This window comes from Massilia scottii (assembly GCF_030846495.1).
GTDB lineage: Bacteria > Pseudomonadota > Gammaproteobacteria > Burkholderiales > Burkholderiaceae_D > Telluria_A > Telluria_A violaceinigra.
Genome location: NZ_JAVCWM010000017.1, coordinates 1 through 57,671, shown reverse-complemented (window position 1 = coordinate 57,671; position 57,671 = coordinate 1). Strand labels below are relative to the sequence as shown.

General features: G+C 66.6%; 42 protein-coding genes (1 of these 42 running past the window's edge). 10 read left to right on the top strand and 32 right to left on the bottom strand.

Translation table 11 applies throughout. The features are described from left to right. A protein-coding gene (locus RBA41_RS22200) for a copper-transporting P-type ATPase (RefSeq protein ID WP_306626425.1) crosses the window boundary here: on the top strand, positions 1 to 1,376 show its 3' portion. Its footprint begins 754 nt before the window's first position; the window shows 1,376 of its 2,130 coding nt (coding positions 755-2,130); its start codon lies beyond the left edge, outside the window; it ends in the stop codon at positions 1,374 to 1,376. Between the two features lie 118 nt (positions 1,377 to 1,494). On the opposite strand, the gene RBA41_RS22195 is transcribed toward RBA41_RS22200, so the two are convergent. The 7 genes from RBA41_RS22195 to RBA41_RS22165 form a co-directional block, all read right to left on the bottom strand. Beyond that, positions 1,495 to 1,938, bottom strand: coding sequence for an Hsp20/alpha crystallin family protein (locus RBA41_RS22195; protein WP_306626424.1), 444 nt, complete (start codon positions 1,936 to 1,938; stop codon positions 1,495 to 1,497). 245 nt (positions 1,939 to 2,183) lie between these two features. Next, a complete protein-coding gene (gene phbB, locus RBA41_RS22190; protein WP_306626423.1) occupies positions 2,184 to 2,906 on the bottom strand; it encodes an acetoacetyl-CoA reductase in 723 nt (240 codons plus the stop codon). Between the two features lie 16 nt (positions 2,907 to 2,922). Beyond that, the gene (locus RBA41_RS22185; protein WP_306626422.1) at positions 2,923 to 3,798 is read right to left on the bottom strand and encodes a universal stress protein; all 876 of its coding nucleotides are present in this window, start codon (positions 3,796 to 3,798) and stop codon (positions 2,923 to 2,925) included. 153 nt (positions 3,799 to 3,951) lie between these two features. Next, the gene (locus tag RBA41_RS22180; RefSeq protein WP_374709586.1) at positions 3,952 to 6,234 is read right to left on the bottom strand and encodes a xanthine dehydrogenase family protein molybdopterin-binding subunit; all 2,283 of its coding nucleotides are present in this window, start codon (positions 6,232 to 6,234) and stop codon (positions 3,952 to 3,954) included. Beyond that, entirely contained in the window at positions 6,231 to 7,268 is a 1,038-nt protein-coding gene (locus RBA41_RS22175) for an FAD binding domain-containing protein (protein ID WP_306626421.1), read from the bottom strand. Before RBA41_RS22175 ends, RBA41_RS22180 begins: the two co-directional genes overlap by 4 nt. Then, complete coding sequence (locus RBA41_RS22170; RefSeq protein ID WP_306626420.1) at positions 7,265 to 7,819, bottom strand: (2Fe-2S)-binding protein; 555 nt, start codon at positions 7,817 to 7,819, stop codon at positions 7,265 to 7,267. Before RBA41_RS22170 ends, RBA41_RS22175 begins: the two co-directional genes overlap by 4 nt. 143 nt (positions 7,820 to 7,962) lie before the next feature. Beyond that, positions 7,963 to 8,193 (bottom strand): hypothetical protein, encoded by a 231-nt coding sequence (locus RBA41_RS22165; RefSeq protein WP_306626419.1) that lies wholly within the window; start codon positions 8,191 to 8,193, stop codon positions 7,963 to 7,965. Positions 8,194 to 8,416: 223 nt separating this feature from the next. Between RBA41_RS22165 and RBA41_RS22160 the strand changes: the two genes are divergently transcribed. Next, complete coding sequence (locus RBA41_RS22160) at positions 8,417 to 8,788, top strand: hypothetical protein (RefSeq protein ID WP_306626418.1); 372 nt, start codon at positions 8,417 to 8,419, stop codon at positions 8,786 to 8,788. A gap of 31 nt (positions 8,789 to 8,819) precedes the next feature. Here the strand turns inward: RBA41_RS22160 and RBA41_RS22155 are convergent, their stop codons facing one another. From RBA41_RS22155 to RBA41_RS22145, 3 genes are all read right to left on the bottom strand, one after another. Beyond that, the gene (locus RBA41_RS22155) at positions 8,820 to 12,110 is read right to left on the bottom strand and encodes an amidohydrolase family protein (protein ID WP_306626417.1); all 3,291 of its coding nucleotides are present in this window, start codon (positions 12,108 to 12,110) and stop codon (positions 8,820 to 8,822) included. 187 nt (positions 12,111 to 12,297) lie between these two features. Continuing rightward, positions 12,298 to 15,051: a winged helix-turn-helix domain-containing protein gene (locus RBA41_RS22150; protein ID WP_306626416.1), complete on the bottom strand. Its 2,754-nt coding sequence runs from the start codon at positions 15,049 to 15,051 to the stop codon at positions 12,298 to 12,300. Between the two features lie 4 nt (positions 15,052 to 15,055). Then, a complete protein-coding gene (locus RBA41_RS22145; RefSeq protein WP_306626415.1) occupies positions 15,056 to 17,806 on the bottom strand; it encodes a winged helix-turn-helix domain-containing protein in 2,751 nt (916 codons plus the stop codon). A gap of 413 nt (positions 17,807 to 18,219) precedes the next feature. Between RBA41_RS22145 and RBA41_RS22140 the strand changes: the two genes are divergently transcribed. Then, positions 18,220 to 19,026: a helix-turn-helix domain-containing protein gene (locus tag RBA41_RS22140; protein ID WP_306626414.1), complete on the top strand. Its 807-nt coding sequence runs from the start codon at positions 18,220 to 18,222 to the stop codon at positions 19,024 to 19,026. Here RBA41_RS22140 and tssM read toward each other — a convergent pair. From tssM to tssA, 11 genes are all read right to left on the bottom strand, one after another. Further along, positions 18,968 to 22,354: a type VI secretion system membrane subunit TssM gene (gene tssM / locus RBA41_RS22135; protein ID WP_306626413.1), complete on the bottom strand. Its 3,387-nt coding sequence runs from the start codon at positions 22,352 to 22,354 to the stop codon at positions 18,968 to 18,970. The two genes, RBA41_RS22140 and tssM, sit on opposite strands and share 59 nt — an antisense overlap. Then, a complete protein-coding gene (gene tssL / locus RBA41_RS22130) occupies positions 22,351 to 23,679 on the bottom strand; it encodes a type VI secretion system protein TssL, long form (RefSeq protein ID WP_306626412.1) in 1,329 nt (442 codons plus the stop codon). The genes tssM and tssL overlap by 4 nt, the downstream gene beginning before the upstream one ends. Before the next feature lie 14 nt (positions 23,680 to 23,693). Continuing rightward, a complete protein-coding gene (gene tssK, locus RBA41_RS22125; protein WP_306626411.1) occupies positions 23,694 to 25,028 on the bottom strand; it encodes a type VI secretion system baseplate subunit TssK in 1,335 nt (444 codons plus the stop codon). A 39-nt stretch (positions 25,029 to 25,067) separates the two neighbouring features. Beyond that, entirely contained in the window at positions 25,068 to 26,264 is a 1,197-nt protein-coding gene (gene tagH / locus RBA41_RS22120) for a type VI secretion system-associated FHA domain protein TagH (protein WP_306626410.1), read from the bottom strand. A gap of 10 nt (positions 26,265 to 26,274) precedes the next feature. Next, entirely contained in the window at positions 26,275 to 28,266 is a 1,992-nt protein-coding gene (locus tag RBA41_RS22115) for a type VI secretion system Vgr family protein (RefSeq protein ID WP_306626409.1), read from the bottom strand. A 33-nt stretch (positions 28,267 to 28,299) separates the two neighbouring features. Next, positions 28,300 to 28,689, bottom strand: coding sequence for a DUF4280 domain-containing protein (locus RBA41_RS22110; protein ID WP_306626408.1), 390 nt, complete (start codon positions 28,687 to 28,689; stop codon positions 28,300 to 28,302). Next, a complete protein-coding gene (tssE, locus tag RBA41_RS22105) occupies positions 28,689 to 29,186 on the bottom strand; it encodes a type VI secretion system baseplate subunit TssE (RefSeq protein ID WP_306626407.1) in 498 nt (165 codons plus the stop codon). Before tssE ends, RBA41_RS22110 begins: the two co-directional genes overlap by 1 nt. A gap of 74 nt (positions 29,187 to 29,260) precedes the next feature. Then, the gene (locus RBA41_RS22100; protein ID WP_306626406.1) at positions 29,261 to 29,767 is read right to left on the bottom strand and encodes an Hcp family type VI secretion system effector; all 507 of its coding nucleotides are present in this window, start codon (positions 29,765 to 29,767) and stop codon (positions 29,261 to 29,263) included. Between the two features lie 86 nt (positions 29,768 to 29,853). After that, positions 29,854 to 31,356 carry a type VI secretion system contractile sheath large subunit gene (gene tssC / locus RBA41_RS22095; RefSeq protein WP_374709585.1) on the bottom strand — a complete coding sequence of 501 codons (1,503 nt, stop codon included), beginning with the start codon at positions 31,354 to 31,356 and terminating at the stop codon, positions 29,854 to 29,856. A 21-nt stretch (positions 31,357 to 31,377) separates the two neighbouring features. Continuing rightward, a complete protein-coding gene (gene tssB / locus RBA41_RS22090) occupies positions 31,378 to 31,878 on the bottom strand; it encodes a type VI secretion system contractile sheath small subunit (RefSeq protein ID WP_306626405.1) in 501 nt (166 codons plus the stop codon). Between the two features lie 37 nt (positions 31,879 to 31,915). Beyond that, the gene (tssA, locus tag RBA41_RS22085) at positions 31,916 to 32,953 is read right to left on the bottom strand and encodes a type VI secretion system protein TssA (RefSeq protein WP_306626404.1); all 1,038 of its coding nucleotides are present in this window, start codon (positions 32,951 to 32,953) and stop codon (positions 31,916 to 31,918) included. Positions 32,954 to 33,640: 687 nt separating this feature from the next. On the opposite strand from tssA, the gene tssF reads away from it, so the two are divergent. The 3 genes from tssF to tssH are packed head-to-tail and all read left to right on the top strand — an operon-like array spanning position 33,641 to position 39,165. Continuing rightward, positions 33,641 to 35,500 (top strand): type VI secretion system baseplate subunit TssF, encoded by a 1,860-nt coding sequence (tssF, locus tag RBA41_RS22080; protein ID WP_306626403.1) that lies wholly within the window; start codon positions 33,641 to 33,643, stop codon positions 35,498 to 35,500. Further along, positions 35,485 to 36,495, top strand: coding sequence for a type VI secretion system baseplate subunit TssG (gene tssG, locus RBA41_RS22075; RefSeq protein WP_306626402.1), 1,011 nt, complete (start codon positions 35,485 to 35,487; stop codon positions 36,493 to 36,495). The genes tssF and tssG overlap by 16 nt, the downstream gene beginning before the upstream one ends. A gap of 18 nt (positions 36,496 to 36,513) precedes the next feature. Further along, positions 36,514 to 39,165, top strand: a complete 2,652-nt coding sequence (tssH, locus tag RBA41_RS22070; protein WP_306626401.1) for a type VI secretion system ATPase TssH — start codon at positions 36,514 to 36,516, stop codon at positions 39,163 to 39,165. Between the two features lie 58 nt (positions 39,166 to 39,223). Here the strand turns inward: tssH and RBA41_RS22065 are convergent, their stop codons facing one another. The 6 genes from RBA41_RS22065 to RBA41_RS22040 all read right to left on the bottom strand — a co-directional run bounded on the left by RBA41_RS22065 (position 39,224) and on the right by RBA41_RS22040 (position 45,987). After that, the gene (locus RBA41_RS22065) at positions 39,224 to 39,670 is read right to left on the bottom strand and encodes a hypothetical protein (RefSeq protein WP_306626400.1); all 447 of its coding nucleotides are present in this window, start codon (positions 39,668 to 39,670) and stop codon (positions 39,224 to 39,226) included. 117 nt (positions 39,671 to 39,787) lie between these two features. Then, positions 39,788 to 41,155 (bottom strand): group II intron reverse transcriptase/maturase, encoded by a 1,368-nt coding sequence (gene ltrA, locus RBA41_RS22060; protein ID WP_306626399.1) that lies wholly within the window; start codon positions 41,153 to 41,155, stop codon positions 39,788 to 39,790. A 495-nt stretch (positions 41,156 to 41,650) separates the two neighbouring features. Next, positions 41,651 to 43,750, bottom strand: a complete 2,100-nt coding sequence (locus tag RBA41_RS22055) for a TonB-dependent receptor (protein ID WP_306626398.1) — start codon at positions 43,748 to 43,750, stop codon at positions 41,651 to 41,653. A 38-nt stretch (positions 43,751 to 43,788) separates the two neighbouring features. Continuing rightward, complete coding sequence (locus RBA41_RS22050; protein ID WP_306626397.1) at positions 43,789 to 45,426, bottom strand: PepSY-associated TM helix domain-containing protein; 1,638 nt, start codon at positions 45,424 to 45,426, stop codon at positions 43,789 to 43,791. Continuing rightward, on the bottom strand, positions 45,423 to 45,728 hold the full coding sequence (locus RBA41_RS22045) for a hypothetical protein (RefSeq protein WP_306626396.1): 306 nt from the start codon (positions 45,726 to 45,728) through the stop codon (positions 45,423 to 45,425). The genes RBA41_RS22050 and RBA41_RS22045 overlap by 4 nt, the downstream gene beginning before the upstream one ends. After that, on the bottom strand, positions 45,721 to 45,987 hold the full coding sequence (locus RBA41_RS22040) for a hypothetical protein (protein WP_306626395.1): 267 nt from the start codon (positions 45,985 to 45,987) through the stop codon (positions 45,721 to 45,723). Before RBA41_RS22040 ends, RBA41_RS22045 begins: the two co-directional genes overlap by 8 nt. A gap of 281 nt (positions 45,988 to 46,268) precedes the next feature. Here RBA41_RS22040 and RBA41_RS22035 point away from each other — a divergent pair, with 281 nt between their 5' ends. Together RBA41_RS22035 and RBA41_RS22030 are read left to right on the top strand one after the other, a co-directional pair. Continuing rightward, a complete protein-coding gene (locus tag RBA41_RS22035; RefSeq protein ID WP_306626394.1) occupies positions 46,269 to 46,721 on the top strand; it encodes a GAF domain-containing protein in 453 nt (150 codons plus the stop codon). After that, positions 46,631 to 48,811 carry a PAS domain S-box protein gene (locus tag RBA41_RS22030; RefSeq protein ID WP_374709588.1) on the top strand — a complete coding sequence of 727 codons (2,181 nt, stop codon included), beginning with the start codon at positions 46,631 to 46,633 and terminating at the stop codon, positions 48,809 to 48,811. The genes RBA41_RS22035 and RBA41_RS22030 overlap by 91 nt, the downstream gene beginning before the upstream one ends. 112 nt (positions 48,812 to 48,923) lie before the next feature. Here RBA41_RS22030 and adeC read toward each other — a convergent pair whose 3' ends face one another. The 3 genes from adeC to RBA41_RS22015 are packed head-to-tail and all read right to left on the bottom strand — an operon-like array spanning position 48,924 to position 54,761. Further along, positions 48,924 to 50,393, bottom strand: a complete 1,470-nt coding sequence (gene adeC, locus RBA41_RS22025; RefSeq protein ID WP_306626393.1) for an AdeC/AdeK/OprM family multidrug efflux complex outer membrane factor — start codon at positions 50,391 to 50,393, stop codon at positions 48,924 to 48,926. Between the two features lies 1 nt (position 50,394). Then, positions 50,395 to 53,541, bottom strand: coding sequence for an efflux RND transporter permease subunit (locus tag RBA41_RS22020; protein WP_306626392.1), 3,147 nt, complete (start codon positions 53,539 to 53,541; stop codon positions 50,395 to 50,397). A 2-nt stretch (positions 53,542 to 53,543) separates the two neighbouring features. Beyond that, positions 53,544 to 54,761, bottom strand: coding sequence for an efflux RND transporter periplasmic adaptor subunit (locus tag RBA41_RS22015; RefSeq protein ID WP_306626391.1), 1,218 nt, complete (start codon positions 54,759 to 54,761; stop codon positions 53,544 to 53,546). Between the two features lie 276 nt (positions 54,762 to 55,037). Between RBA41_RS22015 and RBA41_RS22010 the strand changes: the two genes are divergently transcribed. Further along, positions 55,038 to 55,679 (top strand): CerR family C-terminal domain-containing protein, encoded by a 642-nt coding sequence (locus tag RBA41_RS22010; RefSeq protein WP_306626478.1) that lies wholly within the window; start codon positions 55,038 to 55,040, stop codon positions 55,677 to 55,679. Between the two features lie 23 nt (positions 55,680 to 55,702). Here RBA41_RS22010 and fabI read toward each other — a convergent pair whose 3' ends face one another. Further along, the gene (gene fabI / locus RBA41_RS22005; RefSeq protein ID WP_306626390.1) at positions 55,703 to 56,476 is read right to left on the bottom strand and encodes an enoyl-ACP reductase FabI; all 774 of its coding nucleotides are present in this window, start codon (positions 56,474 to 56,476) and stop codon (positions 55,703 to 55,705) included. After that, positions 56,473 to 56,646, bottom strand: a complete 174-nt coding sequence (locus RBA41_RS22000; RefSeq protein ID WP_306626389.1) for a hypothetical protein — start codon at positions 56,644 to 56,646, stop codon at positions 56,473 to 56,475. The genes fabI and RBA41_RS22000 overlap by 4 nt, the downstream gene beginning before the upstream one ends. A 112-nt stretch (positions 56,647 to 56,758) precedes the next feature. Here RBA41_RS22000 and RBA41_RS21995 point away from each other — a divergent pair, with 112 nt between their 5' ends. Next, positions 56,759 to 57,592: a universal stress protein gene (locus tag RBA41_RS21995; protein ID WP_306626388.1), complete on the top strand. Its 834-nt coding sequence runs from the start codon at positions 56,759 to 56,761 to the stop codon at positions 57,590 to 57,592. Positions 57,593 to 57,671 lie beyond the last annotated feature (79 nt).

Here is a 57,671-nt window from a genome sequence, read left to right as displayed (position 1 = left end):
CGGTCCCGGTCAGCAAGCGCCCGGGCCAGAAGCTGATCGGCGCCACCATCAATACCAGCGGCAGCCTGGTGATGCGGGCCGAGCAGGTCGGCACGCACACCGTGCTGGCGCGCATCGTCGAACTGGTGGCCAGTGCCCAGCGCTCGCGCGCGCCGCTGCAACGGCTGGCCGACGTGGTGGCGGGGTATTTCGTGCTGGCCGTTGCCGCCATCGCCGTGCTCACGCTGCTCGGCTGGGGATGGTTCGGCCCGCAGCCCGGCTGGGCCTACGGCTTTCTGAACGCGGTGGCGGTGCTGATCATCGCCTGTCCGTGCGCGCTCGGGCTGGCCACGCCGATGTCGGTCATGGCGGCCACCGGGCGCGCCGCCACGCAGGGCATCCTGTTCCGCGACGCGGCCGCCATCGAAGCGCTGCGCAAGGTCGATACCCTGATCGTCGACAAGACCGGCACCCTGACCGAAGGCAAGCCGGCCTTCGAGCGCGTGATCGCGGCGCCGGGCACCAGCGAGCAGGACGTACTGCGGCTGGCCGCCAGCCTGGACCAGGGGAGCGAACATCCGCTGGCCCAGGCGATCGTGCGCGAAGCGCGCCGGCGCGGCCTGCAACTGGCCACGCCCGAGAGGTTCGAATCGGCCAGCGGCATCGGCGTGCGCGGCAGCGTGGCGGGCCGCCGTCTGGCGCTTGGCAGCACGCGCCTGATGGAACAGGAACAGGTTGACTGGCTCGGCCTTGCGGCGCAGGCCGAAGCGCTGCGCCAGCAAGGCGCCAGCGTGATTTTCCTGGCGCTGGACGGACGCCTGGCCGGCCTGGTGGCGCTGGCCGATCCGCTCAAGGCCGGCACGCCGGAAGCCATGCGCGCTCTGCGCGATGCCGGCCTGCGCGTCATCATGGCCACCGGCGACGGCATGACGACGGCCAGGCACGTGGCGAACCAGTTGGACATCGGCGAGGTTGTCGGCGAAGCCCGGCCGGACACCAAGCTCGATCTGGTGGAACGGCTGCAGCAATCGGGCAAGGTGGTGGCGATGGCGGGCGACGGCATCAACGACGCGCCGGCGCTGGCCAGGGCCGATGTCGGCATCGCGATGGGCAGCGGCACCGATGTGGCCATCAACAGTGCCCATGTCACGCTGGTGAAGGGCGACCTGCGCGCGATTGCGCGGGCACGCCAGCTGTCGGTCGAGACGGTGCGCAATATGCGCCAGAACCTGGCCTTTGCCTTCCTCTACAACGCGCTGGGCATTCCGCTGGCGGCCGGCGTGCTGTATCCGTTCACGGGGCAATTGCTGTCGCCCATGGTGGCGGCGCTGGCGATGAGCCTGAGTTCAGTGTCGGTGATCGTCAACGCGCTGCGACTGCGTTCCCGGCGCGCATGACAGCGTCAGCCGTGCAAGGCGGGCATGCCGGCGGCCCAGCCAGCCGCCGGACGCATGGCGCGGCGGCGGCTGGTGTGACAGCTGGGCAACCGGCAGGCCCGCGTGCCGTCAGCAGCATTTACTGGACGGTCAGTTGCTTTCCGCCGCTGCCCGGCTTCTTGGGCAAGGTCAGTTCGAGCACGCCGTCACGGCAGGTGGCGCTCGCCTTCTCTTCGTCCACCTGCTGGGGCAGCGTGAAGCTGCGGTATTGCTGGCCACGGAAGCGCTCGCGCCACACGCTGCTGCCCTCCTTGTGCTCCTGCTCCTGGCTGACATCGGCGCTGATGGTGACTTCGTTGCCGTCGATGGCGACCTTGACGTCTTCCTTCTTGACGCCCGGCATGTCGGCCCGGACCACGAAGGCCTGGTCGGTCTCGCTGACGTCCATGCGGATGCGCTCGGTGTCGAACGCGCGCAGGGGGCGCATCAGGTCGAAGGCGTTGAAAAGACTGTCGAAACTGCGGAAAGGATCCATCCGGCTGATCGGGCCCACGGGGTCGAAACGGGTGAGATGACTGGCCATTGCGTTCTCCTTCAGTTTGGTTGTTCGGATTGGGGATTGTGGATCGGCGGCTGCGGCACGTGCCGCAGCCGCGCCACGTCAGGTATCCGATCATAGACGCTCAATCGTCGCGTTATCTGAGCCAGCTCAAACGCGTGCCACTTTGTCGCGTTGCGCACTTATGCCCGCGCAAGAGGAAATTCCCGCAGTGGCGTGGCGCGCACGCGCCGCGCGCTTGCGCCCCCGCGCTTGCGCCCACCCTTGCGCTAGCCCATGTATTGCCCGCCGTTGATGTCGAAGGTAGCGCCCGTGATGAATCCGGCGTCGTCGGATGCCAGGAACGCCGCCATGCGGCCGATATCGGCCGGGGTGCCCATCCTGCCGACGGGTATCCCGGCAACGATGCTCCGCAGTGTGTCGGGAGCCACGGCGGCGACCATATCGGTATCGCAGTAGCCGGGCGCGATGGCATTGACCGTGATATTCCTGGCGGCGTTTTCCAGCGCCAGCGCCCTGGTAAAGCCCAACACGCCCGCCTTGCCGGCGGCGTAGTTGGTCTGGCCCGCCTGTCCCTTGCGTCCGTTGACCGAGCTGATGTTGATAATGCGGCCGAAGCGCCGCTCGCGCATGCCGCCAACCACCTGGCGCGCCATGTTGAACATCGACCCGAGATTGGTTTGGACCACGTTCCACCACTGCTCGGGCGTCATGTTGTGCAGCATGGCGTCGGCGGTGACGCCCGCGTTGTTAACCAGGATATCGACCGGCCCCAGCTCGTACGCCACCTTCAGCACGCCAAGGCGGCAGGCGTGAAAATCGCCGACGTTCCACTTGTAGGCGGGAATGGAGGTGTCGTCCGTGAAGCGGAGCGCAGCGTCGGTGTCGCGCAGGTAGACCACGGCCGGGCGATGCCCGGCGTCGCGCAGGGCAATCGCAATGGCTCTGCCCAGCCCGCGCGTGCCTCCGGTGACGAGGGCGATACGTTGCATGGCGTCGCTCCCGGCGTCAGGCTGCCATGAACACCGGCAGCGTCATGGACTTGAGGACCGTCCGGGTGGCGCCGCCGAGCAAGAGTTCGCGCAGGCGCGAGTGGCCGTAGCAGCCCATGACCAGCAACTGCGCCCCGCGCTCGCCAGCCAGCGCCAGCAAGGCTTCGCCCGCGTCGCCGGCGCGTTCGCGCTGTATGACCTCGGCCCGTACCCCTTGGCGCGACAGGGTCTGGCCGAGGGCCGTGACCGGGCGCAGCTCGGCGCCCGCTTCGGACTCGAGCGCCGCGGTGTCGAAGATCGCCACATCGACCGCGCTGGCGCGCTGCAGCAGCGGCAGCGCGAAGCGCATGGCGCGCGCCGCCTCGCGGCTGCCGTTCCAGCCGAGCAGGATGCGCCGGATGGGCAAGGCCGGCGCCTGTGCGCGCGGCACAATCAGCACCGGCGTGCCGCTGTCCTTGGCAACCTCGGCCGCCAAGCCCGCGCCCTGCGACGCGCTGCCCTGGCTCAGGACGCACAGGTCGCAGTAGCGCGCCAGCGCGCTCAGGCTGCGGCCCGGCTCGTCATCGACCGCGCGCCGTTCGCTGCCGGCCAGCGTGAAGCTGGCCGCAACCCGCTCGAACTGGTCGAGTGCGCGCGCGGCGCGGTCACGCATGGTGTCGAGATAGGGCCTGATGGTGGGGGCGGCGCGGTCACGCATGGTGTCGAGATAGGGCCTGATGGTGGGGGCGGCGTAATTCATGGCAACCGTCTCGCGCAAAAAACGCGATACGCCGCTGCTGGCCAGGCCGATCAGATGGGCCTGCTCAACCCGCGCCAGCTCGGCCGCGAACGTGTAGCACGCTCCGGCATTGGGTATGTCGTCGACGTGCACGACAATCGTCTTGTAGCTCATGGTTCCCCCTCGCATCCCCAACCGCAAAGGCGCGGTTGGCCGCCCTGCTCCGCTTCCACTGTATGGCGCAGGTCAAGCGCGGGTTTGAGGGACATCAAGGTGCGCATCCGAACCAAACGGCGCGCGCGATGACGCACGCCGCCGGCGCTGCGTTTACGGGGCCATTACCTTGTCCGGCGTCATCGGCGTGCTGCGCACGCGGCGGCCGGTGGCGTGATAAATCGCGTTGCACACCGCCGCCGCCACGCCCACCTGGCCGATTTCGCCCACACCCTTGGCGCCCAGGCGGCTGACGATGCGGTCGTCCTCCTGCACGAACACGACGTCGATATCGTGGATATCGGCGTTGACCGACACATGATATTCGCCCAGGTTGTGGTTCATGAAGCGGCCGATGCGGTCGTCGGACTGGGTTTCTTCGTGCAGCGCCTGGCCGATGCCCCACACCACCCCGCCGATGATCTGGCTGCGCGCCGCCTTGGCGTTGATGATGCGCCCGGCCGCGATGGCGCTGACCACGCGCGTCACGCGCACGGTGCCGAAGGCTTCATCGACGCGCACTTCGACGAACACCGCCGAGTGCGTGGCGCGCATATAATTTTGCTGCTTGAGCACATTCGGCAGCATCATGTATTTTTCTTCGAGCCGCCCGGCGCCATCGAACGCCACAATCGCCCCCAGCGGCACCGCGTCGCTTGGGCCCGCGCGCAGGCGCAGCGCGCCCCCGGCAAATTCGGCATCCTCGAAGCGCGCCCTGGCGAACGGCGAATCGGGCATCTTGCGGGCCAGCTTGAACAGGCTCTTTTGCAGCTTCTCGCACACGCCCTGCACCGCCGAGCCGACCGTGGCCACGTGCGACGAGCCGCCTTCGACCGGTGCCACCGGCAGGGTCGAGTCGCCCAGCTGGAAGCGCACCCGTTCGAGCGGCATGCCCATGGCGTCGGCGGCGATGATGCACATCGCCGTGTAGGTGCCGGTGCCGATGTCGGTGGCGGCGCTGCTCACCACCAGCTTGCCGTCGGCGTGCAGCACGGCGCTGGCGCGCGCGAACATCTGCATCGCGTCCCACATGCCGGTCGCCATGCCCCAGCCGATCAACTCGTGGCCTTCGCGCATCGAGCGCACCTCGCCCGGGCGCCGGTCCCAGCCGAAGCGCCGCGCGCCCTGCTCGTAGCAGGCGCGCAGTTCCTTGGTCGAATACGGCAGGCCGTCGGTCGGATCGAGGTCGGCGTAGTTTTTCAGGCGCAGCGCCAGCGGATCCATTTTCAGTTCGTACGACAGTTCGTCCATCGCCACTTCGAGCGCGTGCACGCCGTGCGCCGCTCCCGGCGCGCGCATGTCGATGGGGCTGAAGCGGTCCAGCGCCACCAGTTTATAGCCGAGGCGGATATGCTCGCAGGCGTACAGCTGCCCGGACCAGTTGACCACCGCTTCCACGTAATCCTCGTTGCGCGACGTTTCGGCCAGCGCTTCGTGGATGATGGCCGTGAGCGTGCCGTCCGGGCGCGCACCGAGGCGCACGCGCTGGATGGTTTCGGGACGGTGTCCGAAGCTGAACATCTGCTGGCGCGTGAGCACCACCCGCACCGAGCGTTCCAGCTTGAGCGCGGCCATCACGGCCAGCGCCAGCTGGTACTGCGGGCGCAGGCCGGAACCGAAGGCGCCGCCCACGTACGGATTGCGCACCGTGACCTTGTCCCTGGACAGGCCGAACACGTGCGACACATACCAGCGGCTGTTCTGCGAGCTCTGGGTCTTGTCGTAGATGGTCAGGTGGCCGTCCGCCCCGCGCACCACCGTGGAGGCGAACATTTCGAGCGGGTTATGGTGTTCGACGCCGCTGTAATAATCGCCTTCCATCCGCACCAGCGCCTTGTCCCAGACTTCGTCGGCGAAGCCCTTCGGTTCGGGCGGCGGCGTGTAGCCGGCCTTCAGGCGGCTCGGCTTGTGGCTGCGTTCGACGTGGTCGAGCAGGCAGGTTTCGTGCGCTTCGGCCTCGTACGCGATCTCGACCAGCGAGGAGGCGTAACGGGCCGCCTCGAACGTTTCGGCCACCACCAGCGCCACCGGCTGGCCGCTGCTGTGGATCCTGTCGTCGTACAGAGGGCGGAAAGGCGAGCCGCCGGGAGCCGTCATGTCCTTGTAAAACAGGTCGAAGGAGCGCAGGCGCGGACGGTTCTCGTGGGTGACCACCTCGATCACGCCGGGAACGGCGAGCGCCATGCCCGCATCGATGGCGGCGATGCGCCCCTTGGTGATGGTCCCGCTGACGACCACGCCGTACAGCAGCGCCTCGGCCGGGTGTTCGGCGGCGTAGCGTGCCTGCCCGGTGACCTTGTCGCGGCCGTCGACGCGCGAGACGGCCATGCCGATGGTGACATGGCCGGTGCCTTCGTCGGCGACCGGGGTGCGCAGTGCAACAATGAGGTCGGTCACAGTGGCTCCTTGCCGGCGCTGTCGGCCGCTGCATGCATGTTGTCGATGGTGCCGGCGGCGGCCTGTTCGAGCGCGCGCACCACGGCGCGCCGTGCCATCGGAATCTTGAAATCGTTTTGTCCCTGTCCACGCGCGCCCGCCAGCAGCAGGTCGGCACAGGCCTCGAAGGCGGCGCTGCCGGCCTGCCGGCCAAGCAGCAGCTCCTCGGCGGCCGGCACGCGCCACGGTTTGTGGGCCACGCTGCCCAGGGCCACGCGCGCGGCGCGCACGGCGCCGTCCGGGCCGATGTCGAGGGCGGCGGCGACGGACACCAGGGCAAAGGCGTACGAGGCGCGGTCGCGGAACTTGAGGTAGGCCGAATGGGCCGCGAACTGCCCTGCCGGCGGCAGTTCGATGGCGTTGATCAGCTCACCGGGCAGCAGCGTGTTGTCGCGCTCGGGATTGGCGCCGGGCAGGCGGTGGAAGTCGGCAAAGTCGATGCGCCGTTCGCCCTGCTCCGAGCTGACGCGGACCACGGCGTCCAGCGCCGCCAGCGCCACGCACATATCCGACGGATGGGTCGCGATGCAATGCTCGCTCGCACCCAGGATGGCGTGCTGGCGCGTCAGGCCGCCGATGGCGGAACAGCCGCTGCCCGGTGCGCGCTTGTTGCAGGGCACGGCGATATCGTAAAAATAGTGGCAGCGGGTGCGTTGCAGCAGGTTGCCGCCATCGGTGGCCATGTTGCGGATCTGGGGCGAGGCGCCGGCCAGAATCGCCGCCGACAGCAGCGGGTAGCGGCTGCGCACCAGCGCGTGGTACGCGGTGTCGGCATTGCGCGCGGTGGCGCCGAGCAGCAGGCCGCCTTGGGCAGTCGCGGCGATGGCGTCGAGCGGCAGATTGTTGATATCGATCAGCGCCGCGGGGCGCATGACGCCCTCTTTCATCAGGTCGATCAGGTTGGTGCCGCCGGCGATGAAGGCGGCATTGCCGCCGGCGGCCTGGCGCAGCGCCTCGGCACTGGCCTGCGGCGCATGGAAAATGATCGGGTTCATGCGGGCACCGTGCCGGGAATATGAGGGCGGTCCGGATCGTCCTTGTGTTCGGCCAGGCCCATCACCTGCGTGACGGCGACGACGATCTGCGGATAGGCGCCGCAGCGGCAGACGTTGCCGCTCATCAGTTCGCGCACGTCGGCCACCGTGCGTGCTTCGCCTTCCTTCATCAGGCCGATGGCCGAACACAGCTGGCCCGGCGTGCAGTAGCCGCACTGGAAGGCATCGTGATCGATGAAGGCCTGTTGCAGCGGATGCAGCCGGTCGCCATCGGCCAGGCCTTCCACCGTGACGATGTCCTTGCCGTTTTGCATGACCGCCAGGGTCAGGCAGGCATTGATGCGCTTGCCGCCGACCAGCACGGTGCAGGCGCCGCACTGCCCGTGGTCGCAGCCCTTCTTGGTGCCGGTCATGCTCAGGCGCTCGCGCAGCAGGTCAAGCAGGGTGACCCAGGCTTCCACCTCGAACTGCCGCTGTTCGCCATTGATGCGCAGACTGATGGGATAGGTAGCGGCGGCGGGCGGGCGCGCGGCGTTGGTGTGTGCGTCCATGGGATCGTCTACTCAGCTTGTGCGGGAGTTAACTTTATCCAGAATGCACTGTTTTATCTGTTAGCGAACGAACGCTCGTAAATAACGGTAAATAATTTTTGTGTCGTATCGGTCACATTTTTGGGGAGAGCCGCATGGCCGGCTCAGCCGCAGCTTCCCTTGATATTGTTGTGGAAATGGAACTGCTCCCACTCGGTAAGGCGGCGTGTCGCCGCGCCCAGGAGCACCCGTTCGGCCACGGCGACGGGAACGTCCGACGCGCGGAAATACGCAAGCGCCACCTGGCGGCTGAGAGTGCGGTCGTACGTGACGCCAAGGTCGACCAGCAAGGACAAGCCGCTATTGTCGCATTGGCGGCGATCGGGAGCATTCAATTTGTCAGCCTTTCTGGTCGGGTTTCACTACCCTTTTTTACATTAACCGAGATTTATCCCGTTCACAAATAGTGCTTTTCTATTGATGATTTCCCAACTTGAAAATGTACAACAATTTCTTGACACCATTGGTTCAGTTGATCACACGACTGTTGCCTAACTGTGTTGGCGCACTTCATGAAGCAGTGATAAATTTGCCACTTTTGGTAACCGGGGAGGCGCGATGGAACGCTATGAACGTCACTTCGTATCTCAGCGAATTGGCAGAGCGGTTGGTGCGGTGGAGTTTGATGGGGCCGGGTTGGGCGTGGTGGAAATCAGGGCAACGGATGCGCCGGCGCGGATGTCGTTTTCGTTCACATTGGCAGGCAGCACGGATGAGCAGCAGGCAACGCCGGTGCTGGCCGAAGTGCTGTTGAGGACAGCGATATCCCAGGTTCACAAGGAGCTCCTCAAGCCCCGGCAGCCGATCGGGACGGACGGGCACCGCTGCCTGTCGAATGCGTGCGCGCCCTGGATCGGCGACCTCGAGGTGGCGCCGTACGGCGGCGCGACGTCCGGCTATGCCTCCCAGGCGGAGCGCGAGGGAGGATAGCGCAGCAGGGACGTCCAGACAGACACCCGTCTCAGTGGCGCGCGTCCCGGCCGTCGCCGTGACTGTGACTGAGCGTTTCCACCGGTGCGCTGGCGCCGTTCACGCCTTCAAAAAAGAAGGGCTTGCGCGCTTTCGGAGTGGCGCCGACCTCGTTCATGGTCGCCGTCTCGTACACCCGGCCCCCGATCATCACGTGGGTCAGCCGGTCCGAGCTGCGGATGTCCGTCACCACATCGCCGTCGATGATCGCCAGGTCGGCCAGCTTGCCCACTTCGAGCGATCCGACATCCTTGTCCAGTCCCAGGTAACGCGCGCCGTTGAGGGTGGCGGCGCGGATCGCTTCGAGCGGGGTCATGCCGCCGTTGACGAGCGACCACATCTCCCAGTGCGCGCCCAGTCCTTCGCGCTGGCCGTGGGCGCCGATGTTGACCGGCACGCCCACCCGCTGCAAGGCGGTGGCCGTGCGCGCCACGCGGTGCACATTGAAGTCTTCTTCCGGCGCCGTCTCGCGCCGGATGCTGCGTGGTTCGAGCACCGCGCGCGGCACGTAGCGCGACAGGATCGGATGGCGCCACACATCGGTGCGCGCGTACCAGTAGTGCTCGCCATCGAGGCCCCCGTAGGACACGACCAGGGTCGGCGTGTAGCCTACTTTTGTCTGCGACCACAGCTGCCTGACGTCGTCATAGGCGTTTTCCACCGGCAGCGAGTGCTCGACGCCGGTGTGACCGTCCACCACCATCGTCATATTGTGCTGGAACAGCGAGCCGCCTTCGGGCACCACCATCATGCCCGTCTGGCGCGCCGCTTCCAGGATTTGCTGGCGCTGCTCGCGGCGCGGCTGGTTGTAGCTCTTGACGCTGATCGCCCCGCCCGCCTTGAGGCGGCGCACGTGCGTCAGCGCATCGTCCAGGCTATCGACGGGCGCGCTGAAATTGCCCTTGGCGCCGTACAGGATCGTGCCGGTCGAATAGATGCGCGGCGCCACGATCTGGCCGCTGCGCTGCAGCTCGCCGTGGGTGAAGATGGTGCCGGTGTCGTTGGACGGGTCGTGCACGGTGGTCACGCCGAAGGCCAGGCCGGCGTAGTCGACCCAGCTTTGCTGCGGCACGATGCCGTCCTCGCCCATCGCGCCGTGCCAGTGCGCGTCGACCAGCCCCGGGATGATGCTCTTGCCGCTGGCGTCGATGCGGGTCGCACCAGGCGGCACGGCAACGTCGGCCGCCTTGCCGATGGCGGCGATGCGCTTGTCGCGGATGACGATGCGGCCGTTCTCGATGACTTCGTCGCCCTTCATGGTCACGATGCGCGCGCCATCGATGACGACCGTGGCGCGCGGCGAGCTTGAAGGCGCGCGAAAGCCGATCTTCACGCCAGGCTGGGCCGCCAGTGCGGTCATGCGCAGCTTTTCCTTCTTGGGGTCCGGGTCGGCCGGGGCAAAGGTGTTTTTAAGCGCGCGCGTGAACAGCTGGTCGCCCAGCGAATAATGCAGCGCGCTGCTGTCGCCCGACCAGTGCAGGTAGTCGCCGGCATCGGCATCGAGCTGGCGCACCGGCAAGGCTTCGGCCTTTTCGCCGATGGTGATGACCTTGCCGGCCAGCGGCAGCGGCGCCACCCAGGTGTGGAAACGCTCGCCGTAAGCGAGCCAGGCGCCGTCCGGCGACAGGCTGAAACTGGTCACGAATTCGCCCTTGGCGATGGGGTGCTCTTCGTATTTGTCGAGGCGGATGCGCACCAGCGAGGTCATCGCATCGACTTCGCCCGTGCTGGCCGTGCGCGTGACGTATACATGGTTGCCGTCGGCGGCGTATTGCGGCGCGCGCCCATCGTCGGTCACCAGCACCGGTTTGCCCCTGCCGTCGCTGGCGACCTTGTAGACGCCCGTGTCGAGCCCATGCCACGGGCTGAGCAGGAAGCGGCCCTGGCTCTTGACGTAGACCACATCCTTGCCGTCGGGCGAGAACGCCGGCTCCAGGTATTTGCCGGGCGCCGTGGTCAGGGTGGTTTCCTTGCCGCTTTTCAGGTCGAGCGTGCGGATCGAGCCCAGCTTCTCGTCGTCCCAGGTGGCGAAGACGATGCGCTGGCCGTCGCGCGAGAACTTGGGGAAGTATTCAAAGTGGTCGCCCTGGCGCGTCAGGCGCCGCGGCTCGCCGTTGGGCAAGTCGCGCACATACAGATGACCGAGCGCGGAGTAGACCACCTTATTGCCCTGCGGCGCCACGTTGACCCAGCGCAGCTGGCGCACGTCGAACTGGTCCGGTGCGACGGCGTGGGCAAAGCGCAGCGCCTCGCGCACCTCGCGCGTGTCCTTGACGTGGAATGGAATCTCCCTGGCCGACTTCGCAAACGGATCGACGCGCCAGATCTTGCCCTTGGCCCAGACCACGATCTCCTTGCTGCCCGGCATCCAGCTAAATGCGGGATACACGCCGTGGATGGCCCAGGCTTCCTGCAGGTCACGTTCCAGCCCATCCCAGACCGGTGTTTCGATGCCGCTGGCGAGGTCTTTCAGGAACAGGGTCGATTGATTGCGCACCCGGCGCACGAAGGCCAGGTATTTGCCGTCCGGCGACGGGGTCGGCCGCACCGCGCCGCCCGGTCCGCTGACGAAGGGCTTGGTTTTTTCTTCTTTCAGGTCGCGCCGGAAGATCTGGTAGATCTGCGCGTTCGAATTCTTGTTGTACTCGAACACCGTGCCGGCGGTCGTATCCTGCGAGTAGTAGATGTAGCGTCCGTCCGGCGAAAACGCGGGCTCGCCCAGGTCCTTCTGCCAGTTCGGCTTTTCGTTGAGCTGCACCCCGCCGCCGTGGGTATGGAACATCCAGATTTCGCCGGAGCCGAGCGAGCGCGTGCCGGAATAATGCTTGCGCGCGGCGATGAACTTGCCGTTCGGATGCCACACCGGGTTGTTCAACAGACGGAATTTCTCCTTGCTCACTTCGCGCGCGCCGCTGCCGTCGACATTCATGATCCAGATATTGTCGCCGCCGGCCGCGTCCGACATGTAGGCCAGCTGCTTGCCGTCCGGCGAAAAGCGCGCCTGCATTTCCCAGGCCACCGAATGGGTCAGCGGCTTCGCTTCGCCGCCGGCAACCGGCAACAGGTACAGGTCGCCCAGCAGGTCGAACACGATGTGCTTGCCGTCGGGGCTGACGTCGACGCTCATCCAGGTGCCGCTGGCGGTATCGATCTTGACGGTGCCGGCTACGCCGGGGGGATTGTTGACGTCCCACTTTTTCTTGTCGGCGTCGTCGTCGGCGCTGGCCCACGAAGTGATTGAGGCCAGGATGGCGGCCAGGACGGTTGCGCGAATTGGGTGCATGCGGCTCTGAGTGGAATGGGTTGACGGTGCGGCGGCGCGCTTGGGCGCTGCCTGTGAGCCACCGATTCTACGATGAGGAAGACGCGCCCGGCAAACCTTCGCGCGCCCCGGTGCAGTGTAAAGACGCACGGATGCGACAAGGTGCCGCTATCGCATGCGCGCCGGGCGCGCGCAAGGTCGTGCACCGTCAAAGCAGGCGCAGTTCGCGCGCCCGCGCAATCGCGGCCGTGCGGCTGCCGACTTGCAGCTTCTGGTAGATATTTCTCAAATACCATTTGGCCGTCCCTTCCGAGATGCCCATCTGCACGGCCACGCGCCGGTTATCCAGGCCGCATTGCACCAGTTTCAAAATCTCGACCTCGCGCGCGCTGATCACCGCCGCGCCGAGTGCGGCGCCGAAGGCCCGCGTGCTGGCCACGGCGAAATTGCACGCGCTGAGCAGGCTGCCCAAGCCATCCTGCGCCGCCAGCGGCGTGCGCCGGCGCAGCTCCTCCAGCACCGCCCGTACTTCCGGCCCCTCGTCCACGATCGAGCGGCACAAGCCGCCGGCGCTGGCCAGTCCGACCGCCGTGTCGAGCACGGCGCAGGCGTCGTCCATCCTGCCGGTCTGCTGCAGCAGCACGCTTTTCAGCGCCAGCAGGCGCACCGTCAGGCGCACGCGCTGCTGTTTGCGCGTCTGCACCAGCAAGTCGTCGATCGCCAGGCCCAGTCCCTGCAGGCGCCCGGTGGCCAGGCGCAGGCGCAGTTCGATCAGCACCAGGTCCGACGAGCGCGCCAGCGCACCCGCCTCGCCCGGCTGCGCCGGATCGATCCCGGCGCCGCGCCCGACCTTGAGCGCGTCGTCGATGCGGCCCTGCTGCAGGTAGACGCGCACGCGCTCGCCCTGCAAGGCCACGGTCAGGCGCGGCAGGCTGCGCTCGCGGCCGAGCGCGAGGCCCTCCGACAGGCAGGCATCGGCCGCCTCGCCCTGCTGATCGAAGCGCAGCACGCGCGAGGACGTCAAATACGCAGCGATAAAATTGGTCACCAGGCCGTACCTGGACGACATGCCGAAGGCGCTGGCCAGCACCTTGCGCGCAAGGTCGACCTGGCCGCACTCGTACGCGGCATCGGCCAGTTGAATGCCGGTGTTGGCGGCAATGATCGAATAGCGCCCCAGCTCGCGGCAATTTTCCTCGTACAGGGCGGCCAGGCCCCGTTCGGCCTCGCGCGCCTGGCCGCGTTCGAGCGCGATCACGTAGCGCATGCGGCGGCAGCCGGCCACGCCCGCATAATAATCGCAGCGTTCGTAAAACGCCTGCGCGCTCTCGCCCAGCGCCAGGGCTTCGCGATAATCGTGTTCGATGAAGGCGAAGCACGCCGCCGCCAGCTTGACGCGTGCGATGTCGAGCGGATTGCCGGTGCTCTCCCATTGCGCGCCCCAGGTCCGTTTGCTTTCGCGCACGCGCTCGACCCGGTTGCTGAACACATGGAACATGTACCAGCAGATCTGCAGGTCGCCCAGGATGGCCGCATCGATCGCGTCCTTGCCGTCGTAGACACTGACCGCATAGCGCAGCGCCAGGTCCGACTCGATCGCCAGCAGCGCGCTTTGCGCTTCGCGCAGGCGCCCGCTCCACATCACCGAGCGCACATACGACAGGCGCAGCGTGATGCGCTCGAACAGGGTCTCCTCCGGCAGGCGCTGATACCAGCGGATCACCTGATCGTGCTCGCCGCGGCGCTGCGTGACATCCTCGACGCAGCGCTCGATCAGGTCCGCCGCCAGATTCACGTCGCCGCTCTGGAAGGCGCAGCGGATCGCCTCGTCGCGCAGCCCTTCGCGCGCGAACCAGGCACTGGCCGCGCGGTTGGCCAAGCACACCTGGTCGGGCGCGCCGGCGGCGGTGGCGCCGCGCAGATAGTCCGACAACAGGTGATGGTAGCGAAACCACTGCCCGCCGTCGTCGAGCGCAATCAGGAACAGGTTGTGGGCGCGGATCCACGCCATCGTCGCGCCGGCGTCGTGCTGCCCCAGCGCCTCGCTGCACAGCGCCAGCGAAAAACGGTCGAACAAGGCCGTCAGGCTCAGAAAGCGCATGACGGTCGGCGGCACCTGCGACAGCACCGCTTCGAGCAGATAGGCGCTGACGTCGCAGTCGGCGCCGGAAAATTCATCGATGAAGGCGGCGCCGCGGCCGTCGGCCTGCAGCGCCATCGCCACCAGCTGCAAGCCGGCGGCCCAGCCCTCGGTGCGCTCGAACAAGGTGCGCACCTGGTCGGCGTCCAGCGCCGGCAACTGCGCCGCGTGCAGGAAGCACGCCGTTTCGTCCAGGGTCAGACTCAGTTCGGCGGTGCCGATGTCGGCCAGCACCTGCTGCCGGCGCAGGTCATCCATGGTGGACGGCAGCCGGTAGCGGCTGGCGATCAGCACGCGCAGGCAGTCCGGGCTCACGCTCAGCAGCCATGCCAGCACCGCGTGGATGGCCGGATTGTCGATCAGGTGATAATCGTCGAGGAACAGCGCCAGCGGCGTGGCGCGCGCGGCCAGGTCCTCGCACACCGAACGCAGAATCGCCTTGAGCGCGTCGACATTGGCCTCGCACACGTCGGCCAGCCGGTACTCGCCGATGCCGGGCAGCGCGCGCTGGGCCGCTTCGATCACATACTGCAAAAAGCGCGCCGTGTCGTTATCTTCCGGATCCAGGTTCACCCAGCAGGTGGTGCAGCCGTCCGCATCGAGCGCGCGGGCCAGTTTCAGCAGCGAGGTGGTCTTGCCGAAACCGGCGGGCGCGCTCAGGCACACCACGCGCCGCTCCAGGGCCGCCGCCAGCGCGCGGTCGAGGCGCGCCAGCGCCACCGGTTCGCCCGCCACCGACGGCGGGCGGAACTTGGTTTCGATGAAGCGCCCTTCCGGACGCGGCGCGCGCGCCATCGTCAAGGCTGGATCGGGTATGGCCATCTGGTCACAGCAGGTTCAGGCTGCGTGCGCGCGCGACGGCGCTGCTGCGGTTGCGTACCGCCAGCTTGGCGAAGATATTATGCAGATGCCACTTGACCGTCCCTTCCGAGACGAACAGCTGCGCGGCCAGCTCGCGGTTGGCCAGCCCGCGTTCGGCCAGTTTGAGCACCTGCACCTCGCGCGGCGACAGGGCATGCGCCTCCGGCGCCGCAGCCGGTGCCGCCTGGTCCGGCGCGGCGCCGGCCGCCGTGCCGCAGGCGGCCAGCACCTGCGCCAGGTAGTCCGGCGTCACCAGGCGCGCATCGCGCCGGTGCGACTGCGACTGCCACGCGCCGTGACCGGCGACGATGGCGCGCACGTGAGGAGCCTCGTCGGCGATCGAGCGGCACAAGCCGCCCTCGTCGCCGATCAGCAGCGCCTCATGGATGGCCGCTCCCGCTTCTTCGTGTTCGGCCCGTCCGCCGTGGTAGCGCGCCTGCAGGCACAGAAGCTTGACCAGCATGCGCATACGCCCCTGGAGACGCGCGCGCGCGGTCAGTTCCTGGAGCCGGGCGGCGATGGCATCGGCATCGCTGGCGCCCTGCGCCAGGCGCAGCCGGATGCGCGCGATGCCGACCGCGACTTCCTCGGCCTCGCCACGGCCGTGGCCAGCCGGTCCGGCCGCCGCATCGATGGCATCGAGCGCGCTTTCGTGGCTGGCCGCCAGCGCCACGTCGTCGCGCAGCAGCGCCAGCCGGATGCGCTCGGCCATCAGGATGCGCGCCAGGCGCAGCTGCTTGCACTGCAGGGCGCCGGCCACGCCGTTCGCCAGCACCGCGTCGGCGGCGCCGGCCTGGCCCTGCACGCACAGCAGGCGCGCGCGGGTCAGGTAGGCGGCCATGTAGTCTTCCAGCAGTCCGAAACCGCTGGGAAGCGCGCTGCCCTCGCCGTCCGCCGGCAGGACCGGATCGGTCGGAATCGTCAGCGCGCTGTCGAGCGCCGCATCGGCCGCATCGATCTTGTTCAGTTCATAGGCCGCCTGCGCCAGATGCACGCCGGTGTGCGAGGCCACCATCGAATCGGCGCCGAGCCGGGCGCGGTTGGTCAGGTACAGCGCCGCCAGCACCCGTTCGGCCTCGCGCGCCTGGCCTTGTTCGAGCCGGATGATGCTGATGAAACGCTCGGTCCACACCACGCCGGAATAGAAATCGGCGGCGGCGTAAAAGGTCTCGGCGCTCTGGTAAGACTGTTCGGCGACGGCGTAATCGTGCGCCACGAAGGCGCTGTAGCCGATCGCGATATGCGCGCGCGCGATATCGGACGGCGGCGCCGACGGCCCCCAGCGCACCAGCCACGCGCGGCTGCGGCTGGCCGCCAGCGCGGTCTTGTCCTGGAACGCATACAGCAGGCACCACAGCATCTCCATGCTGCACAGGGCGGCGGCGGCGCCGGGCACGGGAGGGCCGCTCCCCAAGTCGTATTCCAGCTCGGCCAGCGCGTTTTCGGCCTGCTCGAAGCGGTTGTTCCAGATGCTTGAGCGGATGAAGGTCAGGCGCAGCTGCACGCGCTGGGTCAGCAAACGGTAAGGGACCGCCGACATCCAGCGCAGCAGGGTGTCGAAACCGGCGCGGCCGCGGATCAGTTCATCGACACAGCCCGCGATCAGGTCGATCGCACGCGTGCTGTCGTCGCCGGCCAGGGCATAGCGGATCGCTTCATCGTTGGCGCCGGCGCGCTCGCACCAATGGCTGGCGGCGCGGTAGTCGGCGCGCGCCGCGCCGGCGTCCGTGTCCAGGTAGCGCTTGCGCAGGTGGTCGCTCAGCAGATGGTGATAGCGAAACCACTGGCCGCGCCGGTCGAGCGGAATCAGGAACAGGTTATGCGCGCCGATCCAGTCGATCAGTTCCGGCGCGTCGCGCAGCGCCAGCGCATCCTGGCAAAAGCTGCTCGAAAAACGGTCGAACAAGGCCGTGCGCGACATGAACTGGTCGACGTGGGGCGGCAGGCGCGCCAGCACCGCGTTCATCAGGTACGACGCGATATCGTGCGCGCTGCCCGAAAAATCGCGGATGAAGCGTTCGCGGTCGCCGGCATTTTGCAGCGCGATGGCGGCCAGCTGCAGCCCCGCCGCCCAGCCTTCGGTGCGTTCGTACAGCACGCCGCCGTGAGCCGCATCGAGCGTACCCGCCCCCACCACGCCCATGAAGGCGCACGCTTCGTCGCGCGTCAGGCTCAGGTCGGCCGCGCCAAGGTCGGCCACCCCGCCGCACAGGCGCAGGCGGCTCAGTTTCAGGGGAATCCGGCTGCGCGATCCGATATACAGGGTCAGCTGGACCGGGCTGACCGCCAGCACCCAGTCCATCAGCTCGTGCACGGCCGGGTTGGTGATGACATGGTAGTCGTCGAAAAACAGCGCCACGTCGCAGCTCTGGTGCGCCAGGCGGTTGCACATGGCCAGCAGTTGCGCGCGGCCCGTGGCGTGCGCGGTGGCGCTGGCCGCCGGGGCGTGCGCGGCGGCCAGCGCGGCCGTCATGTGGTCCAGGAAGCGCTCGACATCGTTGTCGGCTTCGTCGAGATTGATCCAGCAGGTGCCCACCGCGCGCGCTGCCAGCGCGGCCAGCTGCTGCGCCATGGTCGTGCTCTTGCCGAAACCGGCCGGGGCGGTCAGGCACACGATGCGGGCGGCCGTCACCGCCGCGATGCGCTCATGCAGACGCGGAACGGGGAAAAACCGGGCCGGCAATGCCGGCGGATGAAATTTCGATTCGTTTTGCATGAGACGGGCGAGCGATAACACAGAACTGGCGGCTGCATATGCCACCGCCAAATCGTGAACCATGACGGTTAGATTTGTGACAATTGCATTCCATATTAACCGAAAAGCATCTGACGAAAAGGGGGAATTGTTACTTTTTCACCGCTCAGGCTCGTGCGGCATGCACAATTGCCCACCAGGATGATTCATGGAGAACACACAAGTTTACACAGTGAATTTAGTTGGGTGCGCAGGGAAAGCGAACCTAACTTTCGATAGGTCGCCAGTGCGGCACTTCATGCTTTGATGTACTAACGCTCGCCCTTCGCGACCGGCGCGACGGCCAAGAGACTGCCGCCGTATCAAAAATAATCACAAGGATAATTATGCGCATACATATTTATGTTGGCGGAAAACAATTGTATGAAAGCTGCATGGAGAACATTCGTGAGTTTCGCTCCGCTGCCGCTTGCAATGAGCTGCTTGCGTTCAGCGGACTCGACGTCTCGGTACTCAATGTGCACGGCGGCAGTGCCGGCTTCGTGTGCGATGCCGGCGTGGCCAATATCCTGCTGGTCGACAGCCGCGAACACGCACTGCTCGACGCCATCGCCCCGGCCCAGCGCGTGGCGCGCGGCATGGCTGGCCAGCGCCTCTGGCCGGCGCCCCTGATCCTGGCGGTCGACGCCCATCAGCCCCCGCCCGGCGCCACCGGCAGCCTGGCGCTGACGGCCGACTGGGTGTTCGCGCCGGTCAGCCCGACCGACCTGCTGCGCCGCGCATCGGTGCTGCTGCAGCGCATGGTGACGCCATGCCACAGCGGGCTCGACCCGGCCAAGGCGCGAGCGCCATTCGCGTCCGCGCCCTCGCTGACGCTGCATGCCGCGTCGCTCTCGGTGGCATTCCAGGAGCGCACCATCCGACTGAGCCGCACCGAATTCATGCTGGTCGATCTGTTTCTCAGCCGCACGGGTGGCGTGGTTTCCTTTGGCGAACTGTCCGAATTCTTCCAGACCCAGGGCAAGGCTGATACGCGCAGCAATATCCGGGTCGGCATCTTCGAGCTGCGTCTGAAGCTCGAACAACTGAGCGGTTGCGCGCTGGGCCTGGTCAGCATTTACCGCCAGGGCTACGCCTTGCGTCACACCAGCGGCCGCGCCCCGCTGCAGTGCGGCGACTATCTCACAAGCGGGTCAGGCAGCGGCTGGCCTCGACAATCTCGCGCTGAAACGGGTTGTTGACACTGCTGGCCTTCAGTTCGTACCTGAGGGCCAGCCCGTCGACCTCGAAACTGAGCTCAAAGCGGTCGGCTTGCGCGGTTTTTTCCAGGCGCCCCAGGTCGAGCATGTGCAGCCAGGCCCAGGCCCCCTCGGTGTGCAAGGGCGCGCCGGCGGCGGACCCGGGCAGCAGCCGCACTTGCTCGCTGCCTTTGCCGCCAGGCACCTGGAAGCGCGCCGCGGCGGGTGCCCCGGCGGCCCCATGGCTGAGGATCTGGCCCTCGATATCGAGCACTGCCCTGGCCGCGGCCGGGTCGGGGTCCAGCGGGCGCAGGGAAAAGCGCATCGCCACCCGCTTGCCGCGATCGGCAAACCAGGTATCGCGGATACGGGCGGCGCGCTGGAATTCATCGATCACCGCCTGCCCGATCCCCAAACGGCTGCTGTGGCCGGCACGCAGGCGCCAGCGCCCGGCCCCGGTATCGACATGGCTGGCCAGATGCTTGTCGAAGAAGACATCGACCAGGCCGCCGTAGCCATAAAAATCGCCGAAATCGTCCGCATTGGCGTCGACCGTGGCGTTGCGCACCATCGGGTAGCGTCCCTCGATCCCGCTGCGGCACAGGCGCGCCGGCCCGGCCTGCCACAGGGCGTTCAGGCGCGCATGTTCGTTGTCGAGCGTCAATCCGGCGGCGCTGCCATGCGCCGTCGCCAGCAGGGCCGCCAGAGGCGCCGGCAAGCCCTCCCCCAATTGCTGCAGCCCGGCCAGCGCGGCGCCGGCCGGCATGGGCTGGCCGCTTTGCTGCGCCAGGCCGGCCGCGGCCAGCTCGGTCGATGCCTGTTTCACCGTTTCCATCAGCCGGTCGAATTCGCTGACCTTGTCCGCACCCGGCGCCATCAAGCGGTGCAGGCGCGCGAAATGGAGGTCGACCGGGTGTGCCGGCGGGGTGATGGCCGCTGGCGGCGGCGTTGCCGGCCCCGATAGCGCCGCCTGGACCCGCTTGCCCGTCATCCGCACCGCCTGCTGCAAGGCGAAACCGCCGGCGCCGCCGGCAACGGCACGTCCCACGCCATCGAGGCGGGTCTGGCTGGCCGCGGCCTGCAGCAGTTTGCGCAGCGGCGATTCGCTCCCCGCCAGCGCATTGAGGGCGCGCACGGCGCCGTCGATGCTCTCGAGCGGCGCCAGCGTGATGTCGGCCAGCAGCGCGTCCCACTGGGCGATGTAGTCGTCGGCATACAGGCGCAGCACGGCAGCCTTCAAAAGCGCGTCGGGCCGCTCCAGCACCCAGCTGTCGGCCGCCTGGGCGGCGACCGCCTGGTCGAGCAGGCCGAGGAAGGCCGTGTAGCCCGCCACCGTGTACATCCCGGCGATGCCGCGCGAGAACGGCAGCGCGCTGCGGCGCGCCAGCACCTGGGTCAGGCCCGGGCCGGCGGACGCGGCCAGGTCGAGGTCGGCCAGTGCCGGCGCCTGGCGCAGGCGCTTGTAGACACGCTCGGCGAGCGGCATGGCGTCCAGCTCCTGGCGGGTGGCGGCGATCAGTTGCCGGTCCAGTTGCACGGGCGCGCCGTCCAGCGTGCGCGGCGCGAACAAGGCCGCCAGATGGCGCGCGGCCGGCGCGGCGTCGTCCAGGTTGCGGGCGGCCCAGTTGCGCAGGGCTTGCGCATCGCGATGCTGCGGCTGGCCCAGCATCAGGTACACACGCAGCAATTCGTAGCGATAGTCGCTGTCATGCGCGGCGCCCCGGCGCAGTTCGATTTCCATCTTTTCCTGCACGCGCGGCAGCAAGGCGGTGCGCAGCAGGCGGCGGTAGGCCCCGTCCGCCGCCGCGCCCAGGCGCTCGCCCTGGTACAAGCCGAGGCGCATCAGCAGCGGCACCCCGGCCTCACGCTCCGGCAATGTTTCCCAACCGGGGTCAGACCCCGATAAGGAAACATTGCCGCCGGGGATGATGCACACGGCGTCGAGCAGCGCCTGGGGCGCCAGTAGCGTGCGGTCGGCCGGGACCACGGCGTGCGCCGCCTGCTGGGCCAGCACGGTCTGGCCGGCTGCCTGCTGCACATAGGCGCGGTTGGCCGCATAGCTGCGCGCCAGGCCGGCCGTGCCGGCGAGCAGGATCAGGCCGCTCGCCGCCAGCGCGATGCGCCCGTGCAGGCGCCGACGCCGCTCGCGCCCGGCGCTGTGGGCTTTCAAGCCGCTCTCCTGGAACACCAGATCGCGCAACAGGCGGGTCAGGAAATAGCTGCGCGCGCCCGGTCCGAAGCTGCCTGCCGCCGGCGCCGCGCTGACAAAATAGGTCCCGCGCAGCATCAGCTCGTCGCCAAACTCGCCGGGCTGGAACGCCTCGTCCAGGAAGGCGCGCACGGCGCCGCCCAGGATGGAAAACTGCTGCGGAAAGCCGAACAGCAGCGCGCGCCGCGTGTCGTCGCCTTCGCCCTGCATGCGCTCGATCAACCGTGACCTCAGCTGGTGTTCGAGTGCGCCAAGGCGCGTGTCGACACCCTCGCCGGGGGCGTACGGCCCGAGCGGGAAGTTCATGCCCCACACCTGGGCCCGCTCATGTTCACTGAGGGCGTCGAACCAGGCGTCGAATCCGGGCAGCAGATCGCACTTGCTGACCACGACGTACAGCGGCACGACGATGCCGAGCTGGCGCTGCAATTCGTCGACCCGCGAGCGTATCGCATGCGCCTGGGTGCGCCTGGCCGCCGCGCCCTGGGACAGCATGGCGGCGGCGCTCAGCACCACGATCACGCCGCCGACCGGGCACCGGCGCCGCTTCCTGCGCAGCAAGTCCAGCACCTCCCTCCAGGCCGCGCCATCGGTCACGCAGTCGTGCCCGGGCATATCGAGCAGCAGCGCCGCGCCGTTGACCCGCCATTCGCAGCGAGCGGTCGGCGCCAGGGCGCGCCCGGCGCGTGCCTGCGCCAGCGCCATGGTCAGGCCGCACTGTTCCAGCATGCTGGTTTTGCCGCTGCCGGCGTCACCGAGCAGCAGATACGATGGCAGCGGCGCAGCCCATCGGCTGCGTCCCTTGCGGCCCAGCGCCAGCGCCGCCCGCAAGCGCTGTGCCAGAAGACGCCGTTCGGCTTCGGCGGCCACTTGCTCCGGTTCCGGCGTACACCCGGCCGCGCGCCGCGCCAGCACCGCCCGGCCCCAGCGCACACCCATATAAGTCAGCCAGCCGGCCAGCAGTGCCACGATCGCCAGCACGCGCGATCGTGGCGATGCAAACGGCACCGTGCCATTGAAGGCCAGCAGCGGCGCCTGGGTCCAGATCGCCACGGCCAGCAGCAACAGCGCCACCAGCGCCAGGCCCGGAAGGGAGACAAAAAGACGCAGCAATCGTTTCATGGGCTTACCTCGTGGTTGTCGCGCGCCAGGATGATGACCACGCGCCGGTTGCGGGCGCGGTTGGCCGCGCTGTCGTTGGGTACCAGCGGTGCGCTCTCGCCGCGTCCCTGGGCCGTGAAGCGTTCCGCCGACGCCGCGCGCGCCGCCAGCAGCGCCGCGACGGTGGCGGCGCGCGCGCCGGAGAGCGCCTGGTTCGATGGAAAGCGCGGCGAGGCACTTTTTACATCGTCGGTATGGCCGATCACCAGCACCCGCCCCGGCAAGGGCGCGAGCGCACCGGCGACGCGTTCGAGCAGCGGCAGGAACGGTGCGGCGACGTCGGCGCTGCCCGAGGCGAACACGCCCTCCCCGTGCAGCACGATGGTCGACTGCCCGGCGCCGTCGGTGACGCTGAGCAGGCCGCGTTCGACGTCGGCCGCCAGCAGGCTGGCCAGGCGCGGCGCGGCGGCGGCGACGGGTGCGATGGCCACCGCAGGCGCCGCATTGCGCACCGCCAGCGCGGCCAGGCTGGCGGCGACCGGGTCGGCGCTGCGATCGAGCGTCATGCGGGCCGCGCCGCCCAGTCCCAGCAAGACCGCCAGCATCGCCGCCAGCACGAGCGCCAGCGCCTTGTGCCGCGCCGGCGGGCGCACCACTGCCTGCGCCTGCCAGTCGGGCGACAAGGCAGGCTCGCAAGCGCCGCGCTCCTTGCGGATCAACACTTGCAGACGCTGGCGAATGGTGTCGAGCCGCGCCTGCCCGCCGTCGATGACGCGGTAGCGCCCTTCCAGCCCCAGGGCCAGGCACAGATACATCAGTTCCAGCAGGGCCAGGTTGGCTTGCGGGTCCTGGCACAGCTTCTGCAAGATCAGGAAAAATTTCTCTCCGCCGAAGCCTTCGTTGTGAAAATGCACCAGCAGGCTATGGCTGGCCCAGGCGCCGTTACCGCCCCACGCCGTGCCCGAGATGGTTTCGTCGAGCAAGGTACACAGGCAATACTGCGCGCCCGCCACGGTGGCCGGTGCGATGCCATGCTGCCCGGCATCGACGGCAAAACGCTGCATCGCCTGCAGCAATTGCTGGCGCAGGGCGGACAGGTCGACATGGGCGCTGCTGGCGCGCACGTGGAGGGCGAATTCCAGCAGGGGCGTGGCCAGCCCGACCAGTGTATTCGGCCAGCACGGCGACGAAAACGGCTGCGCGCCCGGCACGAACGCCAGCGGCACCTGCTTCGCCGCTGCGGCGGTGCGGGCGGTGCGCGCGCGCCGGGGCGCCTCGTCATCGATCCGCAAGACGGTCTGTTCCCAGTCGGGCGGCGCGGCGCCCTGTTTATCGAGTTGCAGCACGGTATGCCTTTCGTTTAGGTCCGGATCGCCCAGAACGCCATCTGCAGGCCGGGAAAGTCGCCCGCCACATGCATCGCGAAGCCGGCCGAGCTGCTCAACTGCTGCCAGGAGTCGCCGCCGCGCTCCAGTTCAAAATAGGTAAAGCCTGCATGGAAGGGCAACTGGCGCGGCGCCACCGCCAGCGGGCGCAGGCCGATGCCGGGCAGTTGCAGGTTGACCAGGTCGCGGATGCTTTCCACCGAACCGATCTTGATCTGGCGCGGCAGCATGAGGCGCAGCGTCTCGGCCGGCACCTGGGCGTTGACCGCCAGCACGAACGTGGCCGACTTGACCAGCTCGGCATCGCGCAGCAGCGCCACGCGGATGCCATACTGGCGCTCGTCGAGCGGCAGTGCCACCGCCTGCGTCTCCAGCACCAGCGACAGCGCCTGGCGCAGGTCTTCGATCAGCGGCGCGAAGCTGGCGTGCAGATCGTCGTGGCGGTAGGCCGGATAGCGCGCCGCGCGCCGCTCGCCAGCCCCGAAGCTGCGCAATTCGCCCGCCAGTTGCAGCGCGGCGCGATAAAACGCTTCCGGGTGCAGCAGCGGCGTGGCCGCCAGATGCGCGAACAGCGGATCGGCGCGGTTGATCATTTGCAGCATCAAAAAATCGGAAATCTCGGCAGCCCCCGCCGCACCCGGCTGGCCGAGGCGCTGGGCCAGGGCGTCGCCGCGCTGGCGCAGCAGGCCGAGCAGTTCGTCGGCAAAGCCGCGCAGATAGGGCGCCACGCGCAGGTCCAGGCTGGGCGGCTGGTAATCGGTATCGAGCACCAGCTGCTTGTCGGGACGGCGTTCGATCACGCGCGCCACGCCGAGGCAGGCATGGGCGCTGGCCGCGTCCGGGGCCAGCATCAGGCGCAGGCGCAGCTTGCCGACCTGGACCAGCGCGCTGCTGTCCAGGCCGGTGCTGTCGCGCACCTCCTGCTCGGCCGTGGCATGGCGCGCGTAATTGTCGGGCGCGCTGCCGTCCAGCGTGACCTCGTCGACGCCGGGGCGGCGCAGGGGCACGGCCAGCACCACCAGCACGTCGCGCGCATCCTCGGGGATGTCGAGCGGCAGCGGCAATTCTTCGTCGCACGGCAAGCTGAACACGGTTCCGTCGGGCATGACGGCGGCGCAGGAGGTCAGCGCAATGCGGCCGGACGCGAGCTGGGCGAGGTCGATGGCGAGCCTTGAAAAACCGTAGCCGTAGGGGCCCAGGGCGCGCACCCGCGCATCGAGCTGGTGTTGCAGATAGCGGTCGTGCTGCTGCAGGTGCTGCGGTTGCAGCAGCATGCCCTCGGACCAGACGACTTTACGGTTGCATGACATGGTTCGGGTTCCAGGGTGGTCGGATAAAAGGGGCGCCGCTCATCGGTCGCCCTGCATCTTGCGCAGGCGCGCGTCGTAGGCGGCGGCGAACGGCGCGCCGAACAACTGCTCGAAGTCGTGCCGCGCCGCCAGCGCCAGGTCGTCGTGGGCATGCACGGCGCGTTCCCACAGCCGCGCCTCGCGCTGGGCCGGCAGCAGCCGGGCGAGCGCGCCGGCCGGCCCGGCATCGGCCGCGATGCGCTCCGGGTCGAGGCGCGCGATCACGCCGCCCAACGCGGCGCGCAGGCCGGCCTCGATGGCCGCCTCGTGGCAGCGCACGCCGTCGAAGGCGCTGGCGATGGCCTTGCCGGCGCCCATGGCGCCAATGTCGGGCGCGAACAGCAGGTGCGCCAGTGCGCTCTCGGCATCCGGGCAGGCCAGCAAGGGGTTGCGCGTTTCTTCCGGCAGCACCTGCACGTCGTAGCGCGCGTCACGGCGGCCGGCGGCGCGCGCCTTCAATACGGCCATCGCGCCGGCAATGGCCTGGCGCAGCATCACCCCGGCCAGGTGCGCCAGTTCGGTGGCCGGCTGCGCCGATGCGGTGTCGGACAGGCCCATGCCGGTCAACAGGGCATGCAGCACGGCGCGCTCGCCACTGTCGGTGGCAGGCACCAGGTCGGCCAGCGGATCGTAGTCGTCGGGGATGAGCATGCGCGGCGCGCTGCACAGGCGTACCTGTTGCATCGGGATCGCATGCGCGGCGACGTGGTCGAATTCGGCGGCGCCGCTGTCGGGCGCGCGCCAGCCATCCGTCAGCAGGCCAAGCGGATCGTCGCCATCGGCGCCGGCGGATGCGCCGATCAGGTCCAGGATGTTGGTGCTCGCGGCCGCCTCCAGGCCGGCCAATGCATGGCTGGCCAGGATGGCCGGCGCCTGGGCCACCGGTTCCAGCTCGACGGCCAGCACGTAGTCGCCGATGGTCAGCAGGTCGCCATTGGCCAGCGGCGCGCACTCGCCGCTATCGAGCGGGCGGCCGTTGATGGCGCTGGGATTGCGGCCCACGTCGGTCAGGCTGTAGCGGCCGGCCTCGAAAATGACACGGGCGTGCTCGCGCGAGATAATTTGGCCGGGGTCCGGCAGCGCCACCGCGCAGCCGGGCGCGCGGCCCACGCTGGCGCCGGCGTGGCCCACGCAAAACGTGGCCGGCAGCCCCGGCGCGTCGCCGAGGTAGCTGAGGATGCGCAAGGTCAGTGACATCGATGGCTCCTCAATTGATCTTCACCAAAGCGCCTTCGATCGACATGATCGCGCCCGACTTGATGCTCGCCATCGCGCCCGATTTCACGGTCAGGTTGGCGTCGGCCTGCACCAGCACTTCCGGTGCCTTGATCGTGATCTTGCCCGGCTCGATCTTGATGCTGCTGGCGCCGACTTTCAGTTCGATCGAGGAATTCGCCTTGAGGACCATGCTTTTACCGGCAGACACGGTCTGGTCGCCGCCGATATCGACCGCCTGCTTGCCGCCGACATCGAGCGTCTGGTCGGCCTTGATCGTCACGCCCTGGTCCTTTCCGATCTCCAGCCGCTGGTCGTTGCCGACCTTGCACTGCTGATCGTGACCGATCTCCGATTGCTGGTCGTTGTGGATCGAAATCGTCTGGTCGCCCTTGTCCTTCCTGTCGTGGCCGACCTTGAGCGTGTCGTTGTTCTTGACCACGCGCAGATAGTCCTTCTCGGCCTGCACGAAAATCTCCTCGGCGTCCTTTTTGTCGTCCAGCCGGATCTCGTTAAAGCCGCTGCCGTCGATGCTGTGCGACTTGATGGTGGAGCGGCTCTGCTGCTGCGGCAGGGTGTACGGCGGCATGGCGTCGCTGTTATAGACGCAGCCGGTCACCAGCGGACGGTCCGGATCGCCCTCCAGGAAGTCGACCACGACCTCCATGCCCACGCGCGGAATGAACATCGTGCCCCAGCCCTTGCCGGCCCAGGCCTGCGACACGCGCACCCAGCACGAACTCTTGTCGTCGTCCTGGCCGTCGCGGTCCCAGTGGAACTGCACCTTGATGCGGCCGTATTTGTCGGTCCAGATTTCCTCGCCCGGCTTGCCGACCACGATGGCCGTCTGCGGCCCCTGCACGCGCGGCCTGGCGATATGCGGCAGCGGGCGGTAACCATGATCGGCGCCGATGGCGGTAAAGCGGCACAGCGCGCGCAACGGGCGCGACATGGCGGCCGAGGCGTAGTCGTCGCCTTCGATGGTGAACTCGGTCGCGGTGACGAGGTAGGCGCGGTTCTGATCGGCGCGCGGGTGACCGCTTAAACCAAACAAGCCGCCCGGGTACAAGCCGCGCGCATTGGTCGCCGCGCTCACTTGCTCACCCTGCCCGTGCACGCTTTCCATGCGCCCCAACGCGAGCGCTTCGCCTTCCTGGGCGCTGGCGTGGGTGCCCGGATAATCGAACAATTCGTACAGGGGCTGGGTGGAGGCGGCCGCGCGCGCCCGCACCAGCAGGCTGCCGCTGGCGCTGGCGGCGGCTTTTTCGAAGTCGTAGTCGTTGAGCACATAGGCGCCGGAGGCGATTTCGCCCGCCGCCGACCAGGTCTGCACGCTTTCGCGGTCGGCGGCATTGGCGCCGCTCTCGCCGCAAAAGGCCAGCGCGCCGTAGCCGGCGATGGTGCTGTGCGCGGCATACGAGTCGGCCAGCACCATCGTGTGGCGGCTGCTGTCGTGAGTGAAGTAGAAGTAGATGCCGGCGTGTTCGAGCAGGCGGCAGACGAAATCGAAGTCGGTTTCGCGGTATTGCACGCAGAACGGCAGCTTGGGGTATTCGCCGCTCAAGCCCTTGCCCGACAGGTCGGCCAGGCCACCGTAGATCGGCGCCGCGCAGACTTCCTTGACGATCTCGATGACGGTGCGGTTCTGGAAAATGCGGCAGTTCGAGGAGCGCTTGAGGAGCCACAGCCAGGGATGGACGGTCGCTTCGTAGACGGCGAACTTGTCGTTCCAGCCGGTCATGCCGAAGCGCGTGACGATGCCGTTCCAGTACCGCTCCTTGCCGTCGGCGAGATCGAGGCGCACGGTCAGCGACTTGCCCAGCACTTCGTCGATCCTGATGGCGTGATTGGTGCTGAACAGCTGCAAGCGGTATTCCGGCAGACGGCCCAGCCGCTCCGTTCCATTCATGCGGTGGAACAGCAGCGCGTCCGCTCCCAGCGGGGTGCTGACGGAAACGTCTCGATTGGCTTGCGTGTCTGGCATGGGGCTCCTGGCGATGTCGGTGCGGTCGCGGGTCTAGGGAATCATCGTCTTGATGGTCCCGGCGGTGGTGAAGGCAATCGCCCCGCCCCAGTTGCACAGGCACTTCGACAGGTTGTCGAGGGCCGGCATATTGCCCAGCAAGACAGTCGGCGCGCCCGGCACCCAGGGCGCGCTGGTGACGGGAATGCAGGGCATGGGCGTGAGCGCGCCCAGCGCGGCGGCAGTGGCGGCGGCCACCATCGGGTTGCCCATCGAATTGCACATGCCGAAGGGCGGAATGTTCACGATCGGGATGTGGTCCATGATGTTGGCGGCGGGCGGACCTTCGGCCAGCACCTTGTTTTTGGGGAGTACCACGAGGGTTGACGGCGCGACGCCGAAGGTGCAGGTCATCATCGCACCCATGGAAATCTGGCTGGCCATCAGCTTCTTTCAATCAGATGAACGGTGCCGCGCTCGAGATCGAGCTCCGTCTTCAGGTACAGGTGTTCGGGAAAGGGCTGGCCCCACAGTTCCGCGCAGATGTCGAACAGGATGGTGTTGCTGGCGTCGGCGGCGGAAGCGACCGCGCTGACCGACACCGAATTGCGCAGCAGGCGCGGCTCGAAATCCCAGATGGCCTGGCGGATGCCCTGCTCAAGGCCGGCCAGGTCGAGGCCGTCGAGACTGACGCCGGAAATATCGGGAATGCCGTAATTGAGGACGCTGTCGTGCACATGGCGCGGCACGCCGGGCTGGGCACGCGGGAACAGGCGGCTGGCGTTGAGCAGCCAGGTCAGGTCGCGCAGCACGGCGCGGCGCAGCCCGGCCATGCACAGCACGCGCTGCTCGCGCGGCTCGGATGTCTGGTCCGGCGCGAGGTCGGTCAGGCGGTCGAGCAGCGACGGCTGCAAGCGTTCGCGGGGTGCCAGTTCAGGCATGGTTCGGTTCTCCCAACAGGTGATGCCACATCAACCGCACTCCCGGGTCCGGGTGGCCCGGGAGTGCGCACTCCTTATGCTGCCGCTTTTCCGTTCGCGTCGTTGCCGGCGATATTCCAGGTCAATTCGCCCTTGTTTTTAGTATCGCCTTTCTGATCCTGGATGAAGTACTCGACCTTGACTTCGGCGAAGTGCAGGGACACGTTTTCGGTCAGGCGGTCTTCGCCGCCGCTGCCGCCGGTCGAAATCGACGTGACCAGGACCTTGGACATGGTGATTTTCAGGTAGGGCTTCTGGCCCTCGCCGGCCTTGCGCACGAGAAGCGTGCACACGGGGATATGCGAGCCCTTGGTCAGCGCGATCATCAGCCCGGTCGATGCCGTATCGAGATACTTGGTGAACGACAGGTCCTGCGCCGATGCCTTGCCCGAGCCGCCGCCGCCGCCGCCATGGAAGGAACCGGAATTCTGGAGTCCCCAGCCCCACGCCAGGATGTCGACGTCGCCCAAGGGGCCCTGCACTTTGTCCTGGCTTTCACCCTTGATGTTATCGCCCAGGTTCAGGAACATATCTACAGCCATTTTTCACTCCTTATGATGCCGGCGCTCGCCGGCGTTGTGCTACGAAAGGACCGGGCGCCATGCCCGGTTCACGCTCCTGCCAAACCTTATGCCCCTGCCGCCGACGGCAGCTTGGAGACCAGCCGCAGCGACACCGTCAAGCCTTCCAGCTGATAGTGCGGACGCAGGAAAAACTTGGATGTGTAATAGCCCGGATTGCCCTCGACCTCTTCGAGAATCACTTCGGCGTCCGACAACGGCTTTTGCGACTTGGTGCGCTCGCTCGAATTGGCCGGATCGCCATCGACATAGCGGTTGATCCAGTTGCTCAGCCAGCGCTCCATCTCGTCGCGGCCCTTGAAGGAACCGATCTTGTCGCGCACGATGCACTTGAGGTAGTGGGCAAAGCGGCAGGTGGCGAACAGGTACGGCAGGCGCGCCGCCAGGTTGGCGTTGGCGGTCGCATTCGGATCGTCGTATTCGGCCGGCTTGTGCAGCGACTGGGCGCCGATAAAGGCGGCGAAATCGGTATTTTTCTTGTACACCAGCGGCATGAAGCCGTTGGCCGCCAGTTCGGCCTCGCGCCGGTCGGAAATCGCAATCTCGGTGGGGCACTGCATGGCCACGCCGCCGTCGTCGGTCGGGAAGGTATGCACCGGCAGCCCTTCGACCGCGCCGCCCGATTCGATGCCGCGGATGCGCGAGCACCAGCCATACTCCTTGAAGCTGCGGTTGATATTGACCGCCATCGCATACGCCGCGTTGGCCCAGGTGTAGTTCTTGCTGCCCGGGGCGCTGGTATCTTCCTCGAAGTCGAATTCTTCGACCGGGTCGGACTTGGCGCCGTACGGCTGGCGCGCCAGGAAGCGCGGCATCGCGAGGCCGACGTAGCGCGAATCCTCGGTTTCGCGGAACAGGCGCCAGGCGGCATGCTCCGGCGTCTGGAATATCTTGGTCAGATCGCGCGGGTTGGCCAGTTCCTGCCACGACTCCATCAGCATCACCGACGGCGCGGCGGCGGCCAGGAAGGGCGCGTGGGAGGCCGCTGCCACCTTGGCCATGGCGGCGAGCAGTTCGACGTCGGGCGGGCTGTTGTCGAAGTAGTAGTCGGCCACGATGGTGGCGAACGGCTCGCCGCCGAACTGGCCGTATTCTTCCTCGTACATCTTCTTGAAGATCGGGCTCTGGTCCCAGGCCACGCCCTTGTACTTCTTGAGCGTTTTGCTCAGATCGTTCTTGGACACGTTCATCACCCGGATCTTCAGGCTCTCGTCGGTCTCGCTGTTGTTGACAAGGTGGTGCAGGCCGCGCCAGGCGCCTTCCAGTGCCTGGAACTGCGGCGCATGCAGCACCGCGTTGATCTGGTCGCTCAGTTTCTTGTCGAGCGCCGCGATCAGGCCTTCGATGGTGCCCAGCACGTCGTCGGACACCAGGGCGGTGCCGGCCAGGGCCTGGGCTGCCAGGGTGCGCACCGCATTGTCGACCGCTTCTTTGGCCCGGTCGGACTGGGGCTTGAATTCCTTTTGCAGCAAGGCGCCAAAGTCGCTCATGTCGAGCGTCGCACCGCCCTGCTGCGCTGAAGCGCTTGTTTCTACGTCTGTCTCTGCCATGGTCGTCGCTCCGTTGTCTGTTTATTCTTGCGGCTTGGGTGCTGCGGTCAGGGCCTGCATCAGGGCCGGCTCTTGCAGCAGCCGGGCGATCAATTCCTCGGCGCCGGTCTTGCCGTCCATATAGGTCAACAGGTTCGACAACTGGGCGCGCGCTTCCAGCAGGGCCTTGAGCGGTTCGACGTTGCGGGCGATCGCCGCCGGCGAGAAATCGTCGAGCGAGGAAAACGTCATGTCGATCGCCATATTCCCTTCGCCGGTCAGGGTGTTGGGTACCTGCAGCACCACGCGCGGCTTCATCGATTTGAGGCGCTCGTCGAAATTGTCGATGTCGACTTCAAGGAACTGGCGCTCGGCCACGGGCGCGAGCGGCTCGGCGGGCTGGCCCGACAGGTCCGACATCACGCCCATGACGAAGGGCAGGCGCACCGTCTTTTCGCTGCCATACACCTCCACGTCGTATTCGATCTGCACACGAGGCGCGCGATTACGCCCGATGAATTTTTGGCTACTCTGACTACCCACGGTCCACTCCTTGATGATTAGATAAACACTGCAACGTTCAGCGCTCCGCCGCGTCTTCGCACGAACCGCTAACGACCAACAACTGCCTTACGCCATCCGGCGCCAGGTCCTGCATCGCCTCCAGAAAATTCATCGGCACCAGCCGCTTGACGCGGTCGAGCAGCAGCGGCACCGGACTCGATGGCTCGGATTGCGTGTAGTAGGCGCAGATCCGTTCGAGCATGCGCAACACGTCGGCGCGGCTGGCGATGGCGCCGTCGGGCACTGACTGTGTCACAGCACCGGACGGCCCGGCGACTGTTTGCGGCAGCAGCGCCGCGCGCCGCGCCAGTTCGGCATCGAGAAAATCGAGGCCGCGCTTGAGGGGCCGGGTCAACGGGCCGAGATTGAGCGCGTTGACGGCGCCCAGTTTGTGCATCAACAGCGCTTCGATCGCCAGCGCCTTGCCGTGAGCGTGGCGCAAGTCGCTGGCTGCCTGTTCCAGCGGTGCGGGCGCCAGTTCACCGATGGCGCGCTCCAGGGTCGACATGGTGTGCTTGTCGCTGCCCGGCCGTGGCGTGAGGTCGCCATTGGCGACTTCGAGCTCGCGCACCGTCAGCGCGCCCACGCCTGGCAGGGTCAGAAGCAGCATGTCCTTGACGGCACCTGCGACTGCGTCGCCGTCGGCCAGCATGGCCAGCGAATTGACGCGCAAGGTCGGGTCCATATCGTCGGTCGGATCGAGCTGAGGATGGACATCGTCCCAGTGCTCGGTCAGCAGCTTGTCGATCAGCGTGACGCCGTCGGCCAGTCCGCGCAGACCGTGCAAGGCGAGCGATGCGCGCAGCAGCGGGCAGGCGATGCGCAGATCGCGGCTGCGTTCCAGCAAGGCGGTTGCCAGCGATTCGACTGCCTTCCACTCCGGCTCCACCGCCGCCACGATGGTCTTGCCATACTGGACCTCGGGCTTGCCGCGCATGAGTTCTTCGAGCGCGAGGAAGTCGGCGTCGTATTCCAGGTTCGGGCCGCAGGACGTTCGTTCGTCAAGCTCGCCGGCTGGCGTCGGGTAGGTCGCGATGTTGTCGGATTCGGCCATGGAGGGTGATCAAGCACGGTGTTCGTTTAAGTGGTCGGCACGGTAATGCGTGCCGTCGATGAATCCACGATATCCGCAGCGGCGGCGTCTTCCAACGACTATTAGAACCATTAGGAATCCGCACATCTATCAGCAACGCGGTTCGTGCCGGCGCTGAACGATTCGGCGGCACTATCGCGTCTGACTATAAATGAAGCGTAGCTCCGCACCGGTATATGAGCGGCGTTTCGTCCCATCGACGCTCGGACGATCGAAGTCGGTATCTTTCGTCATGGTGCCGAGAATATCGAGCCCGTCCAGGATAGGTAGGAGCAGGTGGCGTATGAAGTATCTTGCCCCGTTCAACTTCGGATAACACCATTGCGGGCGCCTCGAGGGGTGGCAGGAGCCGCCCCTCGAACGGTATGTGATCAGTCTCATTTTTACTTCAGGCTTGTTGCCGATTGCACGCAAAACACGTGACTGATGGATCGAAGGTAGCCGAGTTCGGACTGCACCTCCAAGAATATTAGAACCATTAAGAACGGTTAGAACAATTAGAACAATTAGCGCTCTTGCTCTTGATAGCCGCTCTACAATTGACCGCGCCACAGGCACCGGACATTGTGAGAACTCGGTCACCAACTCAACCCAGGAGCGCTTTGCCATGCTGAACCGCCACAACAGCCGCTCCGCCCGGCGTCCCTCATGAACCCCGCCTTTTTGCGCTACTACAGCCAGGAGCTGCACCACCTGCGCGAGATGAGCGGCGAATTCGCGCGCGACTATCCCAAGATTGCAGGCCGCCTCGGCCTCGATGGGTTCGAATGTGCCGACCCGTACGTGGAGCGGCTGCTGGAAGGGTTCAGCTTCATGGCTGCGCGCGTGCAGATGAAGATCGACGCCGAATTCCCACGCTTCACGCAGCATCTGGCCGAACTGGTATACCCGCAGCTGCTCGCCCCCACGCCGTCGATGGCGGTGGTGCAGTTGCAGCCCGACCTGTCGCACCCCGCCCTTGCCGCCGGTGTGGCGGTCGCGCGCGGCACCGCCATGCGCAGCGTGCTTGGCAAGGGCGACGCCACCGCCTGCGAATACCGCAGTGCACACGCGCTGACCCTGTGGCCGATCGAACTGGTGGCCGCGAATTTTTTCACGCACAGCGGCACGCTCGACGTGGCGCTGCCTCACGGCGTCAAGGCCGGCATCCGGCTGCGCCTGCGCACCACGGGCGACATGCCTTTCAAGGATCTGGCGCTCGACACCGTGGCGCTGCATCTGCGCGGCAGCGATGCCATGCCGGCCCGCATACACGAGGCGATGCTGGCCGGGATCGAGGGCGTTCTGGTGCTGCCCGTTACCCGCCCGGCACGCTGGCACAAGCTGCTGCCCAAAAGCGCGCTGCGCCCAGTGGGACTGGAAGAAGACGAGGCGCTGCTGCCGGGCAGCGGCCGCGGTTTCGACGGCTTTCGCCTGCTGCGCGAGTATTTCGCCTTCCCGCAGCGCTTTCACTTCGTCGAAATCGGCCAGCTGCAAGGCGCGCTGCGGAACTGCGACGAGACCGAGATCGACATCATCGTGCTGCTCAACCGGACCGACGCCCACCTTGAGCAGGCGCTCGACGCCAGCCACTTCGCGCTCAATTGCACGCCGGCCGCCAATCTTTTTCCACGCCGCGCCGACCGCATCAACGTCGCCGACGACAAGTTCGAATACCACGTCCTGGTCGACCGCACCCGCCCGCTCGACTACGAAGTGCACCACATCGACCGCGTCACCGGGTATGGCAGCGGCGCCGGCGCGGAGCAGGCCTTCCTGCCGTTCTACTGCGCCAAGGATGGCGGCGATGGCCGCGCGTACTTCCAGATCCGGCGCGAGCGGCGTGCCCTGTCGCAGCGTCAAAAGCAACACGGGCCGCGTTCGAGCTACATCGGCAGCGAAACGTACATCGCGATTGTCGATGCCGCCGAGGCGCCCTACCGCGCCGACCTGCGCCAGCTCGGCCTGACCTTGTGGTGCACCAACCGCGACCTGCCGCTGTCGATGCCGCTCGGTCTCGGGAAAACCGACCTGGTCGCCGACACCGATGCGCCGGTCACGGCAGCGCGCGTGGTGGCCGGGCCAAGCCGTCCGTTCCCCTCGTTCGCCGACGGCAGCGCAACCTGGCGCCTGATGAATCACCTGTCCCTGAACTACCTGTCGCTGGTCGACAGCGATCCGGAACATGGCGCGGTGGCCCTGCGCGAACTGCTGTCGCTGTACTGCCAGCCGGGTGATCTGCAAGGCCAGCGCCAGATCGAAGGCCTGCGCTCGGTGAGTTCGACCACCGTAACGCGACGCCTGTCCGCGCCCGGCCCCATCGCCTTTGGCCGCGGCCTGCAAATTACCGTGACGCTGGACGATGCCGCCTTTGAAGGCAGCGGCGCCTTTCTGCTCGGCGCGGTGCTGAACCGCTTTTTTGCCCAGTATGTGTCGATCAATTCGTTCACCGAAACGGTGATCCGCACCGTGGGGCGCGGGGAGGTCATGCGCTGGCCCGCCAGCAGCGGCGTATGCGCGATCCTGTAGCGCTCGACGTCCAATTACAGGCGGGCGCACCCGGCATGGAGTTTTTCCAGATCCTGCGCCTGATCGAAAACGCCCATCCGCACAAGCCGCGCATCGGCGCCTCGCTGCGGGCCGGGGACGACGCGGTACGCTTCGGCCAGGACCCGGTGCTGACGTTCCAGGCGAGCGCCGTCGGCGCCTACGTGCCGGCCGGATCGCGCGTACTGCCCCGCCTGGCCGTCAATTTCTTCGGCATGTTCGGCCCCGGCGGCGCCCTGCCCCTGCACCTGACCGAGCATGCGCGCGAACGCGTACGCAACGCTGGCGATACCACGCTGGCAGCGTTTGCCGACCTGTTTCATCATCGAATGCTGTCCCTCTTCTACCGTGCGCGCGCCTGCGCCGAACCGGTGGTCGGCTTCGACCGTCCGCAGAGCGACCGCTTTGCCGGCTATGTCGGCAGTTTGTGCGGCATCGGCTCACCCGCCATGAAGGGGCGCGACAGCATCGGCGACACCGCCAAGCTGCACATGGCCGGGCTGCTGGCCAATCGCGCGCGCCCGGCCGCCGGGCTGGTGACGCTGCTGCGCGACTATTTCGGCCTGCCGGTCCGGATCGAGCAGTTCGTCGGCCACTGGATGCCGCTGCCGGACGACAGCCAGACCCGCATTGGCGCGCGTGAGCGCGGCAACCGCCTGGGCCAGTCGACGGTGCTGGGGCGCCAGGTGTGGGATTGCCAGAACAAGTTCCGCATCGTGTTCGGCCCCCTGTCCCTCCAGGACTACAAGCGCATGCTCCCGGGCGGTGAAAGCATGCGGCGCCTGGCCGACTGGGTCAGGCTGTACGCCGGCACGGTGCCTGACTGGGACGTGCGCCTGATCCTTGCCCGGGACGAGGTGCCGGGCCTGCGTCTTGGTGCGGCCACGCGCCTGGGCTGGACCAGCTACGTCGCCAGCGCCACACCTTCACGCGACGCGGATCAACTGCTTATCAACCCCCAGCCCCGCGCGGGCTGACACCAACGAAAGAGAATCATGGCCGACATCAGTCGTGTTGCCTTGTTCGGCAAGCTCAATACCTTGTGCTACCGGGCGATCGAAAGCAGTACCGTGTTCTGCAAATTGCGCGGCAACCCGTATGTGGAGATGGTCCACTGGCTGCATCAACTGCTGCAGCAGGACTGCGACCTGCGCCGCATCGTGGAGCACTACGATCTGGATGCGGCCGCCCTGGCGCGCGACGTGACCGCGGCGCTGGACCGGCTGCCGCGCGGCGCCACGTCGGTGACGGATCTGTCGTCCCGGCTCGACGAGGCGGTGGAACGGGCCTGGGTGTACGGTACGCTGCTGTTCGGCGACACGCATATCCGCTCCGGCCACCTGCTGATCGGCATGCTCAAGACCGCCAACCTGCGCCACGCGCTGCTCGCCATCTCCAGCCAGTTCGACAAGCTGCGCGCCGACGACCTGGCAGATGCTTTCGCGGCGCTACTGGCGCAGTCGCCCGAGGCACAGCTCACCGCCAGCAATGGCGTGGACGTGGCGCCGGGCGTGACCAGCGGCGCCATCGTGCCCGGCCCCATGGGCAAACAGGAAGCGCTGAAAAAGTTCACCGTCGACCTGACCGCGCAGGCACGCGAGGGCAAGATGGACCCGATCGTCGGGCGCGACAACGAGATCCGCCAACTGGTCGACATCCTGATGCGGCGGCGTCAGAACAATCCCATCCTGGTCGGCGAGGCCGGTGTCGGCAAGACCGCCGTGGTCGAAGGCTTTGCCCAGCGCATCGCGCGCGGCGACGTGCCGCCGGCGCTGAAAGAGGTGCAATTGCTGATGCTCGACGTCGGCCTGCTGCAGGCCGGCGCCAGCATGAAGGGGGAATTCGAGCAACGCCTGCGCGCGGTCATCGACGAGGTCCAGGGCAGCGCCAAGCCGGTCATCCTGTTCATCGACGAGACGCACACGCTGGTCGGCGCGGGCGGCGCGGCCGGCACCGGCGACGCGGCCAACCTGCTTAAACCCGCCCTGGCGCGCGGCACCCTGCGCACGATTGGCGCCACCACGTTCGCCGAGTACAAAAAGCATATCGAGAAGGACCCAGCCCTGACGCGGCGCTTCCAGATGGTGCAGGTCGACGAGCCGGACGAGGCGCGCGCGCTGCTGATGATGCGCGGCGTGGCGGCGACAATGGAAGCGCACCACCGCGTGCAGATCCTGGATGAAGCACTGGACGCGGCGGTCAAGCTGTCGCACCGCTACATTCCGGCGCGCCAGTTGCCCGACAAATGCGTCAGCCTGCTCGACACGGCCTGCGCGCGCGTGGCGGTCAGCCTGCACGCAACGCCGGCCGCGGTGGACGACAGCCGCAGGCGCATCGAGGCGCTGGAGACGGAGCTGGCCATCGTCGGCCGCGAGCGCGCCATCGGCATCGACACCGGCAACCGCGCCAACTGCGCCAACGACCTGCTCGGCCTCGAACGGGAGCGGCTGGCGGCGCTGGAGGCGCGCTGGGACGCCGAACGCACGCTGGTCGACCAGCTGCTTGCCCTGCGCGCCACCTTGCGCGACGGCGTCCCGCCGCCATCCGGGGAGAGTGACCGCGATGCGATGACTGCGCAGCTCAAGGCCCTGCAGCAGGAGCTCACCATCGTTCAGGGCGAGCAGCCGCTGATCCTGCCGACGGTCGATTACCAGGCCGTGGCCGCGGTGGTGGGCGACTGGACCGGCATCCCGGTCGGGCGCATGGCGAAAAACGACGTCGAAACGACGCTGGGCATCGCGGCCGTGCTGGCGCGCCGGGTGATCGGGCAGGATCATGCGATGGAAATGATCGCCCGGCGCATCCAGACCTCGCGCGCGGGACTCGATAACCCGAACAAGCCGATCGGCGTGTTCATGCTGGCCGGGACCTCGGGCGTGGGCAAGACCGAGACCGCGCTGGCCCTGGCCGAGGCTTTGTACGGCGGCGAGCATAATCTCATTTCGATCAATATGAGCGAGTTCCAGGAGGCGCACACGGCGTCCACGCTCAAGGGCGCGCCGCCGGGCTATGTGGGCTATGGCGAAGGCGGCGTGCTGACCGAGGCTGTGCGGCGCAAGCCCTACTCCGTGGTGCTGCTCGACGAGATCGAAAAAGCCCACCCCGACGTGCACGAGATGTTTTTCCAGGTGTTCGACAAGGGCTATATGGAAGACGGCGAAGGCCGCGTGATCGACTTCAGGAACACACTGATCATCCTGACCACCAATGCCGGCACCGACGTGATCGCGCAGCTATGCCGCGATGGCGCGGCCAGGCCCACGCCGGATGCCATGGCCGCGGCGCTGCGCTGCCCGCTGCTGCGGGTATTCCCGCCTGCGCTGCTGGGCAGGCTGGTGAGCATTCCCTACTATCCGCTGGCGCCGGCCATGCTGGAGCAGATCATCCGCCTGCAGCTGGACCGCATCAAGGCGCGGGTCGAGCAGCGTTACGGGATCCGGTTCGGCTACAGCGATGCGGTGGTCGAGCTGGTGACGCAGCGCTGTACCGAGAGCGAGTCGGGCGGACGGATGATCGATGCGATCCTGACCAACTCGATGCTGCCCGATATCAGCCGCCAGTTCCTCACCAGGACGATGGAAGGCAGCGCCCTGGCCGACATCGAGGTCGGGGTCGCGCATGGAGAGTTCGCGTATATTCAGCAATGAGCTCAGGGACCAGGGCCCGCAAGATCATAGCCCAGCTGCGACGGCAGGTCGCATGGTGTCAAAAATATGGCCCGGCTGCGTCGAGGGTGGCGCTGTCGGCATGCCCGTCGCTCACGGCGCGCAAGGCGCGGACAAAATCGTCGAGCTGGCTGGGCAGCGCTGTGAGGTAAAGCGTTATCTCACTTGCCACTTGATTGATGGGGAACTCAACGAACCGCGATTGCGCATGCACCGTGATAAGCAGGTCCGCATGTTGATCGAACTGAAAGCGCGCATGAAAGGCGCCGGCGGCAAAGTCAGGGCCAAAGGTGCCGAAACGCAGGTCATACATGCCGCCGTAAACGTCGTCCTTGAATGCATCCAGTCCGCGCACGGCATTGCGCAGCTGCTCATGGCCGACATACACCTCATGAGAAAATCGGGACGCGCCATCGCAGCTCGAGATCGTCAATTGCGACATGTCGTCATCCGACCAGTTTTTGACAAACTCGATTTTCGCTTCCATGGTGCCAGCCCTTTCGACTGAAGATAAGTAACAATCGGCATAGGGGGCGGCAATGGCCGCTCCCCTGCCACACCACCCGGCATGCGGGTCCGCACCGGGCGGTTCGAGTAGTTGAGGTCAAGACAGGCGCGGCACACCAAGTCGATCAAAGTACGCAATGGTGAGCACGCTGTTGAGCAATTTGGCGCTGTTGTGCCACCAGCGATGGCTGTTTGCTGCTATCTGCCTGGCCACCGAAGGCGGGGCGTCCAGCTTTAACAATTCTCGATACATGGTAGTTCCGCGCTTCCAGTGCTTGAGCTGGATGGCTCGCAGCCTGTGACGCAGCCATTCATCGAGTCTTTGCCATACCCCAGGCGTTTGCGCCAATTGGAAGTATCCTTTCCACCCCAGCATGTAAGGGCGCAGCGCTTGTACCACTTCCGCCATACTGCGCCCGCCGGAACGGCCGGTCAGCTCGCGGATGCGTTGCTTGAACGTGCTCAGCGGCTTTTCGGCCACTTTGCGTTTGACTTCGCCCCCACGCGCCACCCACAGGCTGTAACCGAGGAACTTGCGACCAAAGACGCTGGCCACCGCGCTCTTGCTTTCGTTGACCACGAGGTGCAACTTGGCATAGCAGCGCCGCAGCAGCGCCATTACCCTCTCACCCGCCTTTACACTGCGAACATATACATTCGCGTCGTCGGCGTAGCGCGCAAAGCGATGACCGCGCCGCTCCAGTTCTTTGTCTACTTCATCGAGCATCACGTTGGCAAGCAACGGACTGAGAGGCCCGCCTTGCGGCGTGCCCTCATCGCGTGACTGCACCACGCCATGATTCATGATGCCGCTGTTCAGATAGGCACGGACCAGCCAGATCACTCCGACGTCGTCAACGCGTTTCCTTAGGCGATCAATCAGGATGTCATGGTTGACCCGGTCAAAGAATTTCGACAGGTCGACATCAACCACGATTTTCAGACCGGACTGGACATACGTTTGGGCGGCTAAGACCGCATCTTGCGCACGCCTACCCGGACGGAAGCCGTAGCTGTGTTCGCTGAAGGTGGGGTCAAGTATCGGTTGCAGCACCTGTAGCAGTGCTTGCTGGATCAGGCGATCCGTTACCGTCGGGATGCCAAGCTCGCGCTCGCCACCGTCCGGCTTCGGGATCGTCACCCGACGTACCGGCTGAGGCCGATACGTCCCTGTCAGCAGTTGTTCACGGATGTTCGGCCACTCGATCGCCAGAAGGCGTGAAGTCTGGTTAATGTCCAGCCCATCCACGCCCGCTGCTCCCTTGTTGGCGCGTACACGCTTGAACGCCCGCCGCAGGTTCTCTGTCGTCAGCGCCGCTTGCAGCAGCGCTGACCCTGTGTCTCCGGTTGCATGTCGCGGGCAGAACGCTTCGTCGCTGAAAGCGTCAAGCATGGCTTCACCATGCCCTGCGGCTTCCCGCCCCGCTTTCGCAGGCATCTGACGCTGTGCTTTCTGCATCGACATATCGGATTCACTCCTACTCGTTCGGTCCTTCGTCGGCGGGGTCGAGCCTTCCCGGCGCTACCACCAACTACTATGACCTCTGCTGAGACCCCGCTCCGACTCTCGTCGTCGCCCTTTCAGGCACAAGGCGGGGCGTCCCCAGGTAAGGGCCGCACTCCTTCACCACACAACCGCCGCATTTACGCCACTTCTCCTTGACCACAAGAGCTTCGCGGTTTACGGCCCGCTCGCCCTGATTGGCAGCGCCTTCTATGCGATTCTTGTCCATCGGCTCATGATTTACGCTCCACGCTTCCTTTCCACACTCGGTTGCCCTCATGCAGTTGCGCTTCACTTCGCTCACTGTGGTCAGCTCGCGGCGGGACTTGCACCCACAGGAGCACGCCCATGCTGGGCGCACCGTAAAAAAGCCCGCTGCATGGCGGGCCTGATGAACTGCTCACGCCCTGTTGCCGTCTACCGGACAGCAACAGGGCACAGCGCCAGCATAAGCTATCAGAAATCGAACGCCGCCGACAAGCGCACGGCACGCGGCGCGCCCAGGTTCACACGCCCTGCTCCCCACGCGCTTTCAAAGTACTCCTTGTCGGCCACGTTGGTCACGTAGGCACGCAGCACCACCGGCATCGCGCCAAAGCGCGTCGCGTAACGCGCGCCCAGGTCGAGGGTCGTCCACGAATCGAGCTTCAGGGTATTGTCCTGCGACAGCCATTGCGAACCGGTGTAGTTCACGCGCGAGCTCAGTTCCAGCCCTGGCACCGCGGCAATCGCATAATCGACGCCGATGTTGGCCGTCAGGCGCGGGATACCGAACTGCGCCTTGCCCTGATTGAGGCCCTTGGCGGTCCTGGTCTGCTCGGCCTTGGTGTAGGCCACGCCACCGAGCAAGGTGATGTCCTTGCCGGCCTTGCCGAAGACATTCCACTCCACGCCACGGTTGCGCTGCTCGCCGTCGGTCGTCATGCGGTTGTTCGATTCGATCAGCGCCGGTTTGCTGATCTGGAACAAACTCAAGGTTTGCGTCAAGGTATTCGTCGCCCATTTCACGCCGACTTCGGCCTGCTTCGACTTGTACGGCTTGAACGTTTCGCCTTCGTTCGCATACGGCGCCTTGACGGTGGTACCGGCGCTCAGGCCTTCCACGTAGTTGGCATACAGCGAGACGTTCTCGCCCCACGGTTTGACGACCACGCCGGCCAGCGGCGTGACGGCGGTTTCTTCGTAGTTGCTCAGCTTCTGGTGCACCTTTTGCGCGCGCGCGCCGATGGTGAGCTGCAGCTTGCCATCGGCAAACCACATCGAATCGGCCACGCTGACCGCGGTCATCACGTCGTCGTTGAACTGGCTGTAGGTCGATGCATCCTTCCCGGCCGGCATGATGATCGGGGTCGGGTTGTAGATGTTGCTGTTGATGGCCAAGGTGCCGTTGCCACGGCTGCCGCCTTCGTAATTCATCACATTGGCCGCCACGGTGACCTTGTGCGCGATGGCGCCGGTGGCGAACTGGCCGCGCACGCCCGTTTCGAAGGTGGTGGTTTCGTACTCGCCCCACGAGTTGTAGGCCGTGCCGGTGGCCTTGCCGCTGTCGCCGCCCGACACCGGCAGCACCGGACGGGTGCCGAAGATGAAGCCGTCATACGCGTGCTTGGCCGTGCCGGCCGAGGCGAAGGCGCTCCAGCCGGCACCCAGCTCGACCTGGCCGCGCACGATCAGGCCCTGGGTTTCGGTGTTGCCGTACACATCTTCGCCGTAAAAGAAGTTGGTGGAGCCGTGCGGCGCCTTCGGCACGCGGGTCCAGCCGGTGAGGACAGGCTGCATCGGCGCGCCCTTGCGCACCTTGTTGGTCAGCGAGTAGGCGTCCATTTCCACGTTCCAGCCCTTGCCCTGGTAGTCGACGGCCACGTGGCCGATCTCGCGCCGCTTGGTCTGGTGGTCCAGCCAGGTTTTGCCGCCGGACAGCACGCCGTTGACGCGCACGCCCAGGCTCTGGTCCGCGCCAAAGCGGCGCGCCACATCGGCGTGCACGCCGACGTTCGATTTGGTCGCAACCGTGGTCGTCACGCGGGTCAGCGGGGTGGCGCCGGCGCGCTTGGGCACCAGGTTGACCGCGCCGCCCACATCGCCCGCTGGCGGCAGGCCCATCATCATCGCGCCGGGACCCTTGAGCACTTCGACGCGCTCGAACATCTCGGTCGGGGTGTTTTGCTCAGGGGCCAGGCCGTAGGCGCCATTGATCGCCATCGATCCCGAACCCACGCCAAAACCGCGGATATTGAAATTCTCGACGAGGTGGCCTTCGTTGGTGGTGCTGCGTACCGACGGGTCGTTCTTGAGCACCGCGCCGATGGTCTGGGCCTGCTGGTCGGCGATGGTTTGGGACGTGTAGGCGGTGATGTTGAACGGCGTGTCCATCACGCTCACGTTGCCGAGCACGCCGAGACGGGCGCCCTTGGCGACTTTGCCGCCGGGCGCGGCCGCGGGAAGACTGTCCGCCGTTTCGGCAGCGGCCTTGACGGTGATTTCTTTCATGGTCTCGACGGGCGTCTGGGCCATTGCCGGCAGGGCCACGGTGGCGATCATGGTCATACAGGCCATGGGAATAGCACGGAAAGCACACACAGGGACAACTCGCATTACATTTGCTCCATTCGGTTAGAAGTGATTTGGCTTGAATTGGTGTCAGGGGATGGCGCCAGCGGCGCCGGCTCGCGCCAGACGCTGTGCTGCTCGCCGGAGCGGCCGCGCCAACGCACGCGCGCCGCCATCCACAGCAGCGCCAGGCCGCCGAGCAGCGACAGGCCGTCGATCCACAGGTAATCGGTCACGTACGGCTTGGCGATCGGCATGCCGGGGAACACACTGGCCAGCAGGCTGGTCGCGGGAACCAGCAAGGTCGCCAGCGCCGCGGCGAGCGTGAGCCGGTAGCCGGCCCAGGCCGCGCCCTTCACCAGCGCCGCCAGCAGGCCCACGCCGAGCGCGGTGTTAAACACGGACAGGCCGATGCCGGCCATGTCCAGGCCCAGGCTGGCTTCCCAGCGCAAGGCCACCAGGCCCAGCGGCAGGCCGATGACGGCGCCCAGGCACAGCCCGACCGTCAGCGCGGCCACCCAGCGCACGTGGCGCGGCTGTTCGAGGGGCACGGCAAGCTGGCGGTTCTTGCGCAGGCGCGATTCGATCCACAGCAGGTTGCCGGTGTAGAACAGGATCGCGCCGAGCACGCCCATCACGGCATACGCCACGCGCACCGGTACCCCGCCAAAGCTGCCGAAGTGCAGCGCGAAGATGGCGGACAGGCTCGCTTCCCAGTTGGTTTGCTGGTGCGGCAGCAGGCTGATGCCCTTGTTGATCTGGCCGGTGACGGGATTGAAGTTCATGAAACCGGCGCGCGGGGCGCGCATGTGGCCGCTCCAGTCTTCGCCGCCCATGTTTACTTGCGGTTTGGGGCTGTTCAAGCCGCGGTAGGTCAGTTCGGTTGGCGTGAAACTGGCGGAGCGCGCCCGGGCGCTGGCCAGCATGGCCGACGGCGCCACCCAGGCTGCGCTGGCGCCGGGGCCGGCCTTGCCCTTGGCGCGCGGCGCCGCTTCGGCTGGTTTGCCGATGGCGTGAATGGTGGCGTCCTGCGTGTCGTAGACCCAGTCGTGCAGGCAGAAGCCGGCCGTGGTCAGGGCAATGGCCAGGTGGAACGGCAGGCTGGTGATGCCGATCAGGTTGTGCGCGTCGAGCCAGAGGCGCTTGACGTTGGCGCTAATACGCAGCAGGAGCAAATCCTTGACCAGCGACGGCAGCAGGATCACCACGCCGGAAATGAGCGCCAGCGCGTACAGCAGGGCCACGAAGCCGATGATCGGCTCGGCCACGGCGCCGGCCAGCGGCAGGCCGCCGTTGCGGTGCACTTCGTCGACGAAATCGCCGGCCGGCCCGGTTTGCGCGGCGCCCGTTTGCAGCTGGCCGGCTGCGTCCAGGGTCACCTGCCAGCTCGCGCCCTGCTTGTCGGCATAGCGCATGCGGCCGAAACCTGGCTGCTCGCGGTCCAGCACCAGCACGGCGCTGCCGATGGCGTCGTCGCGCGCGGCGAAAAATGCCCGGGCCAGCGCATCGACCGGCGAACTGGCAGCCTGCTGCGCGCTGGGGACAGCCTCGGCCCAGCGGCCGATTTCCGGCTTGAACATGGTGAACGCGCCGGCGTAAAAGGCGATGAACAGCATCACGCCGCTGAGGATGCCAACCCAGGTATGCACCACTTTGTAGGTGCGCACGATCTCCGGCTTCATGCGGCGCTCCCGCCGGCCTGCATCAGGAGGTAGCAGGCGGCAGCGGCCAGCGCGTTGGCCAGGGCCAGCCAGGTCCAGCAGGCGCGCTTGCTGGGCACCAGGAAAATCAGGGCGATCACGCTCACCCACAGCGGATACACGACCCACATCGTCAGTTGCCCGACGATCGGGCCGGCGTCCAGCCATCGCATCAACTGGTGCAGCACGCCGCTCAGGGCAATCGCCAGCGGGTAGCCCAGTACCAGCGCGACCACGCCGTTATGCAGGAGCACCTGGTCGCGTTGCGCGCTGTCCTTAGCCATGCGCCCTCCCCGCGCGCGCGCGGCGCACCGCACGCAGCACGCCGACGAGCGGCAGGGCGATCATCCAGATGGTCAGCACGGTCAGGATGGCAGTGAAGGTGCTTGCGCGTGCGGCGAGGATGACGACGGCCAGCAGCAGCGGCGCCGCCCCCAGCGCCCAGCCCAGCGCGGCCGGCAGACGTGGTTCGGCCCTGGGTGTGCTCAAATTGCAGCACACGGCGGAGAGCAGCGTCAGGATCAGGGCAAGGGCGAACAACATACTGGCTTTCAACTCGCCCGTGGGACTGGGGAGACGGCCGCATCTTACCCCAAATGTAAATGATTCTCAATACGATGGTTGAGTAAAATATATCTTTCGGAAGAAGTTGCGTTCCGTAAGGAAATTTTGTATAGTGATCGAATCCGATCTCTGGGCACAGGACCGAGGCCCCAGCGCCGCCTGCGCGTCCACGCAATCACCGAATTCCTCCGGCCACGCACCCGCCGATCCTTTGCACTGTTGCAAAATGCTGACGCTGCGCGTCACTGACCGGGTGGACCATGGACATCGACCTCCCTTTTTCCGACGATACCAGGCGCGTGCGCGCGCCCTGGATGCCCGACAGCGGGCAGGAAGAACGCTTCGACCGCCTGACTCGCCTGACCGCCATCGCCATGGCGGTGCCGATCGCGTTGGTGTCGCTGGTCGATGAAGAGCGCCAGTGGTTCAAGTCGCGCGTCGGGCTGGACGCGACCGAAACGGCGCGTTCAATCGCCTTCTGCACCCACGCGGTGGCCAGGCGCGAGATGCTGGTGGTCGAGGATGCGCTGCAAGACCCGCGCTTTCACGCCAATCCCCTGCGGCAATCCGCTTCTATGCCGGCCAGCCCGTGTTCTCGCACGATGGCGAAGCGGTCGGCACCCTGTGCATCATCGATACCGTGCCGCGCCAGTTCGACGACGCGGCGCGCCAGAGCCTGCGCGACTTCGCCAGCCTGGTCGAGGATGAACTGAACAAGGGCACGCTGATCGCCGCGCGCGTGAGCGCCGAAGCGGCGCTGCAGGCACTCAATATCGAACTGGAAAAACGCATCGACGAGCGCACCGCCTCCCTGCGCGACGCCAACGACACGCTCAAGCGCGAGATCCGCCAGCGCCTCAGCGCCGAAGCGACCCTGCGCGCCAACGAGGAACGCATCCGCACCATCATCAGTTCCTCATTCAGCGCATTTATCAGCACCGACGCGAGCGGCATGGTGGTGGACTGGAACCCGTCGGCCGAGCGCACCTTCGGCTGGACGCGCGAGGAAGCGCTGGGGCGGGAACTGGCCACGCTGATCGTTCCGGAAAGCTACCGCGCGGCGCACCGCGCCGGCATGCGGCGCTTCACCCGCCATGGCGCGGGCAGCATGATCAACACGCACATCGAAATGCCGGCCTGCACCCGCGACCATGGCGGCATCACGGTCGAAATGACGATCAACGCCTTCCAGGCCGGCGGCGAGACCTTCTTCGGCGCTTTCCTGCACGATGTGTCCGGGCGCATCAAGGCCAAGCTGGCCTTGATGCAGAAGCAGCAACTGCTCGACTCCGTGCTCGAAACGCTCGATGTCGGCGTGGTGGCCTGCTCGGCCGACGGCACGCGCCTGCTGGAAGAGCGCGACGTGCCGCTGGTGCGCGCGCTGCACGGCGAAACGGTCAGGGATTGCGCCATGCTGATCGCGCCCAAGGGCTTGCACCGGCGCTACGTGCTGGCCAGCGGGCGGCGCATGATCGGCCCGAATGGCGAGGCCATGGGCGCGGTGGTGGCGATGAAGGACATCACGGAACTGAGCGAATCGCAGCGCAAGCATAAACTGAACGAGCAGCGCCTGCGGGCGATTACCGAAAACCTGCCGGCCCTGATCGGCCAGGTCGACAAGGCCGGCAATTTCACCTTCCTCAATTCGCAGGCGCTGCGTTTCTACGGGCGCGAAAACGCACAATTGATCGGCCAACCGGTGCGCCAGGCCTACAGCGCGCCGGAATTCGAGAAAGTCGAACAGTTCATCAAGCTGGCGATGCAGGGCAAGCGCGTCTCGTTCGAGGACGAAATCACGGTCGAGGGACGGCGCTCGTATTACCACGCCTCGTATATCCCCGACATCGACGCCAGCGGCTCGGTCAACGGCTTTTACGCGATGGCCTTCGACATCACCGCGCGCAAGCGCAGCGAAATCCGCCAGCGCGAAAGCGAGGAGCGCCTGCGCACCGTCACCGACAACCTGCCGGCGCTCATTTCGTACCTCGACATCGACCTGCGCTACCGCTTCGCCAATGCCATGTACAAGCAGTGGTACGGCATCGATCCGGCCGACATGGTGGGAAAATCCATCACCGACGTCTTCCCCGCGCACTTCTGCGGCCAGCGCGAACAGCAACTGCGGCGCTGCCTGGAAGGCCACACCGTGCAGCTGGAACTGGAAGTCGAACACGGTGGAGAAGGCCGCATCCTTCACTCGGTGTACATCCCGCACATGCGCGATGGCGTGGTGCTGGGCGCCTACCTGCTCTCGACGGATGTAACGGCGGCGCGCCGGCACGAGGCCAACCTGAAGGCGCTGGCCAATACCGATACGCTGACCGGCTTGCCGAACCGCCGCAGCTACGAAGCCGAGCTGGAAGCGGCGCTGGCCCGCAGTGTGCGCAACCGTACTGGCATCGCCCTGATGTACCTCGACATCGACCGCTTCAAGCAGATCAACGATACGCTCGGTCACGCCTGGGGCGACGAGGTGCTCAGGGAGTTCGCCAGGCGCTTGCTGGGCGCGGTCAGGAAGACCGATACGGTATCGCGCCTGGCGGGCGACGAATTCACCATCATCCTCGAAAGCGTGCGCTCGCCCGAGGAGTGCGCGACAATCGGCGCCAAGATCGTGGAGGCGATGCGCCCGCTGTTTTCGGTCGGCGACATGGCGCGCCAGGTATCAAGCAGCATCGGCATCGCCTGGACCGGCAGCGCCCAGCCCGACGCGCGCGAACTGGCCAGGGAGGCCGACGCGGCGCTGTACCAGGCCAAGGCCGCGGGGCGCAACCAATATTGTCTGGGAACGCAGCAAGCGTGATGGTGCGGCGCCGGCGAGGCCGCGCGCATGACATATCGCGGCCTCTTTCCGGATCCTGGCCCGCACTGCGAACGGACAAGCATCCGGACGCGCGGCACCCGGATGCTTGCGCCTACCAGCTTGCGCCGCCCTGCCCCCGCCTCGCCAAGGCCACGCCATCGCCCGCCCGCCAGCCGCCGCCGAGCACCTTGTAGAGGGTGACCCGGCTGGTCTGCTCGGCCAGCCTGACTGAAATCAGGCCTTGCTGCGCCGCATACAGCGCCCGCTGCGCGATCAGTGCATTCTGGAAGGTGTCAGCGCCATTCTTGTAGCGCGCCTCGTAAATCCGATAGCTCTTGTCGGACGCTTCCACCAGTTGCCGCTGCGCGTTCAGGCGCTCGTCCACCGTGCCGCGCTGGGCCAGGGCGTCGGCCACTTCGCGAAACGCGGCCTGGATGGTCTTCTCGTACTGCGCCACCCCGATATCGCGGTTGACCTTGGCCACCTCCAGGTTGGCGCGGTTGGCGCCGCCGTCAAAAATCGGCAGGCTGATCGACGGCGCGAAACTCCACACGCCCGAACCGCCGTCAAACAGGCCAGACAGGCTGGAACTGGCCGTGCCGGCCTGCCCGGTAAGCGTGATGCGCGGGAAAAAGGCCGCGCGCGCCGCGCCGATGTTGGCGTTGCTTGCCTGTAGCGTACGCTCGGCCGCGAGCACGTCCGGCCGCCGGTACAGCAGGTCCGACGGCAAGCCGGCGCTGACCGCGGTGAGCGCGGTCACGTCAGCCAGGCCGGCATCCGGCAGCAGGTCGCCCGGTACGGCGGCGCCGGCCAGCAGGGTCAGCGCATTCTGGCCCTGCGCCACCTGGGCGGTGTAGGCGGCGGCATCGGCACGCGCCGTTTCCACGGTGGTGCGGGCCTGGTACAGGTCCAGCCCGGCCGCCGCGCCGGCCTTGACGCGGCTCTCGCTCAGTTCCAAAGACCGCTGCTGGCTGGCCAGGGTCTGGCGCGCGAGAAGCAGGCGTTCCTGGTCGGCCATCAGGGTCAGGTAGGCGTTGGCCACTTCGGCCACCAGCGACATCTGCACGCTGGCGCGCGCTTCCTCGGTGCCCAGATAGGTTTGCAGCGCCGCTTCCGACAGGCTGCGCACGCGGCCGAACAGGTCGGCCTCCCAGGCGGCCACGCCCAGGTTCACGCCGTACTGCCGATTCACGGCGCCCTGCCCGCCCGCGCTCATCTTGTCGGCCGTGCGCTGGGCGCTCTGGCTGGCGCCGGCCGCCACCGACGGCAACTGCGCCGCGCGCTCGATGCGGTACTGGGCGCGCGCCTTGTCGATGTTCAGTGCCGAGACGCGCAGGTCGCGGTTGTTGGCCAGGCTCAGCGCGATGAGTTGCTTCAGGCGCTCATCGGCGAAGTAATCGCGCCAGGCGATGTCGGCGGCCGCTGTGGCGCCCGCGGCGGCAGGCGCCGGGTACGCCGTGCCGGCAGGCCAAGCCGCAGCGACCGGGCTGACCGGCTGCTGGTACTTGGGCATCATTGTGCAGCCGCTGATCGCGGCTGCGAGTAGGGTCAGTCTCAAGGTCGCACTAATTAAGATATTCATTTCAATGTCCCTCCACGGAAGCGATGGCGGGCACGGGCGCCACCTTGTTTTTGCGAACCACGAAAGCGCGGACCACCACGAAGAACACCGGCACAAAAAAGATGCTCAGGAAAGTCGACGTCAGCATGCCGCCCAGCACGCCGATACCGATGGCGTTCTGGCTGGCCGAGCCGGCCCCGCTGCTGATCGCCAGCGGCAACACGCCGAGCCCGAACGCAATCGAGGTCATCAAAATCGGACGCAGGCGCAGGTGCACCGCTTCCAGGGTCGCTTTCCTCACATCCATGCCGCCATCTTCCAGTTCCTTGGCAAACTCGACGATCAGGATGGCGTTCTTGGCAGCCAGACCCACCACCGTCAGCAGCGCCACCTGGAAGTACACATCGTTCGACAGGCCGAACAGCATGGTGCCGAGCACGGTACCGAGCACGCCCAGCGGCACCACCAGCAGCACCGAGAACGGAATCGACCAGCTTTCATACAGCGCGGCCAGGCACAGGAACACGATCAGCAGCGACATGGCATACAACATGGTGGTTTGCGAACCGGCGGCGCGCTCTTCGATCGACACCCCGCTCCACTCGAAGCCGATGCCTGGCGGCAGCTTGGCGACCAGCTTTTCCATTTCCAGCATGGCGTCGCCGGAGCTGAAACCCGGTGCGGCCACGCCCTGGATGTTGAGCGATGGCGTGCCGTTGTAGCGCTCCAGGCGCGGCGACGCATAAATCCACTTGCCGGTGGCAAAGGTCGAGAACGACACCATCTCGCCGCTGGCATTGCGGGCGTACCACTTGCCGATGTCTTCCGGCGCCATGCGCGCATCCGACGCGCCCTGCATGTACACCTTCTTGACGCGGCCGCGGTCGATGAAATCATTCACATACGCGCCGCCCCACGAGGTGGAGAGCGCGTTATTGATGTCGGCCAGCGACAGGCCGAGCGCGCTGGCCTTTTGCTGGTCCACTTCCAGCTTGTACTGGGGCGAATCCTCCTGGCCGTTGGGACGGACCTGCACCAGCATCTTGCTTTGCGCGGCCATGCCGAGCAACTGGTTCCGGGCGCCCATCAGCGCTTCGTGGCCGAGGCCGCCTTCATCCTTGAGCATCAGGTCGAAGCCGTTGGCGTTACCGAGTTCCATCACCGCGGGCGGGGCGATGGCGAACACCATCGCATCCTTGATCTGCATGAAGCGGCCCATGGCCTTGCCGACGATGGCCGGGGCGCGCAAACCCTCGCTGCCGCGTTCCTCGAAGTCCTTGAGCTTCACAAAGGCCATGGCCGCGTTCTGGCCGTTGCCGGCAAAGCTGAAGCCGGCCACCGAGAACACCGAGGCGACCGCATCCTTCTGCTCGTCCAGGTAATGCTGCTCGACCTGCTCGACCACCTTGAGCGTGCGCTCCTGGGTGGCGCCGACCGGCAATTGCACCAGGGTGTACAGGATGCCCTGGTCTTCCGCCGGCAGGAACGAGGTCGGCAGGCGCAGGAAGCCGACGGCCATCAGCAGCGCCAGCACGGCGTACACCACCATGGTGCGGCCGGTGCGGGCGATCAGGGTACCGACCCAGCCCTGGTAGCGACGGCTGCTCTTGTCGAAACTGCGGTTGAACCAGCCGAAAAAGCCGGTGGTGCCGGCCTTGTGGCCCTGTTCGACCGGTTTGAGCAAGGTGGCGCACAGCGCCGGCGTGAATACCATGGCCACCAGCACCGACAGCACCATCGCGGACACAATCGTGATCGAGAACTGGCGGTAGATCACGCCGGTCGAGCCGCTGAAAAACGCCATCGGCACGAACACGGCGGAGAGCACCAGCGCGATACCGACCAGTGCGCCGGTGATCTGGGTCATCGATTTTTTGGTCGCTTCCTTCGGCGACAGTCCCTCTTCGCTCATGATGCGTTCGACGTTTTCGACCACGACGATGGCATCATCGACCAAGAGGCCGATCGCCAGCACCATGGCGAACATGGTCAGGGTATTGATGGAATAGCCGAGAATGCTGAGCACGGCGAAGGTGCCGAGCAGCACGACCGGAACGGCCATGGTCGGAATCAGGGTGGCGCGGAAGTTCTGCAGGAACAGGTACATCACCAGGAACACCAGCACGATGGCTTCGATGAGGGTCTTGACCACTTCCTCGATCGACAGCTTGACGAACGGCGAGGTGTCAAAAGCAACCACGGCTTTCATGCCGACCGGAAAGTTTTTCTGCATTTCCTCGACCTTGGCCTTGACGTTCTTGGCCGTGTCGAGCGCGTTGCCGCCGGTGGCGAGCTTGATTGCCACGCCGGCGGCAGGCTTGCCGTTGAAGCGGGCCACGATGTTGTAGCTTTCGCTGCCCAGCTCCATGGTCGCCACGTCGCTCAGGCGCACCACGGCGCCGTCGGCACGGGTCTTGAGCAGGATCGCACCGAACTGTTCCCTGGTTTGCAGGCGGCTCTGGGCCGACACGGTGGCATTGAGTTGCTGGCCGGGACGCGCTGGCGCGCCGCCCAGTTCACCCGCCGACACTTCCGCATTCTGGGCGCGGATGGCGCTGCTCACGTCGGCCGGGGTCAGCTGGTAGTTGAGCAGTTTGGCCGGATCGAGCCAGATCCGCATCGCGTATTGCGAGCCGAACTGGGTCACGTCGCCCACGCCTTCCACGCGGCTGAGCGAATCGACCACGCTGGAAGCGACGTAATCGCCCAGGTCGGCCTGCTGCATGCTGCCGTTTTCCGACACGAAACCGAGCACCATCAGGAAATTCTTGGTGGACTTGCTCACCACCAGGCCCTGCTGGGTGACGGCGGCCGGCAGCAGCGGCGTGGCCAGTTGCAGCTTGTTCTGCACCTGCACTTGGGCGATGTCCGGATCGGTACCGTTGCTGAATGTCAGCGTGATGCCGACCGAACCGCTCGAATCGCTGCTCGACGACATATATTGCAAGCCATCGATCCCCTTCATCTTTTGTTCGATGACCTGGGTGACGGCGTCTTCCACCGTCTTGGCGGACGCGCCCGGATAGCTGCCGCTGATCGAAATCGATGGCGGCGCAATGCCCGGATACTGCGAAATCGGCAAGCCCAGGATGGCCAGCACACCGCCCAGCATGATCACCAGCGCGATAACCCACGCAAAGATCGGACGGTCAATAAAGAAACGGGCCATGGTTATGCTCCTGCCGGGGCCGCACGGCCTGCCACGCCTTGGGCGCCGGGCGCTGGGGCACCTGCCGGGACAGCCACGGCGGGCGCGCCGGGACGCACTTTCTGCACCCCTTCGACGATCACGCGCTCGCCCGGAACCAGGCCGGCATTGACCACCCACTGGTCGCCCACGGCCGCGCCGGTGCTCAGCACGCGCTGCTCGACCTTGTCTTCCCTGGTTAATACCAGTGCGGTCGCTTCGCCGCGCTGGTTGCGCGTGACGCCGACCTGCGGCACGGTGATGGCCTTGTCGTCCAGGCCGCTGTCGAGTACGGCGCGCACATACATGCCGGGCATCAGTTCGCCCTTCGGATTCGGGAACAGCGCGCGCAGGGTGACGTTGCCGGTGCCGGCATCGACGCTCACATCGGCGAACTGCAGCTTGCCCGGCGCGCTGTATTTGCTGCCGTCGGCCAGCAGCAGGCTGACCGTGGCCTGGCCGCCCTCCGCCTGTTTCAGCTTGCCGCTCTCGAAGCGGCGGCGCAGCGCCAGCAGTTCGGTGCTGGACTGGGTCACGTCGACATAGATCGGATCGAGCTGCTGCACGGTGGTCAGCGCATCGGCCTGGCCGGCGGTCACGAGGGCGCCGGCGGTCACGTTCGAGCGGCTGATGTGGCCGCCGATCGGCGCGTACACATTGGTGTACTTCAGATTGATATTGGCGACGTCGAGCGCAGCCTGGGCCGATGCGACGTCGGCGCGGGCCTGGGCCGCGCTGGCGAGCGCGTCTTCGCTATCCTGCTTGCTGACGCCTTCGACGGCCAGCAGTTCCTGGTAGCGCTTCGCTTTCGGCTCGGCCGCCAGCAACCTGGCCCTGGCGCTGGCCAGGGTGGCCTTGGCCGAGTTGACCGACGCGACGAAGCTGGCCGGATCGATCTGGTACAGCGCCGTGCCGGCCTTGACGGTGGAGCCCTCGACGAACAGGCGCTTGAGGATCAGGCCGCCAACCTGGGGCCGCACTTCGGCCACCTGGTAAGCGGAAGTGCGTCCGGCCAGCTCGGTAGTAACCGTCATCGGCTGGGCCGCGACCGTGTGCACCACCACTTGCGGCGGGCCGGGCGGCGGTGGCGCGGGTGGCGCTTTTTTGCCGCAGGCGGCGAGCAGGACGGCGGCGCCAAGGGCCAGCAGGACGGGCGCGCCGGCGGCCGGCCTGGCGGAGCGGGGAAAGAGGTTCGATTGCATGTCGGCTTTCGTTAGTTGAACGGTCGGTGCTTGTCGCGGCAAGCCTGGACTTGCCGTGAAGCCGCCAAACAAGTGTTTCAAACAAGCGTTTAATACGACTGTATCAAACAGCTGTTTAGTTGTCAACCAGAAATTGTGAGTTGATAATGTGGCATTGCCGGGATCGCCGATGCCCGGTGATGGAAACGCATGGACAAGGCAGGAGCTGCTATGTACAATTCAAAAATCAGAAATTAAACAAACGTTTAATTCGCAAAAACCAGGAGTGTCTTGAAGATGAAAGCTGACGACAACGATGTCCGCAACCGCATCATCAGCGCGGCCACGGAGTGCTTTGCCGAGAACGGTTTCAAGGCGACATCGGTGCGCAAGATCTGCGAGCGCGCCGGTGCCAATCTGGCGATGGTCAACTATTATTTTGGCAGCAAGGACGGGCTGTACCTGGCGATCATCGACCGCGAGGGCGGCAGCGCCGAGATGGACGAACTGACCGTGCCGGCACGCGACGCGTCGGTACCGGCCACGCTGCGCCTGGCGCATCTGATCGAACGCCTGCTGGTCGACATGATGACCAGCGGTCCGCATTCGCTGATCTCGCGGCTGATCAGCTGGGAACTGGTGGAGCCAACCGCCGCCCTGCGCCATATCGTCGACACGCTGATTGAGCCGCTTCAGGAAGTGATGCAGGAACTGGTGCGCGAGATCGCTCCGCCGGGCACGAGCGAGGTCGAGATCCGCAACAACCTGTTCAGCATCCTGGGCCAGATGCTGTATTACAGCCACTCGAAGCCGGTCAATGAAATGATGGCACCCGACATCGTCTACGACGAAGCCGGCATCCGCGGGATCGCGCGCCACGTGACCGCGTTCTCGCTGCGCGCACTGGGCGTGGCCGACGCGGATCACGGCAAGCGTTGACGCCGTGCGCGGCCGGCGCTGGTTCAGCCGAGGATATGATAGCCGGCATCGACGTACAGTGTGCTGCCCGTCATCGCGCTGGCCCCGTCGCCGGCCAGGAACGCGCACAGCGCGCCGACGTCGGCGATGTCGACCAGGCGCCGCAATGGCGCGCGCTGCGCCGCCTGCGCAAGCAGCGCGTCGAAATGCGGTATCCCGGAGGCCGCGCGCGTGGCCAGCGGGCCCGGCGAGACGGCGTTGACCCGGATACCCCCGGGGCCCAGCTCGGCCGCGAGATAGCGCACGCTGGCCTCCAGCGCCGCCTTCACCGGCCCCATCAGGCCATAGCCGGGAATCACCTCTTCCGCGCCCACATAGCTCATCGTCATCAGGCTGCCCCCCTCCTTCATCAGCGGCTGGGCCAGCCGCGCCATGCGCGCAAACGAGTGGCACGAGATATCCATGGCGCGCGCGAAGCCCTCGCGCGAGCTGTCGGTCACGCGGCCGTGCAGGTCGCTCTTGGGCGCGAAAGCGATCGAGTGCAGCAGGAAATCAAGGCGCCCCCAGCGCGCGCCGATGGCGTCGAACACGGCTTCCAGCTGGCCGGGCTGCTCCACGTCCAGTGCCAGCAGGATGCTGGCGTCCAGTTCGCGCGCCAGCGGCTCGACGTACGGGCGCGCCTTGTCGTTAAACCAGGTGATGGCCAGTTCGGCCCCGGCCGCGTGAAACGCGCGCGCGCAGCCCCACGCGATGCTGTGTTCGTTCGCGATACCGACGACCAGGCCTTTTTTCCCCTGGAGCGAGAGCGCTTCGGTCATATTGCTTCCTTCCCTAGTTCGGATTTCAACCGCGTGCGGCGCGCATCGGCATGCGCCTTCATGCTGTTGGACCGGTTTCCCGCAGGCCGGTTCGGTGCGGCGCCGCCATTTGAAAGCGCGCGATTTCCCATGCGCTGCCAGTATGCGCCCGGCGGCAGGGCATCCTGCATTCTGCTCGTCATCGCTGCGAATCTCGCACAACTTGATGCACATCAAGTAGCAATTCCGATGGCATGGCGTAAATTTGACGCAATTACCGATCCACTTTTCAAGGAGCTCACAATGTACAAAACCATACTGGTCCATGTCGATGCAAGTGCCGGACTGGCCGCGCGCGTGGAACTCGCCGCGCGCATGGCAATCGCGCATGACGCCCATCTGGTGGGCGTCGCGCCGACCGGACTGTCGGCATACATGTATCCCCTCAGCGCCATGGGTGCGGGCATGCCCCCGATCGCGTTCCCGATTGAAGAAGTCCGTGCCGGCGCCGAGCGCTCGCTGGACCTGTTCGAAAGCGGCGCGCGCCAGCTCGGAGTGAATTCGCTGGAGCGGCGCATGGTCGACGAGGAAGTCGGAGACGGCCTGTGCCTGCAGGCCAGGTACGCGGACCTGGTGGTCATCGGCGCGCCGGCGGCCGACACGGTGTTCTTCGCGCGTCCCGGGGTCGCCGGGCACGTCCTGCTCAACTGCGCCCGGCCGGTGCTGGTGACGCCGGCCGCCGGCGCCGGCGGCGCGATCGGAAAACGCGTCACCGTGGCATGGAACGGGAGCGCGGAGGCGGTGCGCGCCATCACCAGCGCGCTCCCCCTGCTGCAGGGCGCCGCGCACGTGGATCTGGTCGTGGCAGGCAAGAACGGCCATGCCGATCTGTACGCCGAACAGCCCGGCGCCGACATCGCGCTCTACCTGGCACGGCACGGGGTCAAGGTCGACGTGAGCATGATCGACGGCGGCGACGACGACGGCGAGTCGCTGTTGTCGTTCGCGGCCCGCAAAGGCGCCGACCTGATTGTCATGGGCGCCTTCGGCCGCTCCCGTTTGCGCGAGTTCGTGCTCGGCGGCGCCACCCGCACGGCGCTGCTCTCGTCGCCGATACCGTTGTGGATGGCGCATTAACGCACCTCATTACCGGCCGCGCCCCTGTGGCGCGGCCGGCCCCGCGCCGTAGCCGTAGCCGGGCCCGCCCGCGTCCCTC

Bases quoted from the DNA above. Each gene is read 5' to 3' on its own strand.
- RBA41_RS21995 (WP_306626388.1), top strand. From the start codon at position 56,759: ATGTACAAAACCATACTGGTCCATGTCGATGCAAGTGCCGGACTGGCC.
- RBA41_RS22115 (WP_306626409.1), bottom strand. From the start codon at position 28,266: ATGCCAGACACGCAAGCCAATCGAGACGTTTCCGTCAGCACCCCGCTG.
- ltrA (WP_306626399.1), bottom strand. From the start codon at position 41,155: ATGTCGATGCAGAAAGCACAGCGTCAGATGCCTGCGAAAGCGGGGCGG.
- RBA41_RS22150 (WP_306626416.1), bottom strand. From the start codon at position 15,051: ATGGCCATACCCGATCCAGCCTTGACGATGGCGCGCGCGCCGCGTCCG.
- tssH (WP_306626401.1), top strand. From the start codon at position 36,514: ATGGCCGACATCAGTCGTGTTGCCTTGTTCGGCAAGCTCAATACCTTG.
- RBA41_RS22050 (WP_306626397.1), bottom strand. From the start codon at position 45,426: ATGAAGCCGGAGATCGTGCGCACCTACAAAGTGGTGCATACCTGGGTT.
- tssA (WP_306626404.1), bottom strand. From the start codon at position 32,953: ATGGCCGAATCCGACAACATCGCGACCTACCCGACGCCAGCCGGCGAG.
- fabI (WP_306626390.1), bottom strand. From the start codon at position 56,476: ATGACCGAAGCGCTCTCGCTCCAGGGGAAAAAAGGCCTGGTCGTCGGT.
- RBA41_RS22035 (WP_306626394.1), top strand. From the start codon at position 46,269: ATGGACATCGACCTCCCTTTTTCCGACGATACCAGGCGCGTGCGCGCG.
- RBA41_RS22170 (WP_306626420.1), bottom strand. From the start codon at position 7,819: ATGGACGCACACACCAACGCCGCGCGCCCGCCCGCCGCCGCTACCTAT.
- RBA41_RS22100 (WP_306626406.1), bottom strand. From the start codon at position 29,767: ATGGCTGTAGATATGTTCCTGAACCTGGGCGATAACATCAAGGGTGAA.
- RBA41_RS22145 (WP_306626415.1), bottom strand. From the start codon at position 17,806: ATGCAAAACGAATCGAAATTTCATCCGCCGGCATTGCCGGCCCGGTTT.
- RBA41_RS22055 (WP_306626398.1), bottom strand. From the start codon at position 43,750: ATGGCCTGTATGACCATGATCGCCACCGTGGCCCTGCCGGCAATGGCC.
- RBA41_RS22010 (WP_306626478.1), top strand. From the start codon at position 55,038: ATGAAAGCTGACGACAACGATGTCCGCAACCGCATCATCAGCGCGGCC.
- tssK (WP_306626411.1), bottom strand. From the start codon at position 25,028: ATGTCATGCAACCGTAAAGTCGTCTGGTCCGAGGGCATGCTGCTGCAA.
- adeC (WP_306626393.1), bottom strand. From the start codon at position 50,393: ATGAATATCTTAATTAGTGCGACCTTGAGACTGACCCTACTCGCAGCC.
- tssE (WP_306626407.1), bottom strand. From the start codon at position 29,186: ATGCCTGAACTGGCACCCCGCGAACGCTTGCAGCCGTCGCTGCTCGAC.
- tagH (WP_306626410.1), bottom strand. From the start codon at position 26,264: ATGTCACTGACCTTGCGCATCCTCAGCTACCTCGGCGACGCGCCGGGG.
- RBA41_RS22020 (WP_306626392.1), bottom strand. From the start codon at position 53,541: ATGGCCCGTTTCTTTATTGACCGTCCGATCTTTGCGTGGGTTATCGCG.
- tssF (WP_306626403.1), top strand. From the start codon at position 33,641: ATGAACCCCGCCTTTTTGCGCTACTACAGCCAGGAGCTGCACCACCTG.
- RBA41_RS22000 (WP_306626389.1), bottom strand. From the start codon at position 56,646: ATGCAGGATGCCCTGCCGCCGGGCGCATACTGGCAGCGCATGGGAAAT.
- RBA41_RS22160 (WP_306626418.1), top strand. From the start codon at position 8,417: ATGGAACGCTATGAACGTCACTTCGTATCTCAGCGAATTGGCAGAGCG.
- RBA41_RS22185 (WP_306626422.1), bottom strand. From the start codon at position 3,798: ATGAGCTACAAGACGATTGTCGTGCACGTCGACGACATACCCAATGCC.
- RBA41_RS22065 (WP_306626400.1), bottom strand. From the start codon at position 39,670: ATGGAAGCGAAAATCGAGTTTGTCAAAAACTGGTCGGATGACGACATG.
- RBA41_RS22015 (WP_306626391.1), bottom strand. From the start codon at position 54,761: ATGCAATCGAACCTCTTTCCCCGCTCCGCCAGGCCGGCCGCCGGCGCG.
- RBA41_RS22040 (WP_306626395.1), bottom strand. From the start codon at position 45,987: ATGTTGTTCGCCCTTGCCCTGATCCTGACGCTGCTCTCCGCCGTGTGC.
- tssG (WP_306626402.1), top strand. From the start codon at position 35,485: ATGCGCGATCCTGTAGCGCTCGACGTCCAATTACAGGCGGGCGCACCC.
- RBA41_RS22155 (WP_306626417.1), bottom strand. From the start codon at position 12,110: ATGCACCCAATTCGCGCAACCGTCCTGGCCGCCATCCTGGCCTCAATC.
- tssC (WP_374709585.1), bottom strand. From the start codon at position 31,356: ATGGCAGAGACAGACGTAGAAACAAGCGCTTCAGCGCAGCAGGGCGGT.
- RBA41_RS22140 (WP_306626414.1), top strand. From the start codon at position 18,220: ATGGAGAACATTCGTGAGTTTCGCTCCGCTGCCGCTTGCAATGAGCTG.
- RBA41_RS22045 (WP_306626396.1), bottom strand. From the start codon at position 45,728: ATGGCTAAGGACAGCGCGCAACGCGACCAGGTGCTCCTGCATAACGGC.
- RBA41_RS22110 (WP_306626408.1), bottom strand. From the start codon at position 28,689: ATGGCCAGCCAGATTTCCATGGGTGCGATGATGACCTGCACCTTCGGC.
- RBA41_RS22175 (WP_306626421.1), bottom strand. From the start codon at position 7,268: ATGAACCCGATCATTTTCCATGCGCCGCAGGCCAGTGCCGAGGCGCTG.
- RBA41_RS22195 (WP_306626424.1), bottom strand. From the start codon at position 1,938: ATGGCCAGTCATCTCACCCGTTTCGACCCCGTGGGCCCGATCAGCCGG.
- tssM (WP_306626413.1), bottom strand. From the start codon at position 22,354: ATGAAACGATTGCTGCGTCTTTTTGTCTCCCTTCCGGGCCTGGCGCTG.
- phbB (WP_306626423.1), bottom strand. From the start codon at position 2,906: ATGCAACGTATCGCCCTCGTCACCGGAGGCACGCGCGGGCTGGGCAGA.